Origin of the sequence: Mycoplasma milvi, assembly GCF_048284715.1 — a bacterium.
In the GTDB taxonomy this organism is placed as follows: domain Bacteria; phylum Bacillota_I; class Bacilli_A; order Mycoplasmatales; family Metamycoplasmataceae; genus Mycoplasmopsis.
The window spans coordinates 1-57,671 of the sequence record NZ_JBLWAH010000003.1 but is presented as its reverse complement, the minus strand read 5'-3'; the positions used below and the strand labels follow the sequence as shown (position 1 = coordinate 57,671).

Annotated in this window: 40 protein-coding genes and 12 tRNA genes (1 of these 52 running past the window's edge); 5 read left to right on the top strand and 47 right to left on the bottom strand. The window is 30.2% G+C overall.

From position 1 onward, the window contains the following. From ACNQ13_RS01885 to ACNQ13_RS01770, 24 genes are all read right to left on the bottom strand, one after another. A protein-coding gene (locus tag ACNQ13_RS01885) for a 16S rRNA (uracil(1498)-N(3))-methyltransferase (RefSeq protein ID WP_416741643.1) crosses the window boundary here: on the bottom strand, positions 1 to 218 show its start. Its footprint begins 463 nt before the window's first position; only the first 218 of its 681 coding nucleotides appear in the window; the start codon lies at positions 216 to 218; its stop codon lies off the left edge, out of view. 2 nt (positions 219 to 220) lie between these two features. Next, positions 221 to 1,840 carry an ABC-F family ATP-binding cassette domain-containing protein gene (locus tag ACNQ13_RS01880; RefSeq protein WP_418018846.1) on the bottom strand — a complete coding sequence of 540 codons (1,620 nt, stop codon included), beginning with the start codon at positions 1,838 to 1,840 and terminating at the stop codon, positions 221 to 223. Positions 1,841 to 2,031: 191 nt separating this feature from the next. Continuing rightward, complete coding sequence (gene secA, locus ACNQ13_RS01875) at positions 2,032 to 5,613, bottom strand: preprotein translocase subunit SecA (protein ID WP_418035559.1); 3,582 nt, start codon at positions 5,611 to 5,613, stop codon at positions 2,032 to 2,034. A 243-nt stretch (positions 5,614 to 5,856) separates the two neighbouring features. Beyond that, entirely contained in the window at positions 5,857 to 6,429 is a 573-nt protein-coding gene (hpt, locus tag ACNQ13_RS01870; RefSeq protein ID WP_418035558.1) for a hypoxanthine phosphoribosyltransferase, read from the bottom strand. Then, positions 6,413 to 7,078 carry a deoxynucleoside kinase gene (locus ACNQ13_RS01865; RefSeq protein WP_416741648.1) on the bottom strand — a complete coding sequence of 222 codons (666 nt, stop codon included), beginning with the start codon at positions 7,076 to 7,078 and terminating at the stop codon, positions 6,413 to 6,415. Before ACNQ13_RS01865 ends, hpt begins: the two co-directional genes overlap by 17 nt. 87 nt (positions 7,079 to 7,165) lie before the next feature. Then, complete coding sequence (locus tag ACNQ13_RS01860) at positions 7,166 to 7,765, bottom strand: hypothetical protein (RefSeq protein WP_416741649.1); 600 nt, start codon at positions 7,763 to 7,765, stop codon at positions 7,166 to 7,168. Between the two features lie 183 nt (positions 7,766 to 7,948). Beyond that, a complete protein-coding gene (gene greA, locus ACNQ13_RS01855; RefSeq protein ID WP_418018844.1) occupies positions 7,949 to 8,446 on the bottom strand; it encodes a transcription elongation factor GreA in 498 nt (165 codons plus the stop codon). Between the two features lie 36 nt (positions 8,447 to 8,482). Then, positions 8,483 to 9,136, bottom strand: a complete 654-nt coding sequence (locus tag ACNQ13_RS01850) for a BC85_0335 family putative methyltransferase (protein ID WP_416741651.1) — start codon at positions 9,134 to 9,136, stop codon at positions 8,483 to 8,485. A 1-nt stretch (position 9,137) separates the two neighbouring features. Continuing rightward, positions 9,138 to 9,575 carry a Holliday junction resolvase RuvX gene (gene ruvX / locus ACNQ13_RS01845; RefSeq protein ID WP_416741652.1) on the bottom strand — a complete coding sequence of 146 codons (438 nt, stop codon included), beginning with the start codon at positions 9,573 to 9,575 and terminating at the stop codon, positions 9,138 to 9,140. Beyond that, a complete protein-coding gene (gene alaS, locus ACNQ13_RS01840) occupies positions 9,563 to 12,187 on the bottom strand; it encodes an alanine--tRNA ligase (protein ID WP_418035557.1) in 2,625 nt (874 codons plus the stop codon). Before alaS ends, ruvX begins: the two co-directional genes overlap by 13 nt. A gap of 11 nt (positions 12,188 to 12,198) precedes the next feature. Next, entirely contained in the window at positions 12,199 to 13,314 is a 1,116-nt protein-coding gene (gene mnmA, locus ACNQ13_RS01835) for a tRNA 2-thiouridine(34) synthase MnmA (RefSeq protein ID WP_418035555.1), read from the bottom strand. A 170-nt stretch (positions 13,315 to 13,484) separates the two neighbouring features. Then, positions 13,485 to 14,627, bottom strand: coding sequence for a tRNA uracil 4-sulfurtransferase ThiI (gene thiI / locus ACNQ13_RS01830; RefSeq protein ID WP_418035553.1), 1,143 nt, complete (start codon positions 14,625 to 14,627; stop codon positions 13,485 to 13,487). Further along, positions 14,617 to 16,212, bottom strand: a complete 1,596-nt coding sequence (locus tag ACNQ13_RS01825; RefSeq protein WP_418018840.1) for a hypothetical protein — start codon at positions 16,210 to 16,212, stop codon at positions 14,617 to 14,619. Before ACNQ13_RS01825 ends, thiI begins: the two co-directional genes overlap by 11 nt. A 114-nt stretch (positions 16,213 to 16,326) precedes the next feature. After that, positions 16,327 to 16,400 (bottom strand) — tRNA-Gly (locus ACNQ13_RS01820). An 83-nt stretch (positions 16,401 to 16,483) separates the two neighbouring features. Next, a tRNA-Arg gene (locus ACNQ13_RS01815) sits at positions 16,484 to 16,560 on the bottom strand. 5 nt (positions 16,561 to 16,565) lie between these two features. Further along, a tRNA-Cys gene (locus tag ACNQ13_RS01810) sits at positions 16,566 to 16,640 on the bottom strand. Between the two features lie 127 nt (positions 16,641 to 16,767). Next, the gene (locus tag ACNQ13_RS01805; RefSeq protein ID WP_418035552.1) at positions 16,768 to 18,651 is read right to left on the bottom strand and encodes an ABC transporter ATP-binding protein; all 1,884 of its coding nucleotides are present in this window, start codon (positions 18,649 to 18,651) and stop codon (positions 16,768 to 16,770) included. A 15-nt stretch (positions 18,652 to 18,666) separates the two neighbouring features. After that, positions 18,667 to 20,493, bottom strand: a complete 1,827-nt coding sequence (locus tag ACNQ13_RS01800; protein ID WP_418027961.1) for an ABC transporter ATP-binding protein — start codon at positions 20,491 to 20,493, stop codon at positions 18,667 to 18,669. 140 nt (positions 20,494 to 20,633) lie between these two features. Then, positions 20,634 to 20,710 (bottom strand) — tRNA-Arg (locus tag ACNQ13_RS01795). A 109-nt stretch (positions 20,711 to 20,819) separates the two neighbouring features. Continuing rightward, the gene (gene gad, locus ACNQ13_RS01790; RefSeq protein WP_416741659.1) at positions 20,820 to 22,208 is read right to left on the bottom strand and encodes a glutamate decarboxylase; all 1,389 of its coding nucleotides are present in this window, start codon (positions 22,206 to 22,208) and stop codon (positions 20,820 to 20,822) included. 11 nt (positions 22,209 to 22,219) lie between these two features. Then, the gene (gene glsA / locus ACNQ13_RS01785; protein ID WP_418035550.1) at positions 22,220 to 23,158 is read right to left on the bottom strand and encodes a glutaminase A; all 939 of its coding nucleotides are present in this window, start codon (positions 23,156 to 23,158) and stop codon (positions 22,220 to 22,222) included. Between the two features lie 8 nt (positions 23,159 to 23,166). Further along, a complete protein-coding gene (gadC, locus tag ACNQ13_RS01780) occupies positions 23,167 to 25,056 on the bottom strand; it encodes a glutamine/gamma-aminobutyrate antiporter GadC (RefSeq protein ID WP_418035548.1) in 1,890 nt (629 codons plus the stop codon). A gap of 124 nt (positions 25,057 to 25,180) precedes the next feature. Further along, positions 25,181 to 26,164, bottom strand: a complete 984-nt coding sequence (locus ACNQ13_RS01775; RefSeq protein WP_416741662.1) for a LacI family DNA-binding transcriptional regulator — start codon at positions 26,162 to 26,164, stop codon at positions 25,181 to 25,183. Between the two features lie 136 nt (positions 26,165 to 26,300). Further along, on the bottom strand, positions 26,301 to 27,488 hold the full coding sequence (locus ACNQ13_RS01770; protein ID WP_416741663.1) for a phosphopentomutase: 1,188 nt from the start codon (positions 27,486 to 27,488) through the stop codon (positions 26,301 to 26,303). 346 nt (positions 27,489 to 27,834) lie between these two features. Here ACNQ13_RS01770 and ACNQ13_RS01765 point away from each other — a divergent pair, with 346 nt between their 5' ends. Then, a complete protein-coding gene (locus ACNQ13_RS01765; RefSeq protein ID WP_418035546.1) occupies positions 27,835 to 33,906 on the top strand; it encodes an MGA_1079 family surface serine endopeptidase in 6,072 nt (2,023 codons plus the stop codon). 80 nt (positions 33,907 to 33,986) lie between these two features. Here ACNQ13_RS01765 and pip read toward each other — a convergent pair whose 3' ends face one another. From pip to rpmG, 3 genes are all read right to left on the bottom strand, one after another. Beyond that, a complete protein-coding gene (pip, locus tag ACNQ13_RS01760; RefSeq protein ID WP_418018834.1) occupies positions 33,987 to 34,937 on the bottom strand; it encodes a prolyl aminopeptidase in 951 nt (316 codons plus the stop codon). Continuing rightward, positions 34,921 to 35,982, bottom strand: coding sequence for a M24 family metallopeptidase (locus tag ACNQ13_RS01755; RefSeq protein ID WP_418035545.1), 1,062 nt, complete (start codon positions 35,980 to 35,982; stop codon positions 34,921 to 34,923). The genes pip and ACNQ13_RS01755 overlap by 17 nt, the downstream gene beginning before the upstream one ends. 109 nt (positions 35,983 to 36,091) lie before the next feature. Next, the gene (gene rpmG, locus ACNQ13_RS01750; RefSeq protein ID WP_078747366.1) at positions 36,092 to 36,244 is read right to left on the bottom strand and encodes a 50S ribosomal protein L33; all 153 of its coding nucleotides are present in this window, start codon (positions 36,242 to 36,244) and stop codon (positions 36,092 to 36,094) included. 468 nt (positions 36,245 to 36,712) lie between these two features. On the opposite strand from rpmG, the gene ACNQ13_RS01745 reads away from it, so the two are divergent. Continuing rightward, positions 36,713 to 37,612: a hypothetical protein gene (locus ACNQ13_RS01745; protein WP_416741667.1), complete on the top strand. Its 900-nt coding sequence runs from the start codon at positions 36,713 to 36,715 to the stop codon at positions 37,610 to 37,612. Between the two features lie 60 nt (positions 37,613 to 37,672). Next, entirely contained in the window at positions 37,673 to 41,131 is a 3,459-nt protein-coding gene (locus ACNQ13_RS01740) for a lipoprotein 17-related variable surface protein (RefSeq protein ID WP_418035544.1), read from the top strand. A gap of 67 nt (positions 41,132 to 41,198) precedes the next feature. On the opposite strand, the gene ACNQ13_RS01735 is transcribed toward ACNQ13_RS01740, so the two are convergent. The 3 genes from ACNQ13_RS01735 to ACNQ13_RS01725 form a co-directional block, all read right to left on the bottom strand. Beyond that, positions 41,199 to 42,026, bottom strand: a complete 828-nt coding sequence (locus ACNQ13_RS01735; RefSeq protein WP_418035543.1) for a deoxyribonuclease IV — start codon at positions 42,024 to 42,026, stop codon at positions 41,199 to 41,201. Beyond that, on the bottom strand, positions 42,014 to 43,330 hold the full coding sequence (locus tag ACNQ13_RS01730; protein WP_418033006.1) for a potassium channel family protein: 1,317 nt from the start codon (positions 43,328 to 43,330) through the stop codon (positions 42,014 to 42,016). Before ACNQ13_RS01730 ends, ACNQ13_RS01735 begins: the two co-directional genes overlap by 13 nt. A 140-nt stretch (positions 43,331 to 43,470) precedes the next feature. Beyond that, positions 43,471 to 44,787: a C1 family peptidase gene (locus ACNQ13_RS01725; protein WP_416741671.1), complete on the bottom strand. Its 1,317-nt coding sequence runs from the start codon at positions 44,785 to 44,787 to the stop codon at positions 43,471 to 43,473. A gap of 100 nt (positions 44,788 to 44,887) precedes the next feature. Between ACNQ13_RS01725 and ACNQ13_RS01720 the strand changes: the two genes are divergently transcribed. Then, positions 44,888 to 45,655, top strand: coding sequence for an MAG0110 family membrane protein (locus ACNQ13_RS01720; RefSeq protein ID WP_418018830.1), 768 nt, complete (start codon positions 44,888 to 44,890; stop codon positions 45,653 to 45,655). Positions 45,656 to 45,720: 65 nt separating this feature from the next. Here the strand turns inward: ACNQ13_RS01720 and ACNQ13_RS01715 are convergent, their stop codons facing one another. From ACNQ13_RS01715 to ACNQ13_RS01705, 3 genes are read right to left on the bottom strand one after another with little or no spacing between them, the layout of a single operon-like run. Continuing rightward, positions 45,721 to 47,850 (bottom strand): Tex-like N-terminal domain-containing protein, encoded by a 2,130-nt coding sequence (locus ACNQ13_RS01715; RefSeq protein WP_418018829.1) that lies wholly within the window; start codon positions 47,848 to 47,850, stop codon positions 45,721 to 45,723. A gap of 57 nt (positions 47,851 to 47,907) precedes the next feature. After that, positions 47,908 to 49,035 carry an aquaporin gene (locus tag ACNQ13_RS01710; RefSeq protein ID WP_418027949.1) on the bottom strand — a complete coding sequence of 376 codons (1,128 nt, stop codon included), beginning with the start codon at positions 49,033 to 49,035 and terminating at the stop codon, positions 47,908 to 47,910. Next, a complete protein-coding gene (locus tag ACNQ13_RS01705) occupies positions 49,028 to 50,065 on the bottom strand; it encodes an NAD(P)-dependent oxidoreductase (protein ID WP_416755377.1) in 1,038 nt (345 codons plus the stop codon). The genes ACNQ13_RS01710 and ACNQ13_RS01705 overlap by 8 nt, the downstream gene beginning before the upstream one ends. Positions 50,066 to 50,237: 172 nt before the next feature. Between ACNQ13_RS01705 and ACNQ13_RS01700 the strand changes: the two genes are divergently transcribed. Then, complete coding sequence (locus tag ACNQ13_RS01700; protein ID WP_416741676.1) at positions 50,238 to 50,966, top strand: DNA-processing protein DprA; 729 nt, start codon at positions 50,238 to 50,240, stop codon at positions 50,964 to 50,966. Between the two features lie 41 nt (positions 50,967 to 51,007). Here the strand turns inward: ACNQ13_RS01700 and rpmA are convergent, their stop codons facing one another. From rpmA to ACNQ13_RS01630, 14 genes are all read right to left on the bottom strand, one after another. Next, the gene (gene rpmA / locus ACNQ13_RS01695) at positions 51,008 to 51,268 is read right to left on the bottom strand and encodes a 50S ribosomal protein L27 (RefSeq protein ID WP_416738506.1); all 261 of its coding nucleotides are present in this window, start codon (positions 51,266 to 51,268) and stop codon (positions 51,008 to 51,010) included. 7 nt (positions 51,269 to 51,275) lie between these two features. Beyond that, positions 51,276 to 51,575, bottom strand: a complete 300-nt coding sequence (rplU, locus tag ACNQ13_RS01690; RefSeq protein WP_416738507.1) for a 50S ribosomal protein L21 — start codon at positions 51,573 to 51,575, stop codon at positions 51,276 to 51,278. 117 nt (positions 51,576 to 51,692) lie between these two features. Beyond that, positions 51,693 to 51,935: a hypothetical protein gene (locus tag ACNQ13_RS01685; RefSeq protein ID WP_416741678.1), complete on the bottom strand. Its 243-nt coding sequence runs from the start codon at positions 51,933 to 51,935 to the stop codon at positions 51,693 to 51,695. A gap of 66 nt (positions 51,936 to 52,001) precedes the next feature. After that, on the bottom strand, positions 52,002 to 53,408 hold the full coding sequence (locus ACNQ13_RS01680) for a YitT family protein (protein WP_416741679.1): 1,407 nt from the start codon (positions 53,406 to 53,408) through the stop codon (positions 52,002 to 52,004). A 47-nt stretch (positions 53,409 to 53,455) separates the two neighbouring features. Continuing rightward, positions 53,456 to 54,109 (bottom strand): signal peptidase II, encoded by a 654-nt coding sequence (locus ACNQ13_RS01675; RefSeq protein ID WP_418035542.1) that lies wholly within the window; start codon positions 54,107 to 54,109, stop codon positions 53,456 to 53,458. A 4-nt stretch (positions 54,110 to 54,113) separates the two neighbouring features. After that, the gene (gene ileS, locus ACNQ13_RS01670; protein ID WP_418035541.1) at positions 54,114 to 56,777 is read right to left on the bottom strand and encodes an isoleucine--tRNA ligase; all 2,664 of its coding nucleotides are present in this window, start codon (positions 56,775 to 56,777) and stop codon (positions 54,114 to 54,116) included. Positions 56,778 to 56,866: 89 nt separating this feature from the next. Next, a tRNA-Phe gene (locus ACNQ13_RS01665) sits at positions 56,867 to 56,942 on the bottom strand. A 4-nt stretch (positions 56,943 to 56,946) separates the two neighbouring features. Beyond that, a tRNA-Asp gene (locus ACNQ13_RS01660) sits at positions 56,947 to 57,023 on the bottom strand. A gap of 1 nt (position 57,024) precedes the next feature. Continuing rightward, positions 57,025 to 57,099, bottom strand: a tRNA-Met gene (locus ACNQ13_RS01655). A 21-nt stretch (positions 57,100 to 57,120) separates the two neighbouring features. Continuing rightward, positions 57,121 to 57,213: transfer RNA gene (locus ACNQ13_RS01650), tRNA-Ser, on the bottom strand. Position 57,214: 1 nt separating this feature from the next. Further along, positions 57,215 to 57,290, bottom strand: a tRNA-Ile gene (locus ACNQ13_RS01645). Between the two features lie 31 nt (positions 57,291 to 57,321). Beyond that, positions 57,322 to 57,398: transfer RNA gene (locus ACNQ13_RS01640), tRNA-Met, on the bottom strand. Positions 57,399 to 57,403: 5 nt separating this feature from the next. Continuing rightward, positions 57,404 to 57,480 (bottom strand) — tRNA-Ala (locus ACNQ13_RS01635). 5 nt (positions 57,481 to 57,485) lie between these two features. Continuing rightward, a tRNA-Pro gene (locus tag ACNQ13_RS01630) sits at positions 57,486 to 57,562 on the bottom strand. Positions 57,563 to 57,671: the final 109 nt, after the last annotated feature.

The following is a 57,671-nucleotide window of genomic DNA, read 5'->3' as shown; positions in this document are numbered from 1 at the left end:
CTAATAGCTAAAATTACTTCATATTTTAATTCATGGTCTTGTTCTAGCTTAAATTGAATTTTGGCTTGATTACCTTCTAGTAAGCATTGATAAAATTCATTTTGATAAACACATATAAAAGGTTTATCTTGTGCTCTAATTACCTTTATATGTTTAATGATTTCTGGATCTAAGTCAAATCCATTTTCACTTTGCTTAGTTACAAAGAATCGATTCATGCTTATTCCTCATTCATGATAGCTTCATAATCTTCCAGACTTCCTCTGAAAATAAAGCTTTTCTTAGGTGATTGAAGTTCTAGAATTACATCAGCACATTGGTTAACAAAGGCTCTATTATATGTAGTAAAGATTGCTCCACCTTTGAAATTTTTAACGCCTTCAATAACTGAGTCAATTGATTCAGCATCTAAGTGGTCTAAAGGTTGGTCTAATATTATAAAGTTTGATTCAAGTAACATCATGCGAGAAAACATTAATCTAGCTTTTTCACCCCCACTAGTTACCCTAACTTTTTTAAAGACAGAGTCATTATTAAATAACATACGTCCTAAAAATCCACGCATACGTGCATCGTCATTTTCTCGATTTTCTTTTTCTTTATTTTCTAAAGGCCATTTTGAAATTCATTCCAAAATATTTTCATCAGTATCAAAATATTTTGAATTTTCATTTGGAAAGTATGAAGGTGTAATTGTTTGTCCTCATTCTACAGTTCCACTTGTTGGTTTAGTAATACCAAGTAAACATTCTAAGAATTTTGTTTTAGCAATGTCATCTTCTCCAACGATAACCATTTTTTCACCTGGTTTTAATGAGAATGAGACTTTTTCAAAGACTGTTTCACCCTTATCATTTATGTAAGTTAAATCTTCTACATTTAAAATTTGTTTTCCATGATCACGATTCATTTCTCAACGTACATATGGATATTTACGGTTAGAAGGTTTAATTTCATCAAGTGAAATTTTTTCAAGTGCTTTCTTACGTGAAGTAGCTTGACGTGATTTAGAAGCGTTAGCACTAAAACGAGCAATAAAGTCTTTTAGTTTTTCAATTTGAGCTTCTTTTTTCAAGTTTGATTGTTTCATCATTTCACGTGCTAATTCTGATGATTCTTTTCAAAAGCTATAGTTACCTGTATAAATTTTAGCTTCATTATAATCAATATCCACAATGTGAGTACAGATAGCATCTAAGAAGTCACTATCGTGAGATACGACTATAACAACATTTGGATAGTCAATTAAAAAGTTTTCAAGTCATCTGATGCTTCTTAAATCAAGGTGGTTAGTTGGTTCATCCATGATTAAGATATCTGGATTACCAAATAAAGCTTTAGCTAAAAGTACCTTAATTTTTTGGTTAGCTGTTAATTCACGCATTGGCACTTCTCATTTTTCTTTAGGTATATGTAAGTTAGCTAGTAATTCTTGTGCATCATTTTCAGCAGTTCATCCACCTAACATTCCAAATTTTTCTTCTAAATCTGCTGCACGTTCATAATCTTTATCAGTTGCATCAGGGTTCATGTAAATGGCATCTTTTTCTTCTTTAATTTGGTATAAATCTGTATTTCCCATGATAACAACTTCAGTAACATTCATGTCATCATAAGCGTTGTGATCTTGAGAAAGAACTGAAATACGTTTATTCTTTTCAATTACAATATTTCCACCAGAAGCTTCCATTTGACCTGCAATTATCTTTAAAAATGTAGATTTTCCAGCACCATTGGCTCCAATTATTCCGTAAGTATTACCTTCAGTAAACTTTAAATTAACATTTTCAAATAACTTTTTATCACTAAAAATCTTACTTAAATTTTGAACTTCAATCATTTAGTCTCCTTATATTATTAATTGCTATATTATAGTTTAATTTTAAATTTATAAAAATATTAAAAAAACCTTCTAATGAAGGCGATTGGCATCAAAGTTACTACACTCGATGTCGGCTCGATAGTATTATACACTATAATACTATGTGCGATAATAAAATTCACCTATACTAGGCTAGGTGAACTTTAATTTTATAATCTATTTTTTAATTCCACAAAGTAGTCAACATATTCTAAAGCAACATTGTGTAATGTGTAGCAGTTGCATTCTTCATTTTGACCAGCAACATTGTCACATGCGCATTCTTCTTGTGCACATTCTTTAGCAATTTCATCATTTGCTCCTGCTCTTGCTGTTTCAATTTCGTTAATTCTTTTTGCAATGTTTTCAGAGTCTAGTTCTTGCATTCTTTCTTGGTAAGCTAAAATAGCTGAAGTTGATTTCTTTTCATCAACGTGACGTTTAACTCTGTTAGCATTTTCATTTGCTTTACAGTTTCCACCACAGCATGCTCCACCAACTGGTTGCATAACATTTTCTTCTCTAGTTTCCATTGTTTCGAAATTGCTATCATCTTCTTTAGCAACTTGTTCAACTACTTGTTCCATTGCTTCTGTTGCTTGGATATCTTGTGCAACTTCTTTAGCACATTTGCATTCTTCTTCTGAAGGGCATTGACATTTGTCATCACAATGACATTTTTTAGCAACAACTACTAATTCTTCAATAACTACAGGTTCTTTGTGTTTAATTTTTTCAATAATTATTTCTTCTGCTACTTCTTCCACAACTGGAACTTTGTTAAATTCTTCAAATTCTTCAGCAGTTAATTTTCATTGTCTTACGTGTTTACAGTTTCTAAAATTTCTAGAACATCTAAGGCATCTTTTCATGTTATTCTCCATTTCTTCTAAATCTACTTCTTCATATGTGGGTAATGAAACATATTGAATGATAAATTTTCTTGGTCTACTTGGGAATCTTCTCACAGGATATAACGTATGAGCACGAAGTACTCTGTGTTGGTTGTCCCTTGTTATTGAGTTTTCCATATATAAATTATATGGTTTTTCCCTGTTTTTCTCTGCAAAATTATTCTTTTTTGTATTTATGCTATTTGGCTCAATATTTGAATTATTATCATTATTTTGAGCTTGATTATTTTGGTAATTTTTTTCTAAAAAGCTTGGTGTATTTTCTTCAGGCACAAATGTTGCATTAGCTTCTTGTAAAGCTTGATCCATTTTAGCTAGTTGCATAGCTTTTTCTTGTTCGATTTCATCAAGTCTACGTTTAATTGAATTATAAATATCAATTAAAGTACGTTCTTGATCCTCAATTGAACGATATGGATCCATTGGCATAGTTGATAAAATTTGTTGGAAAACACTATCAGCACGCATTTCTTTAGTAATTAATGATTTCATTCCAATTCTATTTGAGAAGATTCTTAATAGCACACCATAAGCAATATCATCAATCATAGCATCAAAGGCCTTAGTTCCTTCTTCAGTATAAATTTGGTATGGGTTTTTTTGTGAATATTGAACTAAGTTAACATTTGAACGTAATTTATCCATTTTGTTAATATGAGCTTGTCATTTTTCATCAAGAGTTTGTAATATAGTTTCTTTCAGTAAACTTAAAATTTCATCTTGACTCGCATTTTCAAATGCATTTTCTTGTCATTGTTCATAAACTGTCAGCACAATATTAGCAATATATTCAGGTAAATCACTTTCATGAACTTTTGAAATTTCTCCTAAATCAAAGTGGAATTTAATTAAACTTGCAATATTTTCATTTAAGAAACTTACTAGTGCGGCGTAATTATAAGTATTATTGTGCAATCTGTATTCTCCTCTACGAACAATGCTACGAGCTGAAGAAGCAATCATTCTTTGCACAATAAAGACAATATCTCTACTATATAGGATTAAATCTCTTTGAGCATAGATTAAATCACGTTGTTGTCTAATAACATCATCGTAATTTAAAACAGATTTACGTGAGTCATAGTTAAATCCTTCGATTTTCTTTTGTGCATGATTGAAAGCAAAACGTAATTGTTTATTAGTTACTTCTTTACCTTTTGAATCAGCATAAGCTTCTTTAAAGCTTTCATAGTTGGCAAATCTTTGCATTAATTGATCATCAATTGAAACAAAGAATTTACTTGTACCAACATCTCCTTGACGCCCAGAACGTCCTCTTAATTGGTTATCAATTCTTCTTGATTCAGCTTTATCAGTTCCAAGCACATATAATCCACCACGTGCAAGTGCTTCTGCAGAAGGCTTAATGTCAGTACCACGTCCAGCCATGTTAGTTGCAATTGTTACTGAAGCAACTTCACCGGCATGAGAAATAATTTCAGCTTCTGAAGCATTTTGCTTAGCATTAAGTACTGTATGTGGAATACCACGATTAATTAACATTTTGTGAACGATTTCTGAATCTTCAATTTGAGCAGTACCAACTAAAACTGGTTGTCCTTTTTGATATAACTCAATAATTTTTTCTACTACAGCATTTCATTTGTCTTGTGCTGTGGCAAAAATTGCATCAGGTTCATCAATTCTAGCAATTGGTTTATTAGTTGGAACTACATTTACCCGCATGTTATAGATATCAATGAATTCTTGTTCTTCAGTTTTACCAGTTCCCGTCATTCCACAAAGCTTTTTAAACATTCTAAAGAAGTTTTGATATGTAATAGTTGCCAATGTTTTGGTTTCTGGTTCAATTTCAACCATTTCTTTAGCTTGAATAGCTTGTTGTAGTCCTTCTGAATAACTACGCCCATCCATAATACGACCAGTAAAAGCATCAACTAATTCAATTTTTCCTTCACGTACAATGTATTCAACATCAATTCTCATGATCTTGTGGGCTCTAAGAGCATTTTGCACAAGGTGCACAGTTTCTGAATTTTCAATGTTATAAAAATTTGGTGTGTGGTAAAACTTATTGGCTTTTTCAATACCAGCGTGTGTTAAGGTAACTGCCTTAGATTCTTCATCAATTAAATAGTCATTTTTATTTAATGTACGAACAAATTGGTCAGCTGCAAAGTATGAAGAAGTATCTTCAGCATCTCCACCAGAAATAATTAAAGGTGTTTTTGCTTCATCAATTAAAATTGAATCTACCTCGTCAATTAAACAGAATTGTAAACCTCTTTGAACTTTTTCGCTTCCATCCTTAACCATGTTATCTCTTAAATAGTCAAAACCTAGTTCGGAGTGTACTGAATAAGTAATATCAGCAGCATAAGCATTACGTTTATCAAATGGGTTCATTTGTGCTTTATTAATACCAACTGTTAGACCTAAAAAGTTAAATACTTGTCCCATTTCAATAGCATCACGTTCTGATAAGTATTCATTAACTGTTGAAACAATAGCCCCTTTGCCTAATAAAGCATTTAAATATACAGGAGCAATAGAAGTAATAGTTTTTCCTTCTCCCGTTTTCATTTCTGCAACTGATCCTAAATCTAAAAGTAATCCACCTAGAATTTGTACATCATAAGGACGTTTTCCTAGTACTCTTTTAGTTGCTTCACGAGCTACTGCAAAAGCATCATTTCTAATATCATCTAAGCTATAACCTTTAGCTAATAAATCCTTAAAGAATTGAGTTTTTTCTTTCAATTCTTGGTCAGTAAATTTCTCAACAATAGGTTCTAATTGATTGATCTTTTTAAGAGCTTTTTCAGCAATACGCATTTCTGTAGTCTTAAGATCGAAAAATTTATTTAAATTACTCATAATGTTTAAATTATACTGACTTTTTATTTAAATAAAGGGAATTATTAACTATTAAGAAATAAATATAAGTCTAAAGATTTTGACAACTTGTTTAATATCACTATTACCATAAACATTAAATAGAATTATTTAACACAAAATTTTAAAACCTATACAGAAAATCAAAAAGGATAAATAAAAACTTCAATCCATATAAAAGAATTGAAGCTTAACTTTTAATTATTTTTAATATATTATAAGTTTCTATTTAATAAAACTTTTATCAAATACACCAATGTAAGGTAAGTTACGTAATTTTTCATCGTAATCTAGGCCAAATCCAACTAAAAATTCATCAGGTGCAACAAAACCATAATGATCAGCTTGAAAATCAACCTTGCGATTATAAGGTTTGTCCATTAAAGTCAGCACTTTTAAGCTATGAGGATGTCTTTCTTTTAACATTGAGCATACTTTTTGTAGGGTAATTCCACTGTCAATAATATCTTCAACAATTAAGACATCTTTTCCTTCAATGTCATTAGCTAAATCCATGATGATTTTAACACTTCCACTGCTTGCATGTGAGCCTGCATAAGTACTTACAGTCATAAAGTCTAACTTATGATCTACTTCAACACTTTTAATTAGTTGAGCTAAAAAAGGAATAGAACCCTTAAGTAAACCAACAATAATTAGATCATTTGAATCTTTATAAGTTTGATTAACTCAGTTTGCACATTGCACAATATGCTTTTCAATAAAAGCTTGGTCAAAAAGTACTTTCTTAACCATTGGATGTTTTGTTTGTTTATTCTTATTAAATATTTGTAACATGATTTTCTTTATACTCCTCAATTAATTGAACTGCTTGAGCAAAGACTTGTTCCTCACTTAGAATGTTAGTATCAATAATGGCATATTTAATATTGTAAGTATTAGCAATCTTAATAAAAGCCTCTTTATAAACTTGATAAAGTTCCTTAAAATAAGCTTTATTTGCTTCATAGTTATCAATTTCGACTTTTCTTCCACGTGCAAAAAGTCTTTTTTCAAAATTTTCATATGAAACATCTAAAAAAATAGCAAATTCAGGTAACTCATTTTGACTAACTAAAACTTTAAACAGTGCGTCATAGGCTTGCATGGCTTTAGGTGATAACTTCTTTAAGTTAACTAAAGCAAAAACATAGTGTTCTGCACTGAAACGATCTAGGAATAATAAGTCTTTATTAGGATTCATTTTAAGTTGATTAAATTTAGCAATAGCTTTATCCACATTAGCTAAATGATTTTCAACCACATAAGCTTGAAAAGATAAATCTAAATTAGGTCTTTTTTCATAAAATCAATTTAACATAGTGGTAAAGACCTCATCATTTTCTGAATATTCCTCAAGTAAGATTGAATTTTTATAGTGTTGTAATAATTTTGAAGTCAATGTGCTTTTTCCGCTACTAATCATTCCTGAAATCCCAATAATCATATGCCCTCCTTGCAGTTATAGCAATTAATATTTGTTTTATTATAAAGTAAATTTAGGACCTAAGTTTAAAAAAATCAAAATACTTTTTTAGTATTTTGACTCCTTTCAAGATTCTTGAGCAGTTTTATTTTTTGCTCATTTTAAAAATGGATATAAAGCTAGTGAAATAACTTCCAATACACCTCATTCTACTAGCATATTTATTCAAATTAATCCAAATCAAACTTTAGCATTGCCAATATTTAGATCCTTAAATTGAATCGTGATTAATAAAGCACTTGATACTAGCATAGTATTTAGCATAAAGATGCAAAAAGCGTAAATAGCTACTGAAGCTAAATTAAAACTTCAGACCTTAAATAGCAGATAATAAAGGCCACAAAGAATCAGACCCAGTACTATTCTTGGTACTAGTGAAATATAAACTAAATTAAAGATTGGAAACTGTAAAATAATTGAACCAACAAAAGATCACAATCCAAAATTAAAGCAAGTTCATAAAATACCAATGTATCCTAGGTGAATTGAGGCAATTAATATAATTAGTGGAATAGTGGTTATTGATACTATTCCTACAGTAATATAGCCTGTATAAGGTGTAAACGTAAAAACAATTATTATTGCTAAATATAGAGCTAAGTAAACAATCGTTTTGATATCTCATATATTTGTAATACTCTTTTTCATAGGAAGTATTATATGATAAAAGTGTAATATTTCAAAATAAAGTTTTATTACTACTGCATAGGAATAAAAATCACTATAAAGTTAAAAAAGCTTATTTTTCATTTAATTTTATAACACATTTCTAATTTTTTATTTTTAGCCTTTTATTCCTATAGTGTAGGGATAGAAATAAAAAAAATTTAGCTATACGCTAAATTCTACATTTTCTATTCTAACGTTGTATTTTGTTGCTGTATCAACTTCAACAATATCACCAACTTTTTGACCTAACATAGCTACTGCAAGAGGACTTTTGTTTGAAATTTTTCCATCAAATGGATCAGCATCATGCACACCCATGATTGTAACTGATTTTCTTTCTCCTGTAGCAATTACTGTAAATTCTACTTTAGAACCAATTGTTACAACTTCTTGACTTTGGTGTTTTTCATTTCCTTCAATTAAAACAGCATTATCAAGGATTTGTTCTAATTCAGAAATACGTCCTTCAATTGCTCCTTGCTTGTCTCTAGCTGCATCATATTCAGCGTTTTCTGACAAGTCACCTTGTGCTCTAGCTTCTTTTAAGGCAGCTTGTACAGCTGGTCTTTCAACATTAATTAAATATTCATATTCTTTTTTGTATTTATCTAAGGTTTCTTGTGATAAATATATTTTTCCTTGTTGTTCTGTATTTGGCATAACAATCCTCTTTCTAATTTACTATATTTTACCTTATTATTTTTTAACTATAAATAGATATTTTGAACTTATATATGACACTTCATAAGGCATATCTGTCATTTTTAAATAGCTAATCATACGTTTCATTTCGCTTTTTGGATTAGCAAATGAAACTAAAATCATTCCCTTGTGTAATTTCTTACTTAATTTATCAAAGATATCATTAATATCACCTTTAGCATTCATAAGAATTAAACAATCAATTTCACTATCATCATATAATTTGATTTCATTTGGAAAATGATCAGGGAATTTTAATCTTAAATCTTCTAACTTATCATATTGAATTTCTTTAGAATAAACATAAGTTTGACCCTTAATTTTTTGAGCTATAGCAACAATTGGGAATAAATCTTGGTTATTAACTACTAGCACATTTTTATATTCATTACGATAAATAGTATTGATAATACCTTCAATGTCAATATCATTAGCTTTTGACTTTAGGTAATCTTTTAGCTCATATGGTAGCTCACCTAAATCATTTCTCAAGGCTTGAATTTGAATCATTGCTTCTTCTTGAGTTTTCTTTAGCATTTTGTTGCGCATTTTTTTAGCTAATACTTGCATTACAATGTAAATTGCAAAACCAATTATGACTAACACTAAGGCAGAAACACCTAATGCTACTCTAGCTTCATGTGTCATCTTATTTACCTCACTTGTTTTGATAATAATCTAAATAATCTTGCAAAATAATTAATGCTGCTAATTGATCTTTTTTAGCCTTGCGCTTTTGTTGAGTTAAGCCAGCTGCCATCATTGCTTCATTAGCTCTTTTAGTTGAATATTGTTCATTAACAAAGAGCACTGGCAAATTAAAACGAGCAATTAGTTTTTGTTTAAAATCTTCTACCATATAGGTACGCTCACTCTTATCACCACTTATTTTAAGTGGATAGCCTAATACAATACCATCGATTTTGTTTTTGTATTGGTTAAGATAGAACTCAACACGATCAAGCGCAGCTTCAAAATCATTTTCAGCAAACATAAAGTTTTCAAGACCACTAGCTATAATTTCATTTTCATCAGTTATAGCAAAGCCACAACTTTTAGTTCCTAAGTCTAATCCTAGTTTTCTCATACTAATTCTTCTTGCATGTAGTTTAATAATTCATTAGCACTTGCTACTTTACCCATTGATAAAATAGCATTTCCACCACCACGACCATTAAGTTTTTTAAATAGTTGTTGAGCAATAGCATTTGAATTATAAGTTTTTGAAGCCACCACTAACATAGGATTACTTTCATCTGAACTCAGTACTACTAAAATATCTTGGTACTTTTCTCTTAATGTAGAAGCTACTGTTTTAATATTAGCTTTATCAATTGCTTGATTTAAGTATACTTTGTGGCCTTTAATATCAAGTAATTCAATATTATCATAATCAAATTCAAAACTACTTGCTAATTCTTTTTGAATCTTCTTATTGTCTTCTTTTAAAGTTTCAAGTGTTCCTTGTAAATAATCAATTGCTGCTTCTTTATCTTCAGGAATGTTTAATTCATAAGTGTAGTCTTTATTTAATTTAATATTCTTTTCAAGCATCTTTTCAACTTCAACAAGTAACTTGTTAACTTCTTCTTCTAGGTATTCATTAACTAAAGCATTTGAAGAGATAGCTCTAATTCTATAAATTCCAGCTGCTTTTTTATCAACATTAGTAATTTTGAAGTTTTCAAGTTTAGCTGTATTTGAAAGGTGAGTTCCTCCACAAAGGTCAGCAGTAATTCCATCAAACTTAACAATACGGACATTTTGAGGGTTCATGTATTCTGACTCTTCAAGAGTCATAATTGCACCAAGTTCTTTAGCTTGCTCAGTGGTCATTTGCAAATAGTCACGTTTAGCATTTTGAGCAATATAACTACGTACTAGACGTTCTACTTCTTTAATTTGTGCATCTGTAGGCTTACTGTCAGCTGGAAGGTCAAATGTTAAACGTTCTTCATTGTTATCTGATCCAAGTTGTTTAATTTGATTTCCGAGCACATTTCTTAGAGCACAAAACATTAAGTGTGTTCCTGAGTGGTTTCTTTCAAGTCCTAAACGAATTGTTTCATCAACAAAACATTCAACAGGTAATTCTTTATTAATCTTGCCTTCTACTTTGTGAATGTGGTTACCAAATTTATCTTTAAATACATCTAAAATTAAGATTTTTTCATTACCTTGTTGCATGTAACCACGGTCATGTTTTTGACCACCACTAGTTGCATAAAATGGAGTTTCTTTTAGAACTACATAAGCAACTCCATTTGCACTAGTAACTTCTTTTTCAGTATCAAGTAAGTATAAAATGTCACTAACATTGTGAGTAGTTTCATATCCAACAAATTTATCAACTTTTGATTTTAAAATTGTAAGCGAGTTAATAACTTTGTCCATTCCAGATAATTTAGCATTTCTTGAAGCATCAGCATGTTCTTTCTTAGCTTTTTCATATCCTTCATAATCAATCTTGATATTCTTTTGCTCTAAAATTTCAGCTGTTAATTCAACTGGGAATCCATAAGTTTCAAACAATTTGAAAGCTACATCACCAGGAAAGATTACAATATCATCATTTAAGTAATTATTTAATAGGTTTTTACCATTTTCAATAGTGCGTGAGAAAGTTAATTCTTCATCCTTAATAATTTGTTTAATTGGTTCAACTTCATATTCAAAAGGTAAGCTTGCCTTAACAACGTCAACTAATTTGTATAAGAATGGTTCATATACTTTAAGTTGCATTGCTTTATAAACACTTCTACGAATTAGTCTTCTTAAAATATACCCTCTACCAACGTTTGAAGGTTTAGCACCATCAGCAATAGCATTTGTAACAGTACGCATGTGGTCAGCAATAACTTTAAAACATGAGTTAATAAACATTTGTTCAGGTTCTTTAGTGAAATAGTTATTAATGTCATATCTAAACTCAGTGAATTTTTCAATTTCATGAATAATAGGTAAGAATAAGTCAGTATCAAAGTTAGTTGGAGCATCTTGCATGATTGAAACAATTCTTTCAAGTCCAGCCCCAGTATCAATGTTCTTTTGTTTTAATTCAGTATATTGACCTTCACCATTTGAATTATAAGTTGAGAAAACAATGTTTCAGATTTCGATGTAACGATCATTTTCTAGGTCTTCTTTTAATAATTCAATTCCTCTAGTATCATACTTTACTCCACGATCGTAAAATATTTCAGTATTAGGTCCACAAGGTCCTGATCCAACTTCTCAAAAGTTTGTATCTTTGCTTCCTGGTATCATGTGGTCTTCTGCAAAACCATGTGACATTCATTCATTTTTAGTTTCTAAATCTTCATAGTAGTAAGTAAAATAAAGTTTTTCTTTATCTAACTTTAGTACATCAAGTAAAAACTCACTTGCAAAAGCAATAGCTTCTTTTTTAAAGTAATCTCCAATCGAAAAGTTACCAAGCATTTCAAAAAATGTATGGTGACGAGCTGTAATACCAACATTTTCAATATCATTAGTTCTAATTGCTTTTTGAGAGTTAGTTAATCTTTTTGCAGGTGCTACTTTTTTACCAGCAAAGTAATCTTTTAAAGTAGCTACCCCACTGTTAATTCATAAAAGTGAAGGGTCATTATGTGGCACTAAACTTTTTGAAGGCACAATAAAGTGTCCTTTTGATTCAAAAAATGATAATCACTTTTCTCTAATTTCTTTTGAATTCATAAAAACCTCTTTTAAATGTAATCTTTTTTAATATTATCCATATATATTTCGTCAATAATTGCTCCACCAATACATTTATCCCCATCATATAAGACAACTTGTTGCCCAGGAGTTACTGCTGAAGCACCTTCTGGATAAAAAACTTTAATTTTACGATCAGGTGAAAATTCTACTGAGACTTTAATATCCTTTTGTCTATATCTAAATTTAGCTGATAGATTATCGGGATTAAAATCTGTGTTATTTAAAGTTAAATCACTAGCTAGTAAACTATTTGAAATTAAATATTCAGGGTGTGAGTTAGGGGCTACATATAAAATGTTTTGTCTTACATCATGACCACAAACATAATACGGTTCACTCATTCCACCTAAATTAAGCCCTTTGCGTTGCCCAATTGTATAATAGAAACAACCAATATGTCTGCCTAATTTCTTTCCAGTAGTAATATCTACAATATCACCTTCTTGAGCAGGAATATAGTTTTGTAGAAATTGTCCAAAGTTTCTTTCACCAATGAAGCAAATTCCAGTTGAGTCCTTCTTAGTTGCTGTTACTAAGTTTAACTTTTTAGCAATTTCTCTAATTTCAGGCTTAGTTAATTTTGCCAGTGGCATAATTACTTTTTCAAGTTGTTCATGTGTTAGTTGTGCTAAGAAATATGTTTGATCTTTATCTTGATCAGCTGCACGGTATAAATGTCCATTAACTACATTAGCATAATGGCCCATTGCTATGTAATCAGCTTTTAATTCATTAAAAGCATATTTAGCAAAAGCATTAAACTTAATGTACTTGTTACATAAAATATCTGGATTAGGGGTACGTCCCTTTTTGTATTCTTCAATAAAGTTTTCAAAGACATTATCTCAATATTCCTTAACAAAATCAACGCGGAAAAGAGGAATATCTAACGCTTTGGCTACAGCTTGCGCATCTTGGTAATCTTTTTCTTGCGGACAAACGTCTTGTGAAATATCTGCATTTCCTAAGATATCATTGTTAACAATACTGTCTCAATTACGCATAAATAATCCAACAACGTCATAACCTTGTTGTTTTAAAATGTAGGCTGCTACAGAAGAATCAACTCCTCCTGACATTCCAATAACTACTCTTTTTGTCATATATATTCCTCCTTAATGTATTGTTATTAAATTTATAAATAAATTTTATAACAATATCACATTTTGCACAATTATATAAATCTAAAACTCCATTTTTTTTATGCCTTGTTTCTAGGCATAAAAATATATCACACAAATTTTCGGTGTGATATAAAAGTTATTATTTAAATTTAATTGTCTAGTTTAATTCTTGCAATTTCAATTTTATTTTCCACTAAATCTTTTTCTAATTCTAAAATTCTGCTTAGTTCTGTTTCTAGTTTTGTTGCTTCTTCTACACTAGGTTTTGTAACAGGCTCTTTTGGAGCAAATAATTCACAAGTTTCATTTGCTTGAATAATTGAAATATCATAAGTTCCAATTTTTTTAGCAATATCAATAATTTCATTTTTGTCATATGTTAATAATGGACGCAGAATTTGTCTATGACAAGCTGATCCAATTGTGCTTAAAGATTCAAGAGTTTGAGAGGCAACTTGACCCAAGTTATCTCCATTAGAAATTGCCATTTGCCCATATTTATCACAAATTTGATCAGCAATTCGGTAGAAGCTTCTACGCATTAAAGTAATCTTGTAAGATTCACGAGAAACAAATGAAATATAATTCATTAAGTTGGCATAATTTGCTATTAATAAGTTTGAAGTTACTTGGTATTGATTTAACACTTTTACTAAGTTAGTAATTTTTTCAATAGTTCTTTCATCCGTTTGAGGTGGTGTAATAAAGGTTAAAAAGTCTACCTTAATTCCACGTTTCATCATTTTGAATGCAGCAATAGGTGAGTCAAAACCACCAGAAATTAGGTGTAGCACTTTTCCAGAAACACCTACAGGTAAGCCACCAAGCCCATCGTAGTATTCAGAAAACATGTAAGTTCTACCATTTCTAACTTCAACATAGAAAGTTTGATCAGGATTATGTACATCAACTTTTAAATTAGTGTTCTTTAAGATTTCTCCACCTAAAATGTGGTTAATTTGATCAGAAGAATATTCAAATTGCTTGTAGTTTCTTCTAGCTGCTATTTTAAAGGTCTTAGCATCTGATTTAACTAATTTTAAAGCAGTATTTTTGAATACTTTAATATCATTTTCAACCACTGCTACAGGTGAAAATGAACTAATTCCAAAGACATAATTTAACTTATCCATATTATGTTGTGAATATGTTAAATACATTCTGTCAAATTCTACTTGTGGAGCTTCGCCAACAATGTGTTTAATATTATTAGCTAGTGTATTAATAAAAGTTTTACGATTCTTTTTCTTAAGCACAAGCTCACCATATCTAATTAAAATTTTACTGTACATATTTCTCCTTAATTAAGAATCTTTTAACTGCTTGATAAGATTCTTGGTAATTGTTATTTTGTTGTATTTGCAGTCTAGTTTGATTAATTAATTCTTTATAAGCATTAATTTTTTCTTCTCCCAACAAGAAACGCTCATTGCTTGCTACTTCAAGACATAAAGCATCATACATTTCATGGTATTTTTCATTAATTGCTATCTTTTTAATTAAGTAGGCCAAAGTGTGGATGAAATCATCTCACACAAGTTGATGTTTAGATCAACTTTTATATTTCTTAATATTAGTTTCAAATTGGTTTTGTAAGTGTTTTTTAGCCTCATTTATTTCAGGATCATTGATTAAGTGCTCATTTTCTATTACCGCAAAATAAGTTTCAATAGCATTAGCTAGATCTATATCACGTTGTACCTTAATTCCACTTATATGGTAAACTTCAAGCTTATAGTTTAAATAAGCATCATCAAAAGTCTTAACAGCTTGCAAGAATTCTTTAACAGCTTTTATAATATCTGCAAGTGTAGTTAAATTATTAATTGCATTAACTTTAGTTTCAAGTGCATTATAAGCACGATTTAGCTTGCTTGTTTCTTTTTGTACTTCATGATAAAGCTTTTTACGTGTTGCTCATAGTTGTGAAAGGTCTTTTTTAACCCTTTCAAAAAATTCCTTGATACTTTGATTAAGGATTGCTCCATGATAAATTTTTCAATAGACGTCATATATTTTAGTAATGTTTAAAGCTAGCTTATTTGAATCGAATTCATGTCATGACTGTGAAAGCTTTTCTAAGTTTTGACTTAGCACTTTATACTCAGCTAGTACTTTTGGTTTAGTTTCTTTTTTAATGGCTTGTTTTAGTTCGCTTGGTAAGATATCAAATAGATAATATTCTATTTTACTTGCACCAATGATTAAATTGTTTAAATCATTTAATCTAACTCTTAAATCATCAATTTTCTTATCAGCTTGTGAAAATTGTCCCTTATATTTAGAGTTATCTAACTCATTTAAACGTTTGGCCATCTTTTGCACCTTATCAGTTAAAATTGGATTTAAGTTCTTGGTAATAACCTTATTTTTATTAAGCACTTCTTTGTAATATTCCACTATTTCCAAATAGTTAGTAAAGACTTCATCAATTAGTTTTCAATCGATATCAAACTCTTGTGCTATTTGATCAAATGACTTACATTTATCACTGTATTTAACAAATAAACGTCTAAGAGTTCTTCTTTCTTTTACTACTTTAAAGAATTTCTTTTCTTGAATCACACCTTCTAAGCTTACAATATGTTGTAAAATTACATCTTTCTTTTGGCAGATATCTTGATTAGTAGTTTTAAGCTTATCACATATAGGCTCAAAAGTTTTTTCATTCTTAGCTAAAATAGCACACTTTTGAATAGCATCTTTATTTTTAGTGTTTTCTCTTTGCAGTGTTATGCGCAAGTCTGAAATATAGCCTGTGTTCTTTTTAAAATAAATGTTCCGAATAAGAATTATTGAAAGGAACAATATTAGCAATAGTGCAATAACAACAAACACAATAAAGATCGCTAAAACAGTTGTATTATGTTTTTCCATGTTCCTTCCTCTTGACTTTAATTATTAATAATTAAAGTTTATCAAAGTTTTAGTTTTATATCCTGAAAATAAAGAAAAAACTCCAATGTGGAGTTTATGGTCACTAAAGTGATATGGAGCGAGTGAAGGGAATCGAACCCTCATAGTCAGCTTGGAAGGCTGAAGTTCTGCCATTAAACTACACTCGCAATTTGTTATTTGCGTTAATATTATAGCACGAATAACAATCTTTGGAAATAAATTTTTTATTTTTTTACACAAAGCAAGTCATTGGCGCGCCCGGCAGGAGTCGAACCCGCAACCTTTAGGGCCGTAACCTAACACTCTGTCCAGTTGAGCTACGGGCGCATTAATGGAGGCACCAACGGGATTCGAACCCGTAATCAAAGTTTTGCAGACTCATGCCTTGGCCATTTGGCTATGGTGCCTTGTGCTTTATTATTATAATACAAAATGAATTTTTAATAAATATTTTTTATATTTTTTTATGCAATTGCGCTAGGTATATTTTAACTACAAAGGAATAAAAAATGCAAGCTTATGCTTGCAAAATAATTATTTATCAAACTGTGATGTATATAGGTTGTAGTAGAATCCTTGCTTTTCAAGTAGACTTTCATGAGTACCTTTTTCAATGATCAATCCATTGTCAACTACAATAATAACATCAGCATTTTTAATAGTACTTAATCTATGTGCAATAACAAATGTAGTTTTATCTTCCATAAGTTTTAACATAGCTTGTTGAACGATTTGTTCAGTACTTGAGTCAATATTTGATGTAGCTTCATCTAAAATCAATAAACTCTTGTTACTTAAAATCGCTCTCGTTAGTGAAATTAGTTGTTTTTGGCCTTGAGATAAGTTAGCACCATTATTTTCAATTAATGTGTCATATCCATTGGCCATATTCATAATAAAGTGGTGAGCATGAGTTAATTTAGCTGCTTGTTCAATTTCTTCCATAGTAGCTTTGGGATTAGTCATCTTTAAGTTGTCTAGAATTGATTCATTAAATAAGAACGAATCTTGCAATACAATTGTCATATTATCTCTAAGACTAACTGTATCTAAGTTTCTAAGCTCATTACCATCAATCTTAATTGATCCACGATCATAGTCATAATATTTAGAAAGCAAGCTAATAATTGTAGTTTTACCAGCTCCAGTCGGTCCAACAATTGCTACTGTTTGACCAGGTTTAATTGAGAAGCTTGCTGCTTTTAATTGATATTCTAAGGCATCTGGGTTATATTTGAAGTAAACATCTTCAAAATCAATTTGACCAATGATTTTTTCTACTTTAATTGTTTCATGTTCACGACTTGGTACTTGTACTTGTAATAAGTTGAAAATACGAGAAGTAGAGGCAACCCCCACTTGTGCATTAAAGGTACTTGATAGAATGCTTTGGAATGGTCCCATGAAGTTTCAGTTTAATGAAACATATAGCACGATTAAACCAGCAGTTGGAGATCCATCTTTATTAACCATAAAGCTAAATGCACTTCAAACATTAACACCTTTGAGATAGAAAACAGCTGCAATAGCTGAAATAGCTAAAATAATTAAATTGGAGATTAGTCCATATCAAGTATCAAAGGATTTAGCAATAATATCACCTTTATAAGCTGAATTACGAATGTTTTTAGTAATAATTTCAAGTTCGCTATAGATGTAAGTTTGACGATCAAATGAGTTAGTTACTTTAGTGTTAACTAACATTTCTTCTACGAAAGCATTTAGCCGACCGAAGGCATTTTGAACACTAATAAAGTAAGGTTGTGATTTTTTAATTAATAAGAATACAAAAGCAAATAAGATTAAAGATACTGGAATAACAATTAAAGTTAATAATTCTGAAGCAAGTGACATAACAACTATTGAAATTAAGATGTTAAATGTACTTGTTGCAGCTTGCACCATCATTTGAAATAATGAGTTAGCTACGTTATTAATATCTACCACTAAGGTTGAAATTAAATTTCCAGTCTTGTTCTTATCATAAAAGCTAATAGGTGAACGGAATAATTTACTCATTAATTCACCACGTAATCTAGCTCCGGCTTCAAAACATAATTTAATATAGACTCTTTGCTCAAGGTAACGGAAAATACCATATAAGATAAATGATAGTCCAAGTCCAACTAGTGCTAATACAAAATGTAGAGTGTTGAAATCTCCAATATTTCCAGTAGCCTTTTCACCTAAGTAAGGTGCAAAGAATAATTGAATAATTATCCCAATCATAAAGCTACCCACAATATAACAAACAGAATTAATAAAGCTGAATGTTAAAGCTATAGCTAAACTTTTCTTGTCTTTAGTAATGTAAGAAAGTAGAGTTTTAAAGGTTTGAAATAGTTTAACATCAGTTTTCATTTTCTTGTTCTTACTTAGTTCTTTGCTAATTTGACGACCTTCGTACATATTATCCATAAGTTACTCTCCTTTCTATTGTTCTAATTGGTTTGTATTTATATCTCTATATCATTGACAGCTTGCAAGTAGCTCTTGGTGAGTTCCTTGAGCAATTATTCTTCCTCTGTCCATGACTAGAATTTTATCGGCATGTTTAATTGAATTAATTTTTTGTGAGATTATAACTGTTGTACAGTCATAATCTTCTTTAATGTTCTTAATTAAAGCTTTTGTTGTTATGTTATCAAGTGCTGAGGTTGAATCATCTAAAATTAAAATTTTAGGATCAATAATTAAACTACGTGCAATTGACAGACGTTGTTTTTGCCCACCTGATAAGTTTTTTCCACGTTGCACTACTGGATGTTGCAATCTATCTTCAAATGTCATAATAAAGTTATTAGCACATGAAGCTTTTAGTGCACGGTTAATTTCTTCTTCACTAGCATCTTCTTTTCCAAATGTTAAGTTAGAAAGAATTGTTCCTGAATATAGTAAAGCTTCTTGATAAACAATCCCAACATTTTGGTGTAAGTTAGTTGTATCAATATCTTTAACTTCTTTACCATTAATGAGGATATTTCCTTCATTATATTTCATGTTGTTAACAATTAGGTTGGCAATAGTGCTTTTTCCTGAACCAGTTGGTCCAATAATTCCAAGTGTTTGCCCACCTAATACTTTAAAGTTAATATCTGATAAAGCATAGTCCTCGGATGTTTCAAAATATTTAAAGTTAACATCCTTGAATTCAATTGAATAATCTGCTACATTATTTTGTTCACTAATAATGAGACCATTTGTCACATGTAGTTCATCATATTCTTTATCTAGCACTTGTACAATTCTACCGGCTGAAATTTTAGCTTTGAAAAATGAACCTAAAAATTGTGAGAATAGAATAATACCTTGTGCAATTAACACTTCATATTCAATGAACACATTTAACTTAGCAATTAATTGTGCTCCATTTTCGGTTCTTAAACTATTACTTGCTGCTAAAGCATCTAATTGCACTTTACCAATTGCATAGATAATAACTACAATAGTGTTAATAATAACGAAGAATGCAGGCATACCAATAGCGAAGTATTTAAAGCTTGCTCTTTCTGTAGCAAGTCAAGCTGAGTTGGCTTTATTAAATTTATTATATTGGTTCATTTGTAGATTGTTTGCTTTAATGAATCTAGCTCCGTTAATTGATTCATCAACTTCTTTGGTAATTCAGTCCAAGTTCTTTCTACTCTTTTTAATCAATGGATTAGTTTTAATAAACATATAAGCAATAACAAAGATTAAAAGAGGGATAACTGCAATAATTGATCATGTTAAGTTAACGTCAGTCATAAATGCAAACACTAAACCAACAACAATATATAAAGGTGCTTTAATCAAGGATATAGAAGCACCAATTAAGAAATCTCAAAAGACAGCAACATCATCGTTAATTCTAGTAATTAAACTTTCATTTGTCAATTGTGCAATATCTTTTAAACTCAATTTTTGATATTTTTTAAATAATGTGTTTCTATAGAAGTTAGAAGCTTTTTCTCCGGCTCAAATAATTATTAGCACATATCCAAATGATGTACCAGCTGCTAATATCAAGACGATAATAAATGTGACTAATAAAGTATTAAATACTTGTTGCCAATCTTTTGAAGAGTAAACAACATAATTAAATATTTCAAGTTGAATATCTTTAGTTGGATCATCATGCGGTTGTATTACCAATGGTAAAAATTGAGAAAGCAAAATAGGTAACATCATTGTTAAGGCCACATTGATAATTACGATTAAAATACCGATACCAAATTGTGCTTTTATTTTACCTGGCAAAATCTTAAACATTTTTCACATATTTACCTCCTTTTTATAGTCTATATTTTGTTTTGATATTATAACATTTTTATTAAAAATGTTATCGGAGTCAAACGAGCTAAAAATGCAAGTCAAAATTATTATTTTTAGAAATTTCCCTAAAAAAGGGTATAAAAAAATGGCGATCACGAGAGGATTCGAACCTCCGACCACAAGCTTAGAAGGCTCGTGCTCTATCCAGCTGAGCTACGCGACCACGCTAAATATATTTTACACACTTTTTAAAAAAGTTGCATTATTTATTTTTTTATTTTTTTATAAGCAAAAAGAAAAATCTCAGCCATAAGACTGAGACTTTGCAATTATTATGTGTGTTTAAATCCACCTGATTTTTCATCTAGTGAAACTGTTGGTTTATGAGTTTTTAAATCTTCAATAGCTTTTTTCATATCTTCAATTAGAATAGAAGCCATATCTCTACTGAAGCCTTGCCGAACTAAAGCTCTTTGAACCACAACATTTTGTGCATTTGCCGGCATTGAATAAGCTGGTACTTGTCATCCTCTTACTCTAAGTTTATCAGCTAAGTCATAAAGATTGAACCCAAGATTTACACCTTGCTTGAATCTTCATGTTGTAGCTGGAATCCCGTGTTTTGGACTTCCATCATTAATTAATTCAAAATATCCCATTTTTTCAATTTCACTTGCTATGTATTGTGCTGTGTCATAGCAGTTTTGGTGAATTTTTCTATACCCTTCTTTTCCAAGTCTTAAGAAAAGATAGTATTGTGAAATAATTTGGCCAGCAGGTCTTGAAAAGTTAATTTGGAATACAGGCATATCACCACCTAAGTAGTTAACATGGAAGATTAATTTTTCTGGAAGGAATTTTTTATCTCTTCATACTACTCAACCAGCGCCAAGAGGTGCTAGTCCAAATTTGTGGCCTGAAGCTGAGATTGATTTAACTCTTGGAACTCTAAAATCTCATTCAATTTCAGGAGCAACAAATGGAGCTAAAAATCCTCCACTGGCTGCATCTATATGCATATCAACATTTAATCCAGTATCTTTTTCAAACTTATCTAGAGCTTTAGATAATTCATAAATAGGTTCATATGCTCCCGTAAAGGTTAACCCAAAAGTTGCTACAACTCCAATGGTGTTTTCATCAATATATTTCAACATGCTTTCTGCATCCATATAGAATCTATCTTCTTCCATTGGAACTTGTCTAATTTCAATGTCTCAATAACGACAGAATTTTTCTCAAACTACTTGGACAGGTCCACATACTAAGTTAGGTTTATCAATTGGTTTTCCAGCTGCTCTACGTTTTTCTTTTCAACGTTCAAGTAAAGCCATTCCTCCTAGCATGCAAGCTTCAGAAGACCCAATTCCAGAAGTTCCAATTGGTTCTTCTTTTTTAGAAGCATTCCATAAATTTGCAATCATTGATACACAACGTTGTTCAATTTCTGCAGTTTGGGGATATTCATCTTTATCAATTAAGTTTTTATTAATTGATAAATCCATTAGTTCATGAACTTGTTTTTCTTCATATGTTTGACAAAATGTAGCTAAATTTTGTCTTGCATTACCATCTAAAAATAATTCATCTTTAACAACTTCTAAAACTACATCAGGGTCAGATTCTTTATCTGGCATCTTATATTTTGGCAATTGAATATCTGCAAGTCTTGAGCCAAAAATGCTGTCATTGTTATTTTGTTTAACTTTGTGTAATGGCATTGAAACCTCCTTTATTTTTCATTTAAATATAAATTAAATTTCATTTTATTACAAAATTCTTTAATGATTTTAAATCCTCTTACGCTATTTCCATATTGATCTAATGGAGGGCTAAATACCGCAATTCCTAGTTTTCCAGGTACAACAGCAATGAGTCCACCACCAACTCCACTTTTTCCAGGCAGTCCTACCATATAGGCAAAATCACCTGATTTATCATATAAACCTTCCATAGTCATTTCAGCTAAAATATGAGGAATATTATGACTTGAAATAACACATTGTTTGGTAATTGGGTTGATTCCATTATTTGCTAATGTAGCAGCTAAGGTAGCTAGATCTTTGCTTGTTACTAAAGTTGAACATTGCTGTGTATATACTTCACAAGCTTCCATTGGTTCACAATACATTTGACCAGCTGAATATAGTAATCAAGCTATTGCACGGTTATGGAAATTAGTCGTTTGTTCTGATGTATTAACTTCATTAGAAAGAACTACATCTCTTGACATCATTTGTTGTTGAAAGTCTAAAATCTTATTTCATCTTTCAGTTTTATCTTTTGCTTGTATTAAGCTAGTGGTTGCCATAGCGCCTGCATTTACTAATGGTGATAATGGTTTATCTTTATGTAATTCAAGAGCTATAACAGAGTTAAATGGTAATCCTGTAGGGGATGTGCCTATTTTTTCTCTCACAGTTTTTGCATCTGTTTCTTCTAAAGCTAATGCTAATGTACAAACCTTAGAAATTGACTCAATTGCAAATGCATATGAATCATCGCCGTAGCTAAATACATCACCATCTGCAGTTATTACAGTCGCTCCACAAAGGTCGGAAGGTACATTAGCTAGATAAGGAATATAACTAGCATTTTTGCCTTCTTTATGATCTTTGTATTTTAAGTATGATTCTTTTAAGGTTGTTTCTATAAGCTTTTTATCTAACATATGATCCTTTATTGAGCATTTGCTTGTGGCTTAGAAAGATTTTCTTGGTCAGCAACTTTTTGCTCAGCATTACTTTTATCACTTGTTTCTAGGGAGAAAACTTTTACTGCTGAATCGTGAGCTTTAGAAATTGTTTTTAAAGTCTTATCGTTTTCTTTTTTTATTTTATTTAAAATCTTACCTTCAGCCATTTCGTAGGCTAAACTTTCTTTTCCTATTTTAGCTAAAAGTAATTCTTCACGTTTAGAAATATATGTTTCTAGTTCTTTTAATTTTCTTTGTATGTCTGTGTCAAAGGCTTGAAAGTCACCTTTTACTTTATTATCAAAGTATGCTTTAGCTAATTCACTACTTTCACAATTTGAATGATTAATGATACCTGGATGCGTACCTTCAATTTGTCATGTAAATGGAGCAAAATCTGAATCTTGGTCCACTCAGTGTGGTTTTCTTAATGCATAAATAATAAATGGAATAACACAGAAAATAGCAGATACAATAATTAGAATTGCTACGTATGTTATTGGACTACCAACTGATATTTGGCTAGGTGGTGCAAAGCTAACAATAAAGGCTAGTAATGAACCAATAAGTCCTAATCCAGCCACTATTCACATTCCGATGCTATGTGAGCCTGGAATACGATATGGTCTAGGTCGATTTGGTTGTGAATAACGAAGGTAAATTGCTGCAGCAAACATTAAGATGTACATAATTAAGTATAAGATAACAGTTAGTTGACTTAATATTTGGTAAGCAGCTTGTACTGATGGAAGTACTACGAATAGTACAGATAATACAGTAACAATAAGTCCTTGGATTAGTAATAAGTGTGTTGGTACACCATTTTTGTTAGTTTTTTGGAATCATCTAGGTAAATATCCAGCTTTTCCAACTACTAACATACCAGCGCTAGGTCCTGATACTCAAGTAACAATACCTGCTAAAACACCTATTGCTAGCATAGCTGCCAGTACAGGGGCCAGTCAAGGGACACCAGCCCATGTAAAGGCTTTAATATATGTAACTAGTAAACCTTGCGTTAAGTTAATATCATCCTTTGGTAAAAGGAAAGCAATAGCAAGAGTCCCTAGTACAAAAATAAGAACTGTAACCAATGAAGAAATTAAGATAGCAATTGGGTAATTTCTTTTTGGATTGTTAATTTCAGTTACATGGATTGCATTCATTTCCATACCAGCATAAAATAGGAAAACACTAGCAGCAAGTACTAAAGAGTCAAATCCTTTGAATGCTGGTAATAAATCTGATGCTTTCATTTGTGTTTGAGGTTCGTTGCCTGCAATAATGTAGGCAAACCCAAAACCGATCAAAATAACAACAGGAATAATTGTTCCAATAATTCCACCTCACTTAGCTACTCTAGCAAATGCTTTTGTACCAAATGAAGATAATATAGTGGCTATTCAATAAATAGCAAGCACAATTAGCAGAACAAAAACCTTATTATTGGAGATTGCCTTGGCTATTTCAGTGTTTGGAGCAAGATAAGCTAGCGACACAGCTCCAAAAGTTAGGGCAGTCGGGAATCAAATTGTGACCTCAGCCCATAACAAGAACATAGATAGGAATGCAAGCCTTGGGCCAAACGCTTCTCCTACCCATCTAAATACCCCACCTTTTTCAGTATAGGTAGAAGCTAGTTCAGCTGCAACAAGTGCAACAGGTATTAAGAAAAATATAGCAGCAAAAATGTAGTAGAAAATTGATCCTAGTCCATATTCTGCTTCAGCAGGTAGGCCTCTAAGGCTTACAACAGCAACTATATTCATTAAAACTAAACTAAGTAAACTTAAGGCTTTAGTATTCTTTTGTTTAGTTTTAGAATCATTTGTAGATTGAAAATTAGTCGCATTTTTAGACTTAAATTTAAACATGCGCTCCTCCTTTACATTATTATTATGACAGCTATCTCTGTCATATAAATATTATAATCTTTTCTTTTAGTAGCTAGAAAAAATGAAAAAATGTGGAATTACTACCCCACATTTAAATTTTTAGTTAATTTTTCTTGTAATCTGAAATTAATTTTAAATCTATTTCTCTAGTTTGTTTTTCTTTTGTTTCTTTTTGAACTGCAATCATTTTTTCAATTTCTAACCCAATTAATGGGTAGTCAACGAAAATTTTACTTTTGTAAACATTTAAGCTATCATAAATTGATTGGTATCCAATATCAGTTAATTTAAAAGTATTATTTGCTAAAGCAATTAAAGAAATAAATGAATCGTGTGTTGAACAAACAATATTTGAAAATTTATGTTTAGCAGCGAAACGAACTAAATCCTTAACTTCACTTTCTTGTTTTCTAGTACTAATTTCATATTTTGAATGGCTGATCCCTAGTTCTGTACATGCTTGTAGGAATCCTTCATACCTTTTATCTTTTTGACGACTAAGAAGTTTTTTATCTTCTAAGAAAAGAATTTTATTATCGTCTTTTGGTAATTGATTATATAAGTCAACTGTGACATCATAGAATCCTTGGATTTCATTTGGAACTATTCAACTTAGTCCATCAACTTGATATCCATAAACTACTATAGCAACGCCTTCAATTGATTTTAAGTAAGTAAATAAGACTTCATCATATTCAGGAACAAAAACCACTAATGATGTTGGTCTTCAAGAAAGAATGTATTTAATTGTATCTACATACTCCTGTGTTGAAGGGTTTGTATAAGTTGTAATAACCCTCTTACTGCTTCTTGAGCAAGCAGCAATAATTCCGTTAATTATGTGTTGGTAAATATTGCTTCCAAAAATAGGTGCAATAACAAAAACTGAGTTGTCCTTTCCTCTTATCATTCTTGCACCATGATTAGGAATATATTCATATTCTTTTACTACCGATGCAATTTTACGTTTTGTTTTACCTGATACATATCCCCCATTATAATATCTACTAATAGTTGAAATAGATACATTAGCTATTGAAGATATGTCCTTATAGGAAATTTGTTTATTTTTTTTAGCTTCACTCATATTTTAATTATAGCATTTTGTGGAAATTTTGTTCCACATGCCAGGTTTTTACTATTCTTCCTACTTGCTGCTGATGACAGTATAAAAAATCACACTACTATGCATTATTTGTAGTGTGAAATAAAATATTTTTAAATTATACTAATTCTTCAAATACATCATCACCTGTTTCAGTTATGATGTCAGCACCGAAGTTTCTTGCTACGATGTTTCCAAGTGTTCCTAAACCTGTAAAGTTAGGTAATACTCTAGGTGATTTGAATGATTTTGAATAAATTGTAGCTGGTAAGAATTCTCTTGTGTGGTTGAATCCTGGGTATAATGGATCGTTTCCGTGGTCACTTGTCATAATTAATAAGTCATCTTCACGCATTGCGTTGATTAATTTTCCAAGTTTAACATCAAGATCAGAAATGTTTTGTGCATATCCATGTACATCTCTTCTGTGTCCGTAGTGTGAGTCGAATTGAACTAAGTTTGTAAAGATAAATTGGTTTTCACCATCTTGTTCAGCTAATTCAATTGTAATGTCAAGACCTTTAGCATCTGAACCACTTGGGTAGTGTTTTGTAATACCTTGTCCAACAAAAATGTCATTGATTTTACCAACTGAAATGACTTCAACACCTTTAGCTTGTAATTCATTTAAAATCATTTCTCTTGGTTTGTTTGCATAGTCATGACGATTGAATGTTCTTGTGTATTCACCGTTATCACCAACAAATGGACGAGCTATGATTCTTCCTACGTTTCATTCTGGACGTGATGAACAAATTTCACGAGCAGCCTTTGCATATCTGTATAAGTTATCTAATCCAACTCATTCTTCATGAGCAGCGATTTGTAAAACAGAGTCCATTGATGTATAAACAATGATTCCACCATTTTCTTTTTGTTCTTGAGCATATTCAGAAATCATTTCTGTTCCTGAACCTGATTTGTTTGCAAGAATTTTTCTTCCATCGAAAGCTTTTGATAATTCATCAACTAAGTCTTGTGGGAATCCTGTTTCTGTAAATGTAGGGAATGGTACTAATGTTTTAATTCCCATCATTTCTCAGTGTCCTGCTAATGTATCTTTAGCATTTGAAACTTCTTGAACTTTAGCCATGTAAGCCATTGGTTGTTTAACATGGTAATTTCCGTTTAAGTTAGTAATGTTACCAATTCCTAGTTTCTTTCATGTATCAATTTTGAATTCTTCTACCATTGAAGCAGATCTAATTGTGTTTGCACCATCGTCGCCAAAACGTTTTTGGTCTTTATCTGGTCCGATTCCTAGACCATCTGTAACGATCATGAACACACGTCTAAATTTAGCCATATTTTCTCCTTTTTAAGTGGACGTTATTTCAATAATAACATCGCTAATATTTTAAAACTTTTTTCATTATTCTATAACTAATATTAAGGAAAAAAATTACCAAAAATGAGAAATATATTCCACATTTTTAATTTTTTTCGCAAAAATAAAAAGCTCTAGGGAAATTAGTCAAAATCCAAGAAGAAAAACGCTTAAAATAAAAAATAATTACTTATTTAAATTCCATTTATAATTTATATATAAATAAATGATAAATTGTTAAAAAGCTAGATATTTTTAGAAATGACTAGCATTTTTATACTTTTTTAACAAAAAATCAAAATAACAAGTTTTATGGTAGGTAAATATGAAAAAGAAAACATTATTAAAAAATTTCACTTTAGTGACAGCAACTGCATCTTTAGCTATGCTTGCTTCAAGCTGCAATGACGATAAGAAAGTTTCAGCAACCAGTCAATACAATAAAGAATTGGAAGTGCTAAAACAAAATATTGAATCAAAAATTAGTGAAAATAGTGTCTTTGTACAAAATAATTTAGTTAGTGTACTTGATTTAAATCAATTAGTTAAAAAACTAAACAGCATGCTGGAGCAAAAAAATATATCACAAGCGCAATATCAAGCACTTGAAACCTCAGCTAGCACACTTTTAGAACAATTTTTAAACAATTGTTCTAAAGTAAAAGATGAATTAGTAAATAGCATTAAACAATTAGTGGCTAAATTGAGCACTATAAATCCAGATATTGTTGACATACAACTATTTAATCAAGTTAGTTTAGCTACTAAACAAGCTAGCCAAGATATTCAAGAAAACAATGTTTCAGCCTTATTACAAGACAAAGTCCAACTAACCGATCTTATTGGAAAAGTTGTGCAAGCATCTAGCTCTAATGCTCATGCCTTGGTTAACTCATTAATTAACCAAATAAACAATGCTCTTGAAGCAAAGAAATTATATGTTTCTAACGGGTTAGTTAGCCCTTCTTCTTTATCAGGACTAAGAGACCAGTTAAATAACTTGTTGCAAAATACAAACATTCCTGAACAAGAAATAAATTACCAAACTCAATCAGTGAATAAAGCGATTGATAATTTTAATTTAGAGTGTGATAATGTCTTAAAATCAATCACAAGTGCAGTGCAAGGATTAGTTGACAAACTTAGTCAGGCTGATTTAGGTTTAATTTCTCAAGACTTAGGTAATCAAATTACATTAGCAATTGCCAAAGCGAAAGAAAATATTCAATCACAAGACTTAACTGCACTTATTGCAAGTCAGAATTCTTTAAATGAATTACTTCAATTATTTAATACAAGTCAAACGCAAAATCTAATTAAGGCTTATCAAAGTCTAATTTCAACATTAAATGAATCCTTAAGCGAAAATCAAGTTTATATCATTAATAGGCTAGTTGATGCTCAACCAATTAATTTGTTAATTACTCAATTAACAAATGATCTAAATCAAAATAATATTTCACAAACTGCCTTTAATCAAATTAAACAAGAAAGCGAACAAGCTCTTCAAACTTTTGTGCAAGGATGTGAGTCAGCATTATCTAATACAACTTCTAGTCTTCAAGCTAAAATTGATCTTTTTACTCCTCAGATATTAGATAAGTGCAAAAAGACAATTAAAGAACAAATTAATTTAGTTATTGAACAAGCTAAAAAAGACATTGAGGCTAAAAACTTATCTGCTATGTTGAGTGAGTTAACTCAATTGGACTCATTTTATTCACAGGTACTTCAAGAAAGTGAAGATTCTCAATCAACTATAAATTTACTTAAACAAGAAATTGCTAATTTTAAACTAAAAATAACTAACTATAAAACTCAATATCTGTCATATCCAGAATTAGTTACTTTACTAGAAAATGTCACAAGGTTACCTGAAGATGGAATTACTATCAATAATTTAGAACAAATTAAAAAGGCGTTGCAAAAAGCGCAAACTAACTTACAAGCATGAATTCAAGAAGCTGAAGTTGTGAATTATGATGCAGAATTTAAAAATTGGATTAAAGCACACCCAGATGTTACCGGCAATCTTTTACAATTTGCTAATGGTATTATTAGTTCATTTGAAAACAACTTCAAGCAAGGTTTTATTTTATCTGCTAGTCAAATCGAAGAAATAAAACAATCATTTAACCTTAATGTTAATGAATTTTATAAACAATATGGACAAGAAGTTAATAAGAACTATAATAGTCTATATACTCAAGTATCTGGATTAATAAATCGTTTATTAGCATTGCCTTCAACTAAAAATGATGCAACTAATTATCAAGCTAAATTACTTGTAACACCAGAAGCATATAATTCATTAGCTCCTGAAAATAAATCTCAAGTACATAAGACACTTACAGCACTATTGAATGAAATTTTAGAAGCTTATCCACTTAATGTTATTCAGCTTAAAGAAGCTGGTCAAAAAGCTATCAGCCTTACACTTAATCCTAAAACAACTGCTATAAATAATGGCTATGATTTAAATGTAAACAGTGCTTCAATAAATGCAAATAACTTTAATTTATACTTACAAGAAAATAATCAAAATACAAAGATTAATATCTTATCTAAGGATTTTGAACTTAATCCTAATAATTTTGACTTGCTACAAGTTAAATATAACTTAACATCAGAAGATACAACAACGTATATTCTAAAAAATGTTGCTTTTGACTTTAAATTAACTTCTCGTATTAACCAAATTAATTATGCAAATATTGATGACTTATACAATATTAAATATGGAGCTATTAGTGGTTGATATGAAGATGACTTTATTAAAAACTTAAGTAAGAACTTTATTGCATTGCTTTCTCCTAGATTTTCAAAACTTGAACAATATTTTACTTATGAATTAGTAAATGATAGTATTAAGCTATCAGAAGGCAAATTTAGCCTAAGTGTAGTTATAAAACACAAAGGATTATTAATAAAAACACTTAATTTAACTAGCAAGCAAACTGTTAAATTTAAAAACCCTCTAAATAGAAAAGTACGTCTTTCACTTAATGAGACACTAACAAATAATCCTAACTTTAATAACAATAATAGTAACAACCTACTCTATGCAATTGCTCAATTATTCCAAACTCAAATTTATAAGCAAGATCCTAATTCAACTACTGGTTTTAACTCTCAAGATTGAACTTATGTTTCAAACCTAATGTCTACTTCTAATTTACCAGATAGATATTCTTCAATTAATAACCCTCAAAAATTTAATTTATTACAAAATAGCTTACGCGCAGCTGTAAATGTCTCACTTGAAGGATATAACAAGTGGGAAATGATTAATTATTCTAAGGAAAACATTTTTGTCTATAATGATCGAACTCATACTGCAACATTTAAAATTAAATTTACTGGCTCAAACAAGGAACCATTTATTTATGATTTAAATATACAAACCAAAAATGGGCAACAATACTATTTAGCTAATAAAGAAATTTTTCAACTTTCTGATTACTTAAAGAAAACTAGCGAAATTTTATCACATGCAGTAGTTACTAATCCTAAAGTAACACATTCCAACTTTTATGCTGGAGAAGGAGTTAAAAAACTTAATGAAATTTATACTTTACCTAAATTTGGTAAGTATCAAATTATCTTTAATGTAGCTAATCCACATGACTATAGTGTTAATAATGTTGAAGGTTATGTTGAATTACAATATGCTGTTACTTTGGATGGAAAAATTGTTAACAATAATTTACTTAAATCACCTAAATTTAGATTAAATTACTTCAAACCATTAGTTTACACTGACATTAAACCAAGTAATAATAAGCCTTGATTTACAAGTGAAGATTTCAAAACAACTGGTTCAAATCAATCTATAAAAAATACAGTCGCTTTAATTAATTCACATAATTTTGAGTATCGCACCTTATTTGGCAAAAGAGTTTTTGATGCAGACACATTAATGGAAGAGCAAGCCTTTGATAAGCTTAATTATTTATTCAAATTCAAAGGTGAAAAAGCTTCTACGGAAAATAATGATAAGTTTGATAATAATGGTTACAGCGAAAAAGACAAGGCACCTAGCGCTCCAGGAACAGTTAATACTAATGATATTTCAAATCCTAATGACCAGCAACACACAGTGGATCCAAACTCTTTACTAAATACTTATTTTGTATATTATTATGATGTTAAGGCATCATATAACTATAGATATAGAATTTCAACTATGTCTTTTAAAGTCGGATTTATTAACAAATGAAATTGAAACGATCGCTATACAACAAGTGAAATTACCTTAAGAAATTTAAAAAATGATTTTGCTGATGAATTCTATCCAAACGTTATGTTAAATAGAATTGCAAACTCTGATATTAACATTACAGGTAAGGAAAATATTTTAGTTTCACAATTTGCTAATGATATAAAAAATAACTCTCCACATTCATGATCTTTAAATATTAGCACCAATCCTTATAAGAAGTACTTACTATATCCATCTAACTTTAGCATTTCTGATATTAAAATGGTTGATGATAAAAATGGACGTGCAATGGTTCGCTTAGCATACCAACAAAAACCAGAAGTTGGTGGCAGAAAATATATTGGTGAAGTATGATATGAAATATCAGGGTTTAAAACAAATACTAATGCAAAAGAAGTTTCTTATAGTGATGACGATCTTTTAAGGCTACCATTTAGTCAAAAAATGAAAAAAATTGCTCGCGCTAATGGAGATGTGCTTAGATTGAGAAGTAATGAAACCACTGCTCGAGATAATTATTGATTACTAAATAAAGCCACAGGAAATGTTGAATATACATTGCTTAATAAATACTTTAAGCCAATACTTGAGCAAAATAATAAACAAGCAACTGTAAAAGTTCATTTAGATGCAAATATTAAATTTTTAGACTCTTCTACTTATGGCAGGGTCTATGGATATGCCAATGGAAATCCAGGTGGGATTTCGTTATCATTTAATTACAATGATTTAAAATCTAATGGAAAAGTTATTATGAAGCAAAATAGTGATACTATTTATCCTAATGGAGGTAGTCAACCATTATCAATTTCTTATACTATAACAATAACATTAGAAAGTGATGGAATGCATTTTGTATTTAGTTTAGATAATCCAAGTTATAAAATTGTTCAAGATAATCCAGTTTCATCTCTTTACCAACCACCATTCTTCTTTGTTCCTAATAATTTGCAAAACAAGTTTGATCCAAATGAAGCATTTTTCTTTGATTATTTTGCTGGGGATATAACCTATGAATACGTTAATACAGTAGCAAACGAAGATTTTGGTAATGCTAATTCAACAAATGTTATTAGTTATAAAAATATGGATTATACTGAAGAAAATATGCCGATAATTTTATCAAACAAAGACTCATTCAATGATCCATTTGCCTACAATCCTAATCAAATGTTAAGTTACAAATTACAAGATGGATACAAATTTAATAATGAATACTTAAATCGTTCTTATGTTTCTTCTTCATCTGTTGCTAAAGATTTAATGTCTAGAACTCTTGCGATGAATTTCGGTAGTGCTATGATGGTGGCTAAAGTAAATTCTGATCCAACTGATGGTAGATTTTATCTTTTGACAAATCACCATGTTATAAATAACGATAAGAATAATTTAACTCCTGAAAAAAGTACATTAAGTGCAGGCACGACTCCTACAATAGCAGGATTAAATTTTGGTAACAATGTAAATGCAGGCTTTAGCTATTGAGGAGGATTATATACACAAGCAACTCATGCACAAGTTGTGTGGTCAGGTATTAATCAAGTGGGATTAGTTTCTAATTTTAATCCTCAAACTCAAGTTTTTAAAACTGGAATTTTAGATACAAATAGATTTTTAGATGTTTCATTAATTATTTTTGATATTAATCCTTTAATTAAAAGTTTAAAGTCTGAAGGTAAATATCAGACAGCAATGTGATACCAAAATTGATTTAATTTAAAAAATCTAAATTACTTACCATTTCTCAATAATGAATCGCCAAACAGAAATAAAAATGTACAACAAGGTTTATTTAATGGTTTTCCATACGGTAAACAATCTACATATATTATTCATCGTGATGAACGTGGTTATGATGTAGATAGTTTTAAAAAACAAACTCCATATGAACCGACATATTACAATGCAGGTAATTCAGGAACTGGTGTAATGAATAATAATGGTGAATATGTTACAACAATAAACTCAGGTGGACCTCTATGATTATTAGTAGGTAAAAATGGTGCATTTAATACTGGAAAAGAATCATTTAACTTTTATGGTGTTAATGAAGAAGGCTCAAATCCACTTGATTTACTAAATTACCATTCAATGGCACGTAATATTATGCGTATGAATGCTTTTGATCCTGATTTATATGATATTCCTTGATTCTTTAAAAAATGAAATAAATAAACTTTAAAATAATTAAAAAGCGCCCTCTTGATAGGCGTTTTTTACTTTAGCAAAACCATCTCATAATAGAATGGCTTAATTTATAATTTTCCTGCTTTTATTTCATTTTTAATTGTTTCACTTGCTTCAACAAGTAAAGCTTGATTTCTTGCGTCTCATTGAGTGTGACCAGCTCCATCAACTAAATGCAAATCTACATTACTTAGCTTGTTAGCAACTAGTCAAGCCCCTATTGGGCGAGTATCAATATCTTGACGTCCATGTACGATGATAGTGCGAATATCTTTGAACTTATCTATATTATCTAGAATATAGTTATCATTTGGGAAAAATGAATTATTCATAAAGTAATGAGATTCTAATAAAGCTATTTGATAATCATGTTTATAATTTGGTTTTAACTTAGCTTTATTAATTGAAACAACTTCAGATTCTCAGTTAGCAAATAGGTCAGCAGCTTGTCTGCGTTTTTCTTCATCTGTACCTATGAGCAAGTTATAATATCTTTCAAGAATACTATTACCTTTTTCATTTTTCACAAACTCTTGATATTTAGCAAAGTAATCTGGATAGAAAACATCAGCTCCTTTTTCATATAAGAAGTCAATATCTTCTTGACGAGCTAAAAATACCCCACGTAAGATTAAAGCTTTAACATTCTTAGCATACTTTATTGAGTAGCACATTGCAAGTGTGCTTCCTCATGAACCACCTAGAATTACAACTTTGCCTAAGTTAAGGTGAAGACGTAATTTTTCAACATCTTCTACCAATTCTTGAGTAGTATTATTTTTTAATTCACAATATGGAAGCGATTTACCTGCACCACGTTGATCAAATAGTACAATTTTATAAAATTTCGGGTCAAAGAATCTTCTACATTTAGCTGATGTGCTTCCACCTGGTCCACCATGAAAGAAAAATACAGCTTGCCCATTAGGATTCCCACTTACTTCATAGTAAATTTTATGAATATTGTCAACTTGTAAGTAGCCCGTTTCATAAGGCTCAATATTAGAAAATAGTTTCATTGTTTTCTTCTTGTCTTGAGAATACATAATGACCTTTTTCAGTAACTAAAACGTCATCTTCAATTCTAGCTCCACCAAGTCCTTCAATATAAATTCCTGGTTCAACTGTTAAAATCATACCTGGTTCTAATACTCATTGTGACATAGGTGAAATTGATGGTCATTCGTGAACATCGATACCAAGCCCATGACCTGTTGAGTGAACAAAGTAGTCTCCATATCCTTTAGCTTTAATGTAATCACGACAAACTTTGTCAACATCACTAGCTTTCATTCCTGGTTTAACACTAGCTCTACCGGCTGCAGCAGCTTCTTTAACAATATTTAAAATTTCTAGTGCTTTAGGGTCTTTGACTTTATCTTCTCCACCCAAAATTCATGTTCTAGTAATGTCAGCTGTATATCCTTTGTATCTAGCGCCAAAGTCCACTTTTAATAAGCAACCTTCTTCAAGTTTCTTATCTGTTGTATGGTGGTGAGGTTCAGCTGAAGAAGAAGCTGATGCAATAATTTCATCAAACCCTTCTTTATCTCCACCGTGTTTCTTAAGTAAGAAATTTAAATAAGCACCTGCTTCTTTTTCACTTATGCCAGGTTTAACTCATTGTTTGAATTCTTCTAAGGCTGAAAGTGAAATGTCAATTACAGCTTGCATAATTTTTAATTCATCTTTTGATTTAATTACTCTTAATGCCTGAGCATCAATTCATTTAATTTCTTCAGGGTTTACCATTTTAACAATACGATCTTGGACTTCTTTTGTTAAATAGTTCTTTTCTAGAGCGATTTTTTTGTATCCTCTTTTAGCAAATCATTCAGCTAATGAGTTACCCTTAATTAAAACTACATCTACATTTTTAGCATTGTTTCTGCAGTATTCAATATATCTTCCATCAACAAATAATGTAGCTTTATCTCTTTCAATAGCAATAAAACCATCTGTTGTTTGAACACCAGCATATCATAATCTAGTTTGAGGAGCTTCTGAAATTAATACTTCAGCTCCAGTTTCATCAAACATTTCATTTAATTTTCTTTTGTCCATAAAAGTCTCCTTATATTTAATAGTGATTTAATTATATTACTAAGTAGTTAAATTAATACAAGAATAAAAAAATTCAGCATTTGCTGAATTAGGAATTTAAAAAGAAATATTATTTCTTTTCTTTGTGGTTTGTGTGAGCATTACATTTTGAACAGTATTTTGAAAGTTCAACTTTTTCTGGATGGTTTTTCTTATTTTTCTTAGAAATATAGTTTTCCATTTTACATTCTGTGCACACTAATGTATAACCTTCTCTTGCCATATTTTGCTCCTTTTCTTTTTTAAATTGATATCAATAAAATTCTTAACAATTATAGCAAAAAAACTAAACTTTTTAGCGATAATTTAATGAATACAGTGCTTTTTTAGTTCAAAGGTATTATTCTAAACATTATATTATAATTTAAGATCATTTTTTTATTATGAAAAAATGGCTAAAAATTAATTTTTTTAGTCAATTATGCTATTTAGCCCTGAGAAAAAAATAAAAAAATTTATATAAATGAACAAAAATCTTTCAAAAAGTGAAATAAAAAAAGAATTTCTGTTCCTAAAAAATAGGAATATTTTTGTAAAATATACATTTTAGTTTTTTTAGCAAGTTTTTTTCTATGCGCAGCCTGTTTTTTTTTATTTTTTTGAATACAATATTTATGTATTAATACACTTAAGTAATATCCAGATATAGGATAAATACAAATAAATACGAAAAAAGGACATAAAAAATATTATGAAAAACTTTAAATCAATAATTTTTTCATTAGGATTAGCAGGGGTTACAGTAGTACCTATGGTTGCTTGCCAATGTCAACCAGAAGCTAAACCTGTTAAAAAAGAAGATGCTTCAAATTCAATTAAAGCACCTATTATTGCATCATATAAATCAATTAAAGATGGTTTAACAACAGATGCTCAAAAAGCTGCTTTAGATACATATGTAAATAAAGAAGCTGAAGGATTAGCAGCTCAAAGCTTAGCAGTGTTAAATGCTGTTTCAGGTGTTTTACCAGAAGCTCAAAACAAAACAGTTGCTGACTTATACAACTTAGTGGCTCTAAAATTAAACTCAGCTCTTGTTGAAGTATTACAAGCTTCATTAGCTTCAACAGCAACAGGAACAGGAATTGAAAGAGTTAAAAATGCTTTAAATGCAGAGAAAATGACAGCTATTAAAAATGATGTTGCTGACGTCTTAATTGCTAACTCTGAAAAAATTGCAAATGTTGGAAAAGCTATTTTTGAAACATTAAAAACAAACGAAAGCACTAAAAACATAACAACATTAGACACATTTATCGATGGTATGACAACTTTCTTTAATACAGAAATCAAAGCAGTTGCAAACCAAGTTAAATCATTAACTGTTGAAGGAAATGCAAGCATGGCTGTTTTAGATCAATTCAAAGCATTAATGCCTGAACTTAAAACAAAAGCTACAGCTAAAGCACACGAATTACTAACACAAGAAGCTGACTACAACGCAGTTAAAGCAGTATTAAAATCAAAATATGAAGCATTAGAAGCTTCAGTTAAATCAAATGTTGCTTTATTAGTTTCTACAACTAAGGACCTTGCTGAGCTAATCAATACATTAACAGCATCTACAGCTACTACAGCAGAAGCTAAATAATTACTTAAAATTATTAGAAAGGAAAGTTAATGTCTTTAAAAGAACATTAACTTTTTTGTTATGAAAAGAAAAACAAGCAAACTTTTATTAGCATTAATGCCAGCCTGGTCACTAACAGCATTAGCTGCTTCATGTAACAACCCAGCAGCAACAAATGATAATGCCAATTCAAATCAACAATTAAAACAAGATCTTAAAGCACAACTTAATACTGAGACAAATGGTTATACTATCTCATTAAAAGATAACTCACTATTAGCTAAATTACCATCAGAAATTACTTTTGATAACTTACAAGGGATTAATTCAAATAAAAATAGTGACTTTATTTTCCAATTTACTGGAGAACTAGTCCCAAGCCAAAGAGATGGAAGTCTACAAGTTTCTTTCTATGTTAGAGCATTGGATCCAGAAACTAAAAAATGAGTGTACTCAGATGTTAAAACCTTTACTCTTTCAGGTTTCAAAAATGATAACAATTTAACTGATGAAGCCTTGGGGCAAGCCAAATTAGAAATTAAGCCACTTGATTACAAAAGTCTGTTACCAAGTGAAGCTGTTCAAAGAGATTTCATTTCATTAGTTAACTACAATAAAGATTTATACAAAGCAAATATTGAATTAGTTCCTGCTGATGAACCAGGTTACTTATGCGTTTACTATAAACTCGAAAATATTGCTTCACAATATAATACAAAAGTAATGCTACAAGTAATCAAAGGATTTAAAACAACTCTAGAACGCAATAAAGAGCAAACCAAAGCTAGCCTTGATAGTCAAATGAATTCAATTGCTCGCTTAACAGTAGCAAGTTCAATTGATAAAGATGAAACAAAGGCTAGCCAAATTACTCATAATGAAGTAGTCTTTCCTCAATTAGTAGATGCTGCATCAAATATTATTGAAAGCTCATTTGATGATGAAAAAGGTACATATACAGTTAAATTCGATTTAGTTTCAACTATTTATCCAGAAATTAAATCTGAAGAAAAAACTATTACAATTTCAGGTTTCTTAACTAATGGCCAAATAATTAATAAAGCTGACAATAAATTTAGAAAAGAACTACATAACTTTATTGTAGCTAACCCTATAGCATTCCAATACAAAGAAAATGAAAATAGAGATCACATATTACCATCAAACACAAATGATGCTGATTTTAAGGCATTAAATGTTCCTGAAGGCTTAACTCTTCACGTTAAATCTCTTAATAAAGATGATTCTAATGGTATTATTTCAATTATTTATACAGTTTCACGTTTAAATCCTGAAACAAATAATATTGTTGAAACAAATGAAGAACAAGTTGCAACAATCAATGGTTTCTACACACAAAGACAATTAGAAATTGACACTGAACAAGCTCGTTTAGACCGAGAAATTAGCAATTTTGACTTAGCTTTATTAGACACTGTTAATAAAGCAGAAACTTTACCTTCGCAAATTATTAAAGATAGTTTTGATGTTTCAAAATTAAATCCGGAATCAAAGATCAATATTTCTTTTGAAGCAAACGATAATAATGGAGAATTGTTAGTAAAATACCAATTATCTTCTAATAAATCAAACTTATCAGATCTTCATACACAAACTAAAGAATTAAGAATTCAAGGATTTAATACTACTGAACGTGCCAGAATGTCTGAAATTTATAATAATTTTGAATTAACAACTAAAGATATAAATTTAGATGCATCTGTTATTGATAAGGAATCTTTCTCTGCATACTATGCAGACAACAAACATAAAAACGAAATTACTAATATTGATGATAAAGTAATATCTCTTCTAAGTAAAAAAATAGAAAATGTAAAAATAGATATTATAAAAGTTATCGTTTCTGAAGATTTTGAATCATCAAACCCCTATTTAAATTTAAAATTTACATTAGCTATTAAAAGTTTAATAAATTCTACTATTAAATTTGAAAATAAGATTGTTGAGGTAAATATTTTAGACCTAGTGGCTCAAAAATACATAGATAACTATATACAAAAAGTTAAAGATGTTAGACTGACAAGCCAATTTTATTATCTACTTGGCACAGCAAAAGCTAGTGTTGCATTGCAAACATTAAATAATAATATGTTAGAAACGAATATCCCAAATTGTGGTTGATTCTTATGCTCAAATGATCATAGAAAGAACGATACAGTTGAAATTGTATCAGCTGATGATGAAAACAAACTAATTAATGTTGTTGCAGTCGCCCACTTAGGGAAATTTAGTGCTAGAAAGAATTTTACTGTTAATGGATTCTTAAGCCCTAGAGAATATCAAGCTAAACTAGATAAATTAGCAGAAGAAAAGCAAAGAATAAATCAATTATTGGAAAATTTCACATTGTCAAAAAATCCAAAAATACATGATATATTAGATAAAACTTATATCAGCTTCTTAAATGCAGATTCTTTTGCAAATCTTACATATCCTAGCGACCATGTAAATGTTATATACTCAGATTATTCAATTGATAGAACCAATAGAACTATAAGTTTGACATATAAATTAAAATCAACAACTTCCGATCTAATAAAAGAAATAATTTCTGATAATTCTAAAACAGAGACCTTTAAAGTTAAGTTAGATGATATTTCATTTATTCCTATTTATTTAGAAACAACAGCAATTCTTGACAACGATTTAAAAGATCCTCATAATTCATTAAACATTAAAGCTAAAGAGTATATTCCAGAAAAATACTATAATAAATTTAATGATGAAAGTAAATTCATTTTATTTGATGGAATTCAAAAGCTATTCCATAAATGAAACCTTCAAATTATGACAAGTTATATAATAAATACAGAACAGCCTGATGAAAATCTAACAAACTTATTTACTTTGCTTTCTAATCAAGTTCATCAAATTCTACCAGAAGTTACTAAAATGTATTCTTTAGGCTGACCTAATATGAAAACTACTCAATTAGGTTATACCACTGATACATTAAGAGGATACGCTTTAGGGCCAATCTTAACAAAATTGTGACATGGACTTTTAGACAACAAAGCAGCTTTCCTAAATCCAATTAATTATTATGTTGAAAATTATATGCCAAATATTTTTGATAAAGATGTAGCTCAAAATATACAAAATGATATTAAAATAGCTCTAGATGAATCATTTACAAACATGTATAAATTCCAACTTGATGTTATTGATTGAGAGTATGTAATAGATGGTAAAAATGATATCGATCCTCAACGTAAAGCTAAATTCATTGCTGAATTTCCTAATTATACTAGAGGAAGAACATATTTAACATTGCAAGGTTGAGACAGAATCTTTAATAGTGAAAGAGATATTAAATATTTAAAAGAAAAAATCACAGCAATAACCAAGAAATATAATCTAGATAGCAGTAATTCTAAAATTATAATGGATTTTGCGCTAAAAGCTCAAAAACCTTTAATTGATTCATTGCAAGTTTACAGAAATGGAATTAAAAAAGGATTTTCATCAGAATTACTAGACACTGTCCTAGATGCATTTAAAAATAATGTTTCTAAATAACTTTATAGACACCATTGCCATTGTGCTATGGTGTTTTTTTGTAGCAAAAAAGCTAGCTGCTGCTAGCCTATTTTTGTAATAGCATTGCTATTTCTTCTTTATAAATTGGACCTGTTTCTGGCACTGGAGTTTCTAGAATTATTGGAACATTGTCAAAATCAGGATCAAAGACAAATTTTTGTAATGTTTCTAGACCAATAGTTCCTTTTCCAATGTTTGCATGTCTATCTTTATGAGAAGCAACTTCATTTTTAGAATCATTTAGGTGAATAACTTTGATGTGCTTTAAGATATCTCAATCCTTAAGTTCTTGTTTAAAGGCTTCATAATCTTGAATATCATATCCAGCATCTCATACATGGCATGTATCCAAGCAAACTTGCAATCTTTCATTATCAACTCATTTTAGTACATGAGTTAATTGCTCAAAGTTGATACCTACTTCACTTCCTTTTCCTGACATAGTTTCTAGACATATAACAACATCTTTGCTACGAGCTAGTATTTCTTTTAGGGAATCAACTAAAGTATCTAATGCTTCTTCTACTGAATGTCCTACACTTGCTCCAGGATGTAAAACTAAATATTTGAACCCTGCATAATTCATTCTTTCAATTTCTTGAACTAAAAAGTCCACTGCAAAAGCACTTTTATCTGGATTTGAAGGATTAACAATATATGGAGCATGTACCACTACATGTTCTTTTGCAATTAATTTTTCATATTGTGATTCATATTGAGCAAGATTATATTTTTCAGGCTCTACTCTACGTACATTTTGCGGAGCGCCTAAATAAATCATCATTGTGTTGGCCCCATTATCAAGGGAAAATTGGCATGATTCTGCTAAGTAGTTAGGTGCCTTAAAAGGCACATGAGATCCTATAAGTTTCATAATTTATCCCCTTTATTTTGATCTACTTGATCATTATTATTTTTGTCATTATTTTCAGTTTTTTCAACAGTTTTATCTTGTGCATTAGCACTGGTTTTTTCCTTTACCTTCTTAATAGGTTTTACAATAATTTCTTTAGCATTAGCTTCAGCTAAGGCTTCTTTAACATCTTCTTTAATTTCAGTTAATTTTTCTTTAGCTTTTACATGCACATTTTCATCATTATTCTTGAAATGCTTTTGCATTTCATTCAAGAATGACCCAGCAATAAGCCCTGATGGGATTGCAATAATTGCAATAGATACTAATGAGATAAATGTCACAATTCCTTTGGTTACTGGAGCATGTGGTACAAAATCACCATATCCTATTGTAGTTAAAGTAATTGTAGTAAAGTAAATAGCATTTCAAAAATTAGTTGCATATCCATTTCCTAAGGCTGCAATACTTGCTTGAAGATTTGCTGTAGCTAAATCATTGGTATTCTTTAGCTCTGTGAAGTATTTATAAATAGCTAAATTTAAAGCATCACCCGTTTTATTAGCTAATGGAGCTAAAGAACTATTTTGTTGATATCAGTTATATAAATCTGAGCCTTTTAATTCTCTTTGTTGTGCTATATATTGGATTTGTTGTGCACGCAAGTAGTTGGCTTCATTATTTCAAATAATTAAAGCAAATAGGATAATCATAATAATGATCAAGATAAAAACATAAGTAAGCACTCTTCTTTGTTGATTAAAAACTTCAGCAATAATGTGAAATGGTGCAAATAATGTTAGCACAAAGAAGAAACGAATCATCTTAAAGATTGTAAGTGATTTAATATCACTAAAGAATTTTGCTGCACCACTTTCTTTATAATTACCTTGTTGATTAGTTGGCAACATGTATTCAATTGCGTTAAATGATGCCAAAATGCAAAATAGAATAATAATTCCTGTAAATGAAAAGATATATTTTAAACAAGCTTTTCACATTGGCAGTTTTAATTCTGGATAATGAATCCGATATGTAATCATATGCAATCCATAATCAATAATGAAGACAAAGAATGTAATAATTTGCATTGTAGCTAAGAAATGCCCTCAGCTAGTGAGCTTTTCTATCGGCACTTGAATTAGTGATAGAAAAGAAACAAAACATGCAAAAGAGATTATTCCTGCATATAAATAAGTAATTAATTTAATCTTTTTCTTTTCTTTAACTAATGAACTTGGAATTTTAGAATTTGACCAAGTCATTAAAGAAATAATTTTTAAAATAGTATTTTTATTTTCTAAATTAAGTTTAATTGTTTCCATACATATATTTTATAAAAGTTTTAACTTTTATAAAATGATACAAAATTCTTTACTTAGAAATATTTTTGTGCTTTTATACCTACCAGATAGGGACAGAAGTTAAATAAAAATGCATCAATGATTGATGCATAAGATTATTATTAAGCAAGTGGTTCTCAAAGTTCAAGGTAAACTTTTGGATTTGTTTCTTTTAATAGGGCTTGATCTACATATTTACGATCTACAATTACTGAGAAATTGTATTCATCAAATCATGAATCAGACATTGAATAAACCCCTTTATTCCCCGATTTATCACCTCAAGAGTTTTCTACTTTTCAAGCCACCGGTTTACCTTCGTTAGTTTTAACACCAACAAAAGCCATTGCATGGTTTAATGAAGAGTTAAATAAATCAACTCTAGCAGCTTTATTTAAGTTATTTACAGGTGTAAATAATTCATCATATAAGTAAAGTTCTGGATCTAAAACACCTGATTTATTGTCTTTGAATGGATCAATATCACATCCAAATCAAACAGGAACATTATCCTTTAATGAGGCAATTACTGCTTCTTTAATTACATTTAAAGGAGCATTAACCATTGCGACTTCACTATCTTGATAAATTGAATTTTGATATTTAAGGATGTATTTTGTACCTGTTGGATATAAATCACGAGGATCATGAATTAGGTCTACTTTATTATCAAAATCACTTCCTACGAATCTATCAAAAAATTCTTTAGGTGTAACATTTTGAATTTTTTGATATTTATCATCCTTGTCTTTGTATTCATAAGTAAATACTTTAGGTGGACGTCCTAAACATTTTGCAACTATGTCATAGACTTCAAATAAAACTTCTTCTCTGTATTCATGCATAGCTTGTAGGCTTTTGCCTTGTTTATGCATTTGTTTTAAAGTGTTATAAGCTTGTTTTAAATGTAAATCAATTTGTTCATTCATTTCATTAGTATTTCCTGATAGGAATGTTTCAGGCATAATGCTTTTTGGTACAGCACCATATTTTCTAAGTAATGAAGCAAATCATTCTCAGTAACCACCATCAGTTGCAGTTGAATGTGCTATTAAGTGGTAAATTAATCTATCATTAGCATCTTTATCAATGTTTTCAATTGCTAAATTAAGAAATGTATTAGCTTTTTCTAGTTTGTCATAAAAAGCAAAGTAGTTTTGAGAGAATTCAAATGATTTAACATTAAGATTCTTCATAGCTGCGACTCTTGCCATGTTTAATGAAGCAAAAATTCAACATCTACCACTAGAATTTTGAGATGTAATATCACCAAGTGTAGTTTCTATATCAAAGACAAAGTCGTGTTTAATTAGAACTTCATGGTTAATACATGTGTTTTTAATACCATTTTTAATTACTGCATTTTGAATTAATTTATTATTTTCTTTTGCATCAAATCTTTGAGCAAATTTATTTAATGTTTCTAATTTTAATTCCATTTTGTTCTCCTTTAAGTCTTTATATATGATACAGTTTTTTAATGAAATCAAGGTAATATTATGCTTTTTTTGTTACAAACAATTATGGTAAAATAAAGATATGAATTTAACTAGAAAACAAGAACATTCAGAAGTCTATGAAACAGAAAGCGTAGCTTCAAGAGCACAATTTTATGCTGTTATGTTAGCTACTTTTATAGTAGGCTTAATTGCTATGCTTTCAGTGGCTGCTGGATTTAGCATGTGGTTTGGAACAGAATCATTCCAATCAATTGCTTCTAACCATATCGGAGCACTAATTGCTACATTTGTAGTACTATTTGTCCTTACATTTGTCATTACTCTTTTTATTCAAAAAATAAAAAGTAATTGATTTAAGCTATTAGTCTTCCCAATTGTCATTATCTTTTATGGAATTGCTATTGGATTTGCCTTTTATGTTTACTTTATAGTGAAATATAATACAAATGAAGTTTCATTAAACCAAATTCCACAAATGATTGGAATTATGTTAATTCCTGCTGGAGTCATGATTGTAGCTGCTATCTTAGGATTATTTAATCTTATTAATATCAGAGCATTGGGAATCTTTTCAGGTTTCTTATTTGTTGCCTTTATAATCACATTTATAGTTTCATTCTTTGTCTTTAAAGCTGATTGATATGCTATTGTAATTGCGACAGCTTTAATTTCAATTAATATGATTATTCAATGATGACAAATTCGTAATACTGCAGATATGGTTCAATACATGGATACTAAAGATATGTGATCTCAAGCAATTATTTCAGGAGTTATGTTATTTATTTCTTATGCACAATTGCTATGATACATTATTAGTTTAATGACAGGAAGCAGAAGAAATTAAAAACTAGCCTAAGCTAGAATGAGTTGGTTATAAACCAACTTTTTTTCTGCTTTAGCCAGCTAATTTTAAAGTTCTTTTCCTGTAACGCGGTTACGTTGTAAATCTATTTCTATAATTTCAGCTTTTAAAATCATTCCTGGATAGTATTGATCAAAGATACTATTTCCGCCTTCTAGTTTTAAATTGCTTACATGAATAAATAAACTTTGTTTAATTCCGATATACATGAATACACCAAAATCAGTAATATTTTCTACAGTTCCAGATACTACTGAACCTACCTGTAAGTCTTCAACATTTGTTATACTATCTTTTAAAATAAAGCCTTGCTTACTATCTAAAATCTTTTTAGTTGGTGTAGATAGTGCTTGTAAGATAAGTTCAATTGAATATTTATCTGAACCATATTGTTGCACTAATTTATCTACCTCCAAGGCAGAAACATCAATTCCATTATCATTTGGGCTTAAGTTATAATCTCTAATAATAGATTGAGCTAATGCATATGATTCAGGGTGGATAATTGTTTTATCCAGGAAATTATCTGAACTAAAGATTCTTAAGAATCCAATACACTGTTCAAAGGTTTTTTCTCCAATCCCTTTAATGTTTTTAAGTTCAAATCTAGAACTAAAACTTTTGTCAGCCTTATTATTGCGATATTCAACTATATTTTCAGCATTCTTAGGGCTAAGCCCTGCAATAAAGGTTAAGATATGTTTAGTTGCTGTGTTTAAATCAACCCCAACTTCATTAACTACCTTTTGCACCTTAAAATCTAGATAATGTTCTAGTTCTTTTTGGTTAACATCATGTTGATATTGACCAACGCCAATTGATTTAGGGTCAATTTTAACTAGTTCGTTAAGTGGGTCTAAGAACTTACGTCCAATATTTATTGCACTACGTTCTTCAACATGTAAGTTAGGAAATTCTTCAATTGCCAATTTAGAGGCTGAATAAACACTAGCTCCTACTTCAGAAACAATAGCATATTTGATATTTAAGTTGTTTTTCTTAATTAAGTTAGCGATAAAGGCCTCGGTTTCACGTGATGCAGTTCCATTTCCAATTACAACAATATCAATATTGTGCTTGTTAATCATGTCTAATGTAATTTTGGCTGCTTCTGTAGTTCTTTCTTGAGGTTTATTTGGAAAAATCTTAGCGATTTGTAAAACATCTCCATTTTCATTTAAAGCAGCTAATTTACATCCATTGACAAAAGCTGGATCAATGGCTAAAATATTATGTCCTGAAATTGCAGGAGCTAGTAATAATTTTTCAACAGAGTTAGCAAATATTTGAATGCTTGAAGCTTCAGCTTTTGCAAATAGATCTGAAAAAATCTCTCTTTCAACACTTGGTAAAACTAAACGTTTTAAACTATCTTTAATGGCTTCAATGATATTATTTTTGTTATTTCTAGTCTTATCAACCTTCTTGAGCACAATAGTTTCAATAAAGCTTTCATTATAAGTGAAGCTTAGGCGTAAGATTCCAAGTTTTTCTCCCCGGTTAATGGCTAGTACATTGTGATTCTTAATGTATTTTACTGGTATTGTATAGTCATAGTAGTTTTTGAATTTTAAGCCTTCATCTTCTACTTTAGGATTTTGTTTAGTTACTATACTTCCAAATTTAATAATATCTGCCTTAATTTTTTCTCTAATTTCAAAGTCTTGAGAAATTCATTGTGCAATGATGTAATTTGCTTGTTCTAAAGCAAATTCAACTGAAGTAACTTCCAAACTAAGATATTTTTTAGCCTCAATTTTAGGATCAAAATTAAGTGACTTATTTTCAAAAATTCTTTTAGCTAAAGGTTCAAGGCCTAATGCAATGGCTTTAGAAGCTTTAGTTACTTTTCCAACTTTAAATGGTTCATATAAGGCTTCTAAATCGCTTTTAACACTTGTAGCAAGTATTTTTGCTTCAAGTTCATCGGTTAATAAATCCTTTTCTTTTAAGATTTTTATAATTGCGCTTTGTCTTTCAAGTAATTCATTCTTATATTTGAATAAAGCTTCAATCCGATAAATTTGTTCTTCATCTAGTCCGCCAGTTTTATCTTTTCTATAACGAGAAATGAAAGGCACTGTAGCACCTTCTGATAGCATTTTTAGCACAATATCAACTTGTTTGGTATCAATATTTAATTCTTGTGCAACTAGTTTAATAGCTTGTGTATCCATATATCCTCCTAGATATAAAAATCATACATATATTATGAATATATGTATGATATATTTTTATTTTTTATTATTTAATTCTTTATTTGGAGTTGTCATCATTTGAGATCTGTAGTTTTTAAATCCAATAATTTTTGCAACTAATGGATTAACAAATTTTTGTGTTGAACCTTGTACTAATAAGTAGAATACAGGAGATAAAACATCTCCAAGTACCATAGCAATTGTTCCATAAACAATTGAATCTCATAATATGTGACTATCTTTTACTGATTGAATAGCACTTGTTTGGAATTCACCCTTAACAATAATTGCAGCTGGGTCAAATCCTAAGTTCTTGTAGCTGGCCAATTGTTTTCCAGTAACAACTACAAAATTATCAGAATGTCCTTCAAATAATAAGATAGGGAATTGTTGAGCTAACCCTCTAGCTGGGTTAATTGCAGCAGATCCACCTAATAATCCCATTCAAACACTTAATGAGATAACGAACATGATTAGTAAATCACGGTATTTATTATTAATGTTTGGTGAAAAAATTGGGAAAAGTAGAATTGCAGTCATTACTAACTCAACAAAGAAAATTCAAACAGAACCTGCTGCTAAGACTTGTTCTTTAGAATTGTTTGTGTAGTCTAAAAATGATTTAGAAGCTGCATTTATTGCTGTAATAGGCGCATTTGAAATATATCCTTGAGGTGCTGATGCTTTTCCAAGTCCATAAATAATAGCACCCGCTGCAATAGCGCCTAGAGTTTGAATAAAAATTTTGTATGAAGCATATCACCCATTGTTGCGCCCATTTAAATAACGATAAATTGTAACTGATGGGTTTAAGTCACAACTTCAACGTAAGAATAAGAATAAACAAATTCCTACAACAATAAATCCTGCATAGAATCCAACAATAATAGGGTGAAGTAAGTATTCTTCAGCAGGCTTACCTGATGCAGTGTAAATAGATACACCAGCAAGTCCAAGTGAAATAAGAATTGTTCCAAAGAACTCTGCAAGTCCATGTACAATTCAAGTACGAACATCAGCAGGCTTTTCAGCATCACCACGTTCGGTTGCTTTTAGTTTAAAAAAGCTGAATAAATCTTTAAAGAAATCTAGAACTTTTACAGTAGGTTTCTTTTTAGTATTTGCTGAATTAGTTTCATCAACAGCGATTACTTTATTATCCATTTTGTATTTTTCCGTTCTCTAACACTTTTAGAGCTTTAGAGAAGTCTCCTTTTTCTGCGTTGTCAGCATTTTCAAGTGTTGCCAATGCAATTTGGCTTAATGCTAAGTCTGTTAAGTAAGCTTGGTGGGAAGTAATTAAAACATTATCCATTTCAATTAATTCTTTTCATTCTGGGTCCATAGCTTTTAGTTCAGTTATACGTGCTGAAACGTCTTCGTAAAATCTACCTTCTTCTCTTTCAAGAACATCAGTAGCAAATCCACGAACTTTTCCTGATTTAAGACCTTTAATCATTGCTTTTAAATCAACAATTTCACCTCTAGCTGTGTTTACTACAATAACACCATCTTTCATTGTGCTAATAGCTGCATCATCAATTAAATATCTTGTTGATGGTAGTAAAGGACAGTGAATTGAAATGAAATCACTTTGTTGTAATAATTCAGTTAATGAAACGAATTCAAAACCAAATTGTTCAGCAAGTTGTGGGAAGTTATCTCTAGCAAAAGCATCAAATACTAACACTCTAGCACCTGTAGCTCTAGCAATTTTGATAAATGTTTGGCCAATTTTACCTGAACCAATAACTCCGATAGTTGAGTTACCAATACATTTACCATCAAGTCCATTTAATGAGAAGTTGTATTTTTGCACTCTTGAGTTAGCAATTAGTAAATTTCTGTTTAATGCAGACATTCCTGCAAAAGCAAATTCACCTATACTTTCAGCTGAGTAGTTAAATATTCTAAATACTTCTATGCCAAGCTCATTGGCTTTAGCAACATCAATTTTGTTGTATCCCATTGATCTTTGGAATCAGTATTTAACTCCCATTTTTGCAAGTACTTCTAAGATAACTTTATCTCCGTATGTGTTTACAAATCCACAAACTGCATCATATCCTTGAGCCAATTTAACTGTGTCAAGGTTAAGGTTTTCTTTAAAAAATGTAATTTCATGTCTTCCGTTGTTGTATTTTTCAAATGACTTTACATCATAGTCTTTAGAATCAAAGAAAGCTATTTTCATATTTTCTCCTACGATAATATTAATAAGTTTATTTTGTGTATATTATATTATTTTAGATTAAAATAGAAAACATTTAAGATGCCTATATTTAAGGCATAAAAGTTTTAAAAAGCCCATTTTTTCCAGTTTTTGTTCATTTTGCTAAAAAATAATTTATATAGTGGAGGTAAATATGAATGATTTATTGTTTTATGCATCAAATAAGTGCAAAGGAGACTCGTTTTCAATCTTTACAGAAGTTAAAAATTTTAAACACATTAGTCGAAAACAACTGCTGGAATGAAAACAATTATATGATGATTTCGGAGCCCAATATTATACAATATTGGATGAAAAATATCCATCAGATTTCAATGTACTACGTTATCCGCCATATGTTTTATACTTTAAAGGAAATGAGAAATTGCTCAATTATAAACATCGCTTTTATTTAATTAATGAAATTAATAACCCTACAACACAGGCTTATTTAGAAGAAAACATTAATACATTAGCCCATAATTGCGTATTAATTACTAATGATTATGAATCTGAACGTCATCTAATTAATCTCTATCGTGAAAATAATGGTAAGATAATCCATATTTTAAAGGAAGGACTTGATAAAGTTGACTATCATGAAGCTAATTTAAATAACGAACTATTTTTAACTCAATATCCTTTAGGAGTTCACCCTAAAAGGCATTATTTTAAAGAAGCAAATATTATTGCTTCAATTATTTCTACTCAATTAATCGCCTTCTCGCTTACTGCTGACTCAAAAGCTTTTAATTTGATTAATTATTTCAATGATATCGGTAAGGAAATTAACTGTTTTCCAAGTAGTCAGCCAAATGATGGTAATGATGTTTTAATTAAAAGTGGTGCAAATTATATTACTAAAATTACTGAATGTGTGTAGGCGAAGAAAAATGTGCTCTTAGGGGCACATTTTATAATATATTAATTTTGTTTTTCAGGGTATACTGAAACATACTTTCTGTTTCTTCTGCTTTCGTATTTTACATAACCATCGATTTTTGTAAATAAAGTATCGTCTCCACCACGACCAACATTTTGTCCAGGGAAGATTTTTGTTCCTCTTTGACGATAAATGATTGATCCTGCTGTTGCGAATTGTCCATCACCTAACTTAGCACCTAGACGTTTTGAGTGTGAATCACGCCCGTTACGAGTAGATCCACCGGCTTTCGTATGTGCCATAGTCTAATTAACCTGCAATTCCTGTGATTTTAACACGTGTATATGGTTGACGATGTCCAAGTTTTCTCTTGTGAGTAGATTTCGCATTGTGACGATAAACAACGATTTTCTTCGCTTTACCTTGTTTTTCGATAGTTCCTGTTACGACTGCACCTTCTAAGTATGGTCTACCAATTTTGTCATCAACAAGTAAAACTTTATCAAATTTTACTTCTGAGTTTTCTTCACCTTCGATTTTTTCAATGAAGATTGTTTGACCTTCTTTAACTAAAAGTTGTTTCCCACCTGTTTCGATAATTGCTAACATGCAATACCTCCAAAATAGTGGCTCGTCTTTAAGGTGGCAAATGCACTTTATAAACCTTTTCAGTACGGTTACTTGAAGTAACATGCATATTATACCCTCTTTACAAAAAATAAAAAGTTAAAATAGTATGTAATTTTCTAGTATTTTTGGAGCATTTTTTTCATTATTATCTCATTTATATTCAGCATCTTTTGTTTTATATGAGCCAGTTGTAGACTTAAAAGATTTAAATAAACTAACAAATTGTGAGATTACTCCAAGACTTGTAGCAACTATTGAAAGAACACCAGTTATTCCCATCCCGGGAGTAACATTACTAAGTTGCTTAGTTTGGACTTTATTAAGTTCATTTAATTTCATGAAAACCTCCTTTCACTATATAAATTATTTTTCATTCAAAAAAGACAAAAAAAGAACAATAGCATACTATTGTTCCACGAATGCAGTGTTAAATGATCCATTAACGCTACGAACTGACAAGGTTGAAATTCAAATATTTGGATCGACTAGTTTTAAGTCATCAATAATGTTTTTTGTTTCAAGTAACAAAGCAACTGTTTCAATTTTGTATGAATATTTCCCTGTATATCCAGATTTAAATCTAACCAATCTGTAACTATGTCAGTAGTTAATAAGTTTAAAGTAAGCAATCACTTTTTCTGGTTGGGTTGAAATAATGGTTAATTTTACTTTCTTATATTTAGGATATAAGATACTTACTACAAAGTTAGTTACAAGCAAGTAAGCAAATGTTGAAAGTTCTCTCATTCCAAAAATTTCACCGTTTACATTAGGTCTTACAAAACCATAAATTACTAAGAAAGTGCAAGCTGTAAAGAAAGCAACTGTAGCTAGTATTCCACCAACGCTTTTCTTGTATTTAGTTGAAAAGAAGTAAGCTACAATATCAGTTCCACCGGTAGACCCACCTGCTTTTCATGATAATGCAATTCCAACACCAATAAAGGCAGCTCCTATGCATCCATAAAGTAGGATTGGTCATGTTTGACCATCAGCATATCAAACAAGTTGATTAGTTTGTTCTAAGGTTAGAGTCTTAATTGCATCCATTGGAATGGCTGAAGTAAATTCTTTTCTATTTTCTAAATAATCAAAAACTTGATTTAAAGGTGCTGCTGCTCATTTTACAGTATCATATTTGTCACCATTTTCAATTACTCTAAATTCGCTAAGATCTGGATTGTAAATTAATTTGTAATCATTGAAATCATTGTGCACAAAGTTAATTTTTTCAAATAAGAAAACATGCACTTCATGTTGGGTAAAGATAAAGTTAGTCACTTGTAAAAATAACATAAAGATTAATGTATAAACTAAGAAACTACGTTTAACTTTACGTCAAAAGATTAAAAATAACGGAAGGTTGCAAGCAAAATAAATTAAAGCGAAATATGAACGTAAAAATGGAAATAAATATTGCAAAATGGTTGGAATACCAGTAATACCAGAAGGAATGGTATCTGATTTAGCTAAAAAGATATGAATTCCAAAGTTAAAGACAAAGGCAGCTCAAAATAGTAAAAATATTTTGAATCAATATCTTTGTATAAATTCTTTAAAGGTCAGCCTCTTAGTGTTTTTGGTATTATTTAGTAAATATTTACCCATCTTGTATTTTAAGAATTCTTCTTCACAAATAACTTTTTCCGTGCTAATGAGTGAATTAGGATCATTCTGCACTTGCACTGGATAATAGTCATTGGTGACTTTCTTATTTACCATTTCTTTTCAAATTTTTCTTCTCACTTTTTCATTAGAAGTTGGATACTTAAATTTATGTTTATTTTCACTTGAATTTGTTTGCTTTATCATTGCTTAATTTTACAACATTTTACAAAGAAAAATCATAGTTTTTATAACTATGATTTAGGATTTTCTGTTTTTTCTTTCTTTTCTTTGACAATTTCCATGATAGTTGTCACAACAATTGTACACATGATAAGGATAACACCAATAAAGACTGTAATATCAGCAAAATTGAAAGTCCCTTTATCTAAACAAGGTACAAAGAATTCATCTTTTACATATCCGCTAAAAGCAACTCTATCTGTAGCATTCCCTAAATCCCCAGCTAGTAAAATACCAAAGAAGGCACAGTATATTAAAGAAAGCTTAGAAGGATATAGGGGCACTAATAAAATGGCAATTGCTATAATAAAGCTGACTACTTGAATAAATGCAATATTATTAGTACTTAGGAAAGTAACACCTTTATGTCAAATACTTCTAATTCCAAAGACTCCTGCATAATTAATTTGTTGACTGCTATCAGGGAAAATAGCTTCAGGATTTACATTAGTAATTGTTCCACCATTTAAAGTTCAAGTACTTTTGCCAGCTGCTTCCATAGCGTTTACATCTACATGATAGAATAAAAGAGTTTTGGTTACTTGATCAATAGCATAAAAGATAAAGAATGCACATAACATAATTACATAGCCTGCAATTACTTTCTTTCAGTTGCTTTTAAAGTATTTTTTATAATTTATTCAATGTGTTTTAACTTTACTCATAGTATTATTCTACTATTTTGGAAATTATTTCAAAACAAAGAGGACATAAGTCGTCATGCATTTCTTCTACTAAGAAGTGGTTTCAACATCTTGCACATTTTACTGAGTCAAATGTTTCAATTTTAAAATCACTTCCAGAAACTATTTTTCCAACCATTAATAATGTTCTTAAATCTAATGAATTAATAAAGTCTGATTGTGGTGGTAGCACTAAAGCTACTTCATTTGAACGTTTAATTACACCATTCTTTGTAGCCTCATCAATTAAGACATTAACCTTGCTACGTAGTTCAAAGAATTCATTAAATTGGTCTAATACTTCTTGGTTAACGCTAAAGTCTTTATCATAACCTTCAAACATAATTGATTCATATTTATTAACTTTATTAAAGTGCATGTAAGCTTCTTCAATTGTAGTTGGTAAAATAGGTGCAAGCGCCATAAGTAAGAAATCTAAGATTTCATATAAGTTAGCAAGAACCATAAGTCTTTCAGGGTCATTAAAGTCCCTAATGTAGAGAATATCTTTAGTTACTGAAAGGTAGAAAGAGGATAGATCAACAATATAGTTGTTGATTAATTTAATTACGTTAATGAATTTATATTCATCATAAGCTGCAAATACATCAGCTTTTAATTTATTTAATTGTTCCTTAATGAATAAATGAATACCAGTTCTTTGAGTATTTGCTTGGTATTGATATCCATCTAAGTTACCTAAGATAAATTTAATTGTATTACGGATCTTACGGTAGATCTCAGTATTTTGATCTAATATTTCATTAGAAATCGATACATCATTTGTGTATTCACTATTAGCTACTCAAAGACGTAAAATATCAGCTCCACGTTTTTGAATTACATCAACAGGCACAACAGTATTACCTTTTGATTTAGACATTTTTTCACCTTTTCCATCAAGCACAAAACCATGAGAAATTAAATTACGGTAAGGTGCTACACCTTTATAAGCTACTGAGGTAATAATTGAAGAGTTAAATCAACCTCTATATTGATCAATACCTTCTAGATAAAGGTCATAAGGTGATGATACATTATCAGCAATATTAACAGCTACTGAAGAAACTCCAGAATCAAATCAAACGTCCATAATATCCATTTCACGTGTGAAGTTTTTGCCTTGGTATTTAGGTAGTAATAAAGCTTCTGTATCTCATTCTCATCAAATATCACTACCATGTTTTTTCACAAGATTTATTACATGATCAAATTGTTCTTTATCAACAATTGCTTCACCATTTGTATCATAGAAAATAATTAATGGTAAACCTCAAGTTCTTTGACGCGAAATAGTTCAATCATGTCTATTTTCAATCATTTGAAACAATCTACGCTTAGCTCAATCTGGGTATGTATTTACACCTGTATCTATTTGTTCTAAGATTTGATTTCTAATTTTATCGATAGAAACAAACCATTGTGGAGTACCTCTAAAGATAATTGGTTGGTGTGTTCTTCAGTCATGTGGGTATGAGTGTTTTACTCATTGAAAATGAATTAAATCATCGCCTAAGAATTCAGAAATTTCTTTGTTAGCATCTGCATAGAATTTGCCATCAAATTGAGTATTAGTATTTTCAATGTATCCTCTATCTGATACGTGCATAATATTTTCTAGATTGTTCTTAAGTCCAATCATGAAGTCATCTTCACCAAACATAGGAGCAATATGAACAATACCAGTTCCTGATTCATTTGTAACATGGTGTCCAATAACTGCAGGAGCTAATTTACGTAAAATAGGAGTTAGATATTCAATCTTGCTATTTTCAATTTCTTGTCCATAAAATGATGTTAAAACTTTACTTTCTCAACCAATTCTTTCCATAAAGTCTTGGTATAAGTCTTTTGCCATTACATATCTTTGACCATTGTTACTAAAGACAACATATTCAATATCTCTTCCTAAAGCTACTCCAGCATTAGCAATTAATGTTCAAGGTGTAGTTGTTCAAACAATAAAGCTATCTCCAGGTAATATTGTGCTAAAATCAGAGTTTTGAATGTGCATTTTAACATAGATTGAAGGACTTTTCACTTCTTGATATTCTACCTCAGCTTCAGCTAGAGCACTTTGTGATGAAGGTGATCAGTAAATTGGCTTTAAACCTTTGTAAACTAATCCATCTAACATCATTTTAGCAAACACTTCTAATTGTTTTGCTTCATATTCAGGTGCCAATGTGACATAAATCTTTTCAAAGTCTGCAAATAGTTGTAATTGAATAAATTGAGCCTTTTGTCTCTCAACTTGACTTAATGCATATGCATGAGCTTTTTTACGTAGTGTAACTGGATCTAATTCATCTTTAGATACATTCATTTCTTGTAACATTTTGTGTTCAATTGGTAATCCATGAGTATCTCATCCAGGTACATATGGTGAATAGAAGCCACTTAAGGTTTTATATCTAACAATAAAATCTTTTAGTATCTTATTTAAAGCATGACCTACGTGTATATCACCATTAGCATAAGGTGGACCATCGTGTAAGATGAATTGTGGATCATTTTTGTGTAGTTCTAAAACTTTTTTATAAACTTGGTTTTTAAGTAATTGTTCTCTAAAAAGAGGTTCTTTAGTAGTTAAATTAGCTCTCATTTCAAATGCTGTATTTGGCATATTGAGCGTTTTTTTGTAATCCATTTTATATCCTTTCATTGTGAAAATTTATTAAAAATAAAAATTCCTCTATTTTATTAACATTTATTGCTAACAAAATAGAGGAATTTTGGTGGTGGCCTCGGCAGGAATCGAACCAGCGACACACAGAGCTTCAATCTGTTGCTCTACCAACTGAGCTACAAGGCCAATATGGCGGTCCAGACGGGAATTGAACCCGCGATCTCCTCCGTGACAGGGAGGCGTATTAAACCACTTTACCACTGGACCATGGTTGCAGAGGAAAGAATTGAACTTTCGACCTTCGGGTTATGAGCCCGACGAGCTTCCACTGCTCCACTCTGCTATAACTTTATACTATTTAAGTTGGCGGGTGATGAGGGATTCGAACCCCCGCGGGCCGTGAAGCCCCTGCTAGTTTTCAAGACTAGTCCCTTCAGCCAGACTTGGGTAATCACCCTTGGTGGACCCAACAGGACTCGAACCTGTAACCGACCGGTTATGAGCCGGTTGCTCTAACCATTGAGCTATAGGTCCTACTGTTAGTCAGTTTTAAATAGTATAAAAATGGTAGCACCGATGAGATTCGAACTCATGACCTTCCGGGTATGAACCGGATGCTCTAACCAACTGAGCTACAGTGCCATAAATGGTGGAGAGTATGGGATTCGAACCCACCACCTCCTGCGTGCAAGGCAGGCGCTCTAGCCAAATGAGCTAACCCCCCATAAATGGTGAAGAAGACAGGATTTGAACCTGCGACCACTACAGCCCAAATGTAGTGCTCTACCAAACTGAGCTACTTCTCCAAGAACTGCGTTTATATTATACTATAACTTTTTTTAGTTCCAAAAAAATTTTTAATGTTCTTTGGAAACTGAATAGTAATTAAATAATTCATTAAAATGTCTGAATACA